We start from the raw sequence: 57671 nt of genomic DNA, 5'->3' as shown, positions 1-57671 counted from the left end.
AGACGTCGAATTAAAGATATTCTAGATAATATTATTGATTATACGCAATCACATTTTACTTTCGAAGAAAGTTTACAAGAGGAAGCTAATTATAAATATCGTGTACCACATAAACGTGTACATGACTTGTTTATTAAAAAAATAGAATTATATCGTGAGCGTTTTGATATGGGACATACTGTTGAAAAAGAGCTACAAGAAATTTTGGCAAAATGGTTAATCAATCATATTCAACATGACGATGCCGATTATGTGGGGGCAGTAAAAGAAAATATGATGGGTATTATTAGAGAAAAAGAAAAGAAGAAAGGGAAAAACTGGTTTGCTCGGTTTTTCGCATAACTTAAATAACAAAACTTATAATTTTGGTTAGCGCAGCAAACTATCGTTTCGGTAGTTTGCTTTTTTTATTGAGCAAACTTTGATTTTCAGGCATGAGACGGGCAAAATATCTATAGTCTTTTTCAAGGAATGCATAATGCAGGACATACCTATGTCACGATGGTTATCGCCCCTGATGGCGTTTTGCTTATCTTTCATCATTATGGCGACATTGGCACCCGCTATGGGGATCCAGATTGATCGTCAAATCGATTTCTGGTTATTGTGGTTAGGCACAATGCTGTTATTGGCTCTGCCAGTTTGTTATTTAGAAATTGCCTTAGCAAAACGGTCGAAGACTACTGCTTTAAATGCTTTATCAAGTTTAACTCGTGAAGCAGATAGTTCACCAAAATGGCGTTTAGTTGGCTGGTTGGCCGTTATTTTTATTCCATTTTTAGCAGGGAATGTACTGAGTACTGCTGGCAATTTACTGACAGCACAGCTCAATAATAGCGTTTCTGGACAAATTGTTTTTGCTGGCCTTGCGGTTGCGGCTTTAATTTTATCTTTTATTCCGCGTCAGATTTTAATTGTACTGATGACAGTCGGTGTAATCGCTTCTCTTGTTTTAGCTAATACAATGGGTTCGAATTTACAACCTTGGCATTGGACGAATGTTGAATTTAAAGAATGGGGTAATGCGACCGTACTTGCACTTGTTGCGAGTGGTTTAGGCTTAGGTCTTTACTGGCAAAATAGCTTGTCTGTAATTCACTCTCAAGAAGGCGCTACAAAAACTGTACTTCCAATCTGGTTAGCTCAATTAATTGCTGTCGTTGCGTTTGGTTTCTTTTCTCTTCAAGCACAGCTTCCTGTTTTTACCTGGATTTTTACTGCGGTCATGACAACAGCTCTGTTTATTCAACTTGCTAAAGAACAGCTTGCTCAACGTCAACTGATGTACGTTTTACAATGGGTTGTCATTATTGTGGCAATTGCGGTTTGGGCTGTGCCTGAACTTCATGGCATTTTTACGCTGATTTTAATGCTTTGGGGATTACTCATTTGTCTGATCTATGCCATTTTTGCTGGCTGGATTATGAAAATTAGCCATTTGCGTAAATCAATGAATTTTAGCAATGAGTTGTTCTATAACTTGTGGCGTATTGCAGTGCGTATTGTTTTACCGCTTTCAATTGTTATTGCCATGATTGCGGTGATTGGACAAATGATCTGATGGAAAAAGCTCAGCAAGTGTGGGTTGCTTTTGCAGCCCCAGAGCAACAGTTTTTAGTTGCTATTCCATTTGAAGCTGGGATGACAGCATTACAAGCAGTTGAGGCGAGCGGATTGCGGACACAGGTAAGTTTGCCTGAGCCCTTACAACTTGGCATATTTGGTGCAAAAGTTGAAGCAGATGCGATTTTGCAAGCAGGTGATCGGGTAGAGGTTTATCGACCTTTAACTATTAATCCTAAAGATATACGTCGTAAGCGTGCCGAGAAAAATCCTGTGGGGCGATATATTAAAAGTAATCGCATAAAGCAATAAGCCCCATAAATAAAACCCCTCGAAGTATTTCACTTGAGGGGTTTATTTTTATTAGAAAAAACGATTATAGTGGTGGGGCAGTTAAAATCGCTTCTTTAGAAGCAGGTAAACCTGGTTGCGATTCTGGAATAGTTTCTAAACCTTCAATTTTAGTTACTGTACCAGTGCCATCAAAGTAAATTTTTAAATGCTGACCATGTGCTGCGGGGATTTTTGCTTTTTTAGCATAAGTTCCCGGGATATAGTTGTAAATGTAGTCCCAGCGTTGAGGATTGAGGGGATCAGTCACAGTTGGACTACCAAGCAAAAAACGCACTTGCTGGAAATTCATGCCGACTTGTACTTGAGAGGCCTGAGCTTTGGTCAAAGGAGTCCCTTGAGGAATATCAACCTTATATACACCAAAGATTGAACAACCAGCAAGGAGTGAAGTGACTAATAACGTCAGCACGAGTTTTTGCATTTTGCTACACTATCCCAATAAATTATGATGCATTTGATCAAAGGATAGATCATACTTCATCTAAATTCTATTGCCTATTCCAACTTGAGATTTGTTGAGAGACCTTTTTTCATGCCTATTTCCAATCAAGATTTGCGCAAAGCTGGACTTAAAGTTACCCTTCCACGAATTAAGATTTTGGAATTATTAGAAAATTCAAAACAACATCATCTTAGCGCTGAAGATATTTACAAGACTTTGTTAGAACAAGGGGAAGATGTCGGTCTTGCGACAGTTTACCGTGTGTTAACACAATTTGAAGCTGCGGGTATCATTCAGCGTCATCATTTCGAAAATAATCATTCTGTTTTCGAAATTATGCAAGAAGATCATCACGATCATTTGGTTTGCCATAATTGCAACAAAGTTATTGAATTTACTAATGATGTTATCGAGAAGGAACAGCATGCTGTAGCAGATCAACATGGGTTTACCTTAACGGGTCACTCATTAAATCTCTATGGTTACTGTAACGAACCTGAGTGTCAGGAAGTGTTGCGCAAGAAATAATCGTTTTCACACAAAGAAAACAAATAAAAAAGGAAGGTTACGTTTAACCTTCCTTTTTTTATGAAGAAATTACTGTCGGTCGAAGGTTAAATGCTGATTTGTGCCTGCAATTTGATCAGGTCCTTCTTCGGCAAGCTTAATCGTCAAACGTAAATCATTTGGTGAGTCGGCATGTTTTAATGCATCTTTGTAGGTAATTTGGCCTGCTTTATAGAGATCAAATAGGGCTTGGTCAAAGGTTTGCATACCGAGTTCACGCGAGCGTTTCATTAAATCTTTAATTTCATGAATTTCGCCTTTACGAATGTAGTCTGAAATTAAGGGTGAGTTAATTAAAATTTCAATTGCGGCGCGGCGCGAATTGCCATCAGGCGTTGGAATAAGTTGCTGAGCAATCATGGCCTTTAAGTTAAGAGATAAGTCCATGTAGAGCTGACTGTGGCGGTCACTTTCAAAGAAATGAATAATACGGTCGAGCGCTTGGTTAGCGTTGTTGGCGTGCATTGTGGCTAACACAAGATGACCTGTTTCAGCGAAGCCAATCGCGTAGTCCATTACTTCACGAGATCGAATCTCACCAATCAAGATGACATCTGGTGCTTGTCGCAAAGTATTTTTTAAGGCAATTTCAAATGAGTCTGTGTCGATGCCTACTTCACGTTGGGTAATGATGCACCCCGCATGTTCGTGAATAAACTCGATTGGGTCTTCAATGGTAATGATATGACCTTTAGTGTTGTGGTTACGATAGCTGATCATTGAAGCTAAAGACGTCGATTTACCTGTACCCGTCGCACCAACAAAAATAATGATGCCGCGTTTGGTCATGGATAAATCTTTAAGAACAGGCGGTAACTGCAAGTCATCAATTGAAGGAATTTTTGTTTCAATTCGACGTAGCACCATGCCTGGCATGTCACGCTGCTGAAAAGCACTCACACGAAAGCGGGCAGTTTTATCACGGTTCATAATGGCAAAGTTACACTCGCGAGTGTCTGCAAATTCTTTGCGCTGTTTTTCGCTCATGATGGAATGTAACAGTTGTCCAATAACCTCACCTGAAAGACTATTTTTTGAAATTGGAACAATTTGCCCGTTAATTTTCATAGATGGTGCAACGCCATCGGTAATAAAAAGATCGGATGATTTTTTTTCAACCATGAGGTTGAGTAAGTCATTAAAATCCATATTTATTCTCTAATTATTTTTATAGGAATGATTCAGGCTGTTTAGCAGCAGTACGTGCAGTTTGTGGACTAATCACACCACGAGCAACTAAACCTTTTAAGCTTTGGTCGAGTGTGGTCATGCCATGATTTGCACCAGTCTGAATGGATGAATACATTTGTGCGACTTTGTTCTCACGAATTAAGTTACGAATAGCAGGAATACCAATCATAATTTCATGTGCTGCTACACGTCCACCCCCATTCTTTTTAAGCAGGGTTTGCGAAATAACAGCCTGTAAAGATTCTGACAACATGGCACGAACCATGTCTTTTTCTTCGGCTGGGAATACGTCAATCACACGGTCAATAGTTTTTGCAGCAGAAGTTGTGTGGAGCGTCCCAAACACCAAGTGACCCGTTTCGGCAGCGGTGAGTGCTAAACGAATGGTTTCAAGGTCACGCATTTCACCAACCAAAATAATATCGGGGTCTTCACGCAGGGCTGAGCGTAGTGCCTCATTAAAGCCATGGGTATCACGATGTACTTCACGCTGGTTAATCAAACATTTCTTCGACTGGTGTACAAATTCGATTGGGTCTTCAACCGTTAAAATATGGTCATAACGGTTTTCATTGATGTAGTCCATCATCGCTGCAAGGGTAGTGGATTTACCCGAACCCGTTGGACCTGTGACCAGTACAATCCCACGTGGATAGTCACAGATATCTTTAAAGATTTGACCTAAGCCTAAATCTTCCATGGTAAGTACTTTAGAGGGAATGGTACGAAATACGGCACCGGCACCCCGGTTTTGGTTAAATGCATTGACACGAAAACGAGCAACATTTGGTACTTCAAAAGAAAAGTCGGTTTCGAGCTTTTCTTCGTAGTCACGGCGCTGTTTATCATTCATGATGTCATAGACCAGACGATGAACATCTTTATGATCTAGAGCTGGTAGATTAATGCGGCGGACTTCACCATCCACGCGAATCATTGGTGGCATGCCAGCAGAAAGATGTAAATCGGACGCGCCATTTTTCACAGAGAAAGCGAGTAGCTCTGTAATATCCATAATTTCCCCAAGTAAATCAAAATATGTCATTATTTTGTAGAATAATATACGGCTTTCACCGAAGCTTACCAACACCTCGCTTTAGGTGAAGAGCAAAAAAGTTTTTTGAAAATGAGAACCTTGTCAATGAATTACCTGCAAGATGCGCGACAGCACGTATTACAGCAAATCCAACGTGCTTGTGAACATGCTCAGCGTGCGCCTGAAACCGTGCAACTTTTAGCCGTATCAAAAACACATCCAAGTGAAAGTTTGCGTGAAATGTATGCAGCAGGGCAAAGAGCATTTGGCGAAAACTATTTGCAAGAAGCGTTAGACAAAATTGAAGCTTTGCACGATTTAGAAATTGAATGGCACTTTATTGGTCATGTTCAGCGAAACAAGACTAAACATTTGGCTGAAAAGTTCGATTGGGTACATGGTGTAGATCGATTAATTATTGCTGAGCGACTATCTAATCAAAGACTTCAAGATCAATCTGATTTGAATATTTGTTTGCAAGTGAATATTGATGGACAAGACAGTAAAGATGGTTGTGCACCAGATGAGGTGGCCGAGTTAGTTGCCCAAATGAGTCAATTACCAAATATCAAATTACGCGGTTTGATGGTGATTCCAGCACCAGACAATACAGCTGCTTTTGCAGATGCTAAGACCTTGTTTGATGCGGTTAAAGAAAACCATGCCCGCCCACAAGACTGGGATACATTAAGTATGGGAATGTCGAGTGATTTAGAAGCTGCAATTGCTGCAGGTTCAACGATGGTGCGCGTAGGTACAGCATTGTTTGGAGCCAGAGATTATTCACAAAAAGGTTGATGTAAGCTTTTTCGTACAGAAATTGCGGCCTTTTACGGCTATGGCAGGCGAGTGTTTTTACTTATTATGAACTCATCAGGAAACAGGACGTTTCTAAGAATAACAATAAATAGTGATGAATGGATGCATACAGGTACGACAGGAGTTATACCAACGCAGATTCTAAAAAAGCCCCGACAGGATGTCGGGGCTTTTTAGTTTTAACCAACGACTTCAATCGTACTTGCACCAGCACCAAGTGGTTTCACCTGAATTTGCACAGGAATACGTTCATGCATTTCTTGAATGTGTGAAATGAGAATGACTTGGCGACCCTGATTTTGCAATTGATCTAAGGCATTCATGACCATGTGCAAAGACGATGCATCTAAGGTTCCAAAGCCTTCATCAATAAACAGCGATTCAATTTTCATTGAACCCGAGGCCATATTGGCAATGGCTAAAGACAAGGCAAGGGCAGTTAAGAACGACTCACCGCCAGATAAAGATGCAACGGAGCGAGTTTCTCCATCCATGTCGTGGTCAATAATCGCAAGGCTTAAAGACTGATCTAGACGTTTTAACGTATAACGTTGAGAAAGCATGGCCAGTTGCTGGTTGGCATGTTCCACTAAAATATCTAGGTGATATTGCTGGGCGTAGTCGCGGAACTCTTTACCTTTAGCATCGCCAATGAGCCCTGAAATTTTGCTCCAGCGATGTTCTTCTTGCTGAATATTTTGAATTTGCTCGGCGTATTGTTGCTGTTTAGCCAGATTTTGTTGATGTACTTCAAGCTTAAGTTTAAGCCGATCACGTACTTCAAGCTGGGCTTTGAGCTCTGCAATATTCTCCTGAATTAGGTTGACGAGCTTTTCATATTCAATATCTGGCTGAGTTTGTAAGTGCTCGCTCAATTGCTCTTGCATGGTTTTAAGGGCAGAAGAGGCTTCACTTAGTAAACGTTCGGCATGATTAAGACGATTACGGATGTCTTGCTCTTGTGCTGAATTAATCTGTATGAGCGCCGTAAGATCAGATGCTTGAAAATCAGCATGGGCTTTTAACCAGTTTTGAATTTGCCCATCAATTTGCTGTTGATGTTGCTCGGTGTGCTGATGTTGATGCTTGAGCTGATCGAGTGCTTGTTTTTGTTGCTCGAAGTGCTGTCTAGTTTGTTCAAAACGTTGTTTAGCCTCATGATAAGCGGTTTGTTGGTGCTGACGTTTAGTGTCGTGTTCAGTTAACCAATCGTGCGGTTTAATGTCAGAGTGACCTGTCATTTGCTCGATGAGCGACACCGCTTTTTCATTATTTTGTTGACCCTTAAGCGTAATTTCTTTGAGGTTTTGGTCGATCTCCTCAATTTGCTTGGTCATTTGTTCAAGGTTGGCAGCCAGCATTTTAAGTTGCTGCTGCTGCTGTTCAAAACGCTGAGAAAGCTGTTCTTGTTGTTCAAGTTGCTTAGCGCGTGCATCAAGAACAGACCAAATCTGCTTAGCCGTTTGGCTACTCGACTGCTGCCATGCGTGCTGTTCGGTTTCAGATAGACACTCAACAATATGCTGAACTTGTTGTTGCCATTGCTGTGCTGTATTGAGCAATGTCTCATTACGCTGAATAGATTGAACGAGCTGATTGTATTGTTTAATGGCTTGGGTTAAACGCAAGCTTTCTGAATCAAATGAACTCAGCGCATTTTGCGCGGCTTGTCTAAGCTCGCTAAACGTTTGCAAAATTTGTTCAGGAGGCTGCTCAAGCTCAATGTGTAATTGGTTGAGGTTTAATTGTTGAACAAGATCTTGCTGCAAGTTTGCTTGTTTTGTTTTAAGTTGAGTTAGATATTTCTGAACCTGCTCAAGCTCGGCACTACATTGGGTAAGCGCATGTTGTTGGATTTGCCATGCATTAAATTTAGTTTGCTCTAGCGCTACTGCTTGTTGCTCTTGCTGTTGCTGCAAGTCGAATAAGGCCTTGGAGACTGCACTGTCATCAACACGATAGGGATGATGCGTACTTCCACACACTAAACAAGCTTCACCTTCTTTAAGATTGGCTCGTAACTGCTCAATATTTTCGGTGTGTAATAGACGCTGCTGTTGCAGGATATGCTGTAGCTTTTCACGTTCAGTTTTTGCTGTCTGATACTCTTGCTCAGTCGACTGGCAAAGAGTTTTAAGCTGCTGCTCTTGGGCTGAGGTTTGCGTATGTTTTTCGGTGAATTGCTGAAGCTCAGCATATAACTCATGATAAATTTTTATTTTCTGTTGAATCAGGTCTAGCTGAGTGATTTGGGCAAGTTTTTGTTCTTTGTCTTTGCGTTGCTGTTCAACTTTTAACTCAATCTGTTCAACTGTGCCTAGAGAAGCTGTCAGCTGTTCAAGCTCACTTTTAGCTTCCGATAGCTTTTGGCGAGCAAGGATAGGGTTTCCCAGTTGTTGTTCAATCGCTTGGTAATTTTGAATAAATTGCCCAAGCTGGTGTAAATGCGCTGAAAGGCCCTTATCTAGTACAGCATATTGCTGAGTCTGGGTAAGCTGTTGTTGCAGATGGATTCGGTTTTGTTGAAGCTGTTCAATCTGTTGTTGCACTGCGTTTTGCTGTTGTTGCAACGGGCTGAGCTTTTGTTCAAATGTATTTCGTTTTTCTTTGCACTTTTTATATTCATCGGCAATAAAGGCGCGCTCTTGAATAGACTGACGGACCTGATTTAAAGCATGTTGATGCTGTTGCTCAAAATCGAGGGTTTGTTTCAGTTCTTGCTCTGCAAGTTGATATTGTTTTTGACCCGTTTCAAAAACTTGAATCAAGTCATTAAACGTGGTTTGCGCTTGCTGAATTTGTGGCTCAAGCTGCTGTAAAACCTGTAAATTTTGAGCTTGCTGAAAAACTTGTGGACGTATTTCAGAGAAAACTTCTAAGCGTTTTAATTGCTCACGTTCACCCGCAAGTTGCTGATGATGGCGTTGCTGGTTTTGAAATTGTTGTTGTTTCGCTTGAACTTCTTGCTCAAGTTTTGCTTTACGCTCAAACCATTGTTGTTGTTTGTCTAAGATATTTTTTTGTTGTTCTAACTGTTGATGATTTTGTTCAGCTTGCTGATATTGCTCGGTAAATGCAGCAATCTCTTCATCAGACAAAATTTCAATATGACCTAAGAACTCTTCAAGCTGTTTACGTTGTTTTGCAATATCAGCTGTTTTACGAAAAGCCAGCTCACCGATTTTGGCAAAAATGCTGGAGTTAGTCAGGTACTCAAGCAACTCACCGCGTTCACTGTCGCGTGCTTTTAAAAAGGCAGTGACTTCTGATTGGGCAAGTAGTACCGCACGGGTAAATTGTTCAAATGAAAGCTGGGTAATTTGTTTAACTTTTTCATCGACTGCTTTGGCTTTGTCTGCAAGCACGACACCATCGGTCAGGCATTTTATATGGCGTTGCACGCTTTGTAATTTACCATTTGGGTTTTCACGTGCCCGCTTAATTTCCCAACGTGCTAAATAGCGTTTTTGATCTTGTGCAATAAAGCAAAGTTCAGCAAAACCGTGCCCTGTACCACGGCGTAAGACTGTTAAAGGTGAGTTAGTGAGTAACTCGGAACCATCGACATCTTTTAATTTGCCATCGCTGTCTTTAAGGCGAGGAACCCGATTAAACAAGGCCAGACACATCGCATCTAAAATGGTCGACTTACCTGCACCTGTTTTCCCTACAATTGCAATGAGACCTGCATGGGCGAGGGGCGCGCTTTCAAAATCAATAAAGTGTTCATCAGAAAGAGATGCCAGATTTTTTATTCGAATGGATAAAATTTTCATGACATATCCTTAAGGGGTTGCATCATTTTCAAGATGTTTTTGTGCTTCTTGTACTAGGCTCAGGAAATCTTTTAAGACCGCATCATCGGTACTGTAACCTTGTTTTTCCCAGATATTTTGAAATAGCTTTTCTGGCGTTGGTGGTTCAAGTGCGATTTGCTGAGTGGCATTGGTGTCGGTACTGTCTTTGTTCACATATTGACGTGAAATACGCACTAAACGATAGCGATCAGGTGGCAGGGCTGCTTCAAACTGCTGACGTAAATTAGGCTGCGGCGGCGTTAAACTATAATATTCAATATCGACATATTCACGGTGGTCAATATTTTCAATCACGCCGTGTGGCAAGGCTTTGAGTTGTTGCAGTACCTCATTTAACTCACCACGGATACGGTGTAATTGTATACAACGTGGAATTTCGACAGCTTCAAATTGCAAACGGCTGTCTGCCTCTTGAGTCGGGTCAATTTTGACCTCAACCACTTGGTGCTTATAGTTAATTTCACTAAAAGAAAGCGGAATAGGTGAGCCACTATAACGGATATGCGGCTGGCCTACTTTTTGTGGTTTATGTAAGTGCCCTAAAGCGACATAGTCGACAGCATCTTCAAATAAAGTCGTTGAAAGTGCCTCTTCGTTACCAATAATGATTGGGCGTTCAGAGTCGGATGTTTCCCCACCTTGCATATGCGCATGCGACATCAAAATCAATGCTTGGTCTGGCGTTTTACGACGTTTGGCTTCGGCAATCAGTTGCTGGTGCAAATAGGCAATCGCGTTTTTGCTATTGGTGGTATGTTCATTAAAGCCCGTAATTTCGGCTGAGCGTAAAAAAGGCAGAGCAAGGCACCACGCTACAATATCTTGATTTTGATTATAAATCGGTAAAAGTAGTCGATCGAGATCTAGGGTTTTATCTTCATTCCAGCGAACTACACCTACGGTTTTTGCATTATATTTTTCTAAGAGTGGTTCGACTTGTTCAATCCGATAGCCTGAGTCGTGATTGCCCGCAATCATGAGCGTTTGCATGTGAGGCGCAATACGGTGTGCATCTGCTAAAAATTGGTAGAGTTGTTTTTGTGCTTGAGAGCCCGGATTAATCACATCAAAAATATCGCCTGCAATGAGCAAGGCATGTGGTTGTTTTTCTTGAATTTGAGTGAGCAACCAACTTAAAAATTGTTGGTGTTCGTAGTGACGTGAATGATTATAAAAAAACTGCCCCAAATGCCAGTCAGAAGTATGTAGAAAATGTACGGACATAGAAACAGACATCAAGCCAAAATAAACACAGATACGTTAGCATAAATTGGCAGGAGATTTTATCAAGACATTTTAAAGTGCTCGATATTTATAAGCCAGCAGTAAAACTTAAATTAAATTTTTCACTTTAAACTTTGCTTTGTTACTATCAGGTCAAACAACGAACTTTGAGAACAAAAATGACCATTCATAAATACGAAGTAAAAATACAGTGGGAAGGCAATACAGGTACGGGGACTTCGTCTTATCGGTCATATAAACGAGATTTTAGTATTCAACATCCGCAAAAGACTACTATTCAAGGTTCATCTGACCCTGCTTATTTAGGTGATGTGTCCAGATGGAACCCCGAAGATTTATTGGTTGCATCTGCTTCAGCTTGCCATAAGCTGTGGTATTTACACCTATGTGCAGTCAATCATATTCATGTACTGAGTTATGTCGACCATGCACTTGGCTTTATGGAAGATACAGATCCAGTGAGAAGGGGCTATTTTACTCAAATCGTTTTAAGACCAGAGATTGTTTTAGAAAAAGGTGCCGATCAAGAACTTGCAGCAAAATTGCATGAAGAAGCACATCATGAATGTATGATTGCCAATTCAGTGAATTTCCCAGTTACCTGTGAAGCCAGTTTTAGTTTTGTTGAATAAACCATATGAAATAGCCACCGATAAAAAGGCGGTGGCTATAAATTAAAAATAAATAGAGTCCTTAAATAAGATCTTTAAGCAGCATTTTCATCGACTTGAAAAATACCAAAAACGTTATGGTCTAAATCGACAAAGTAGCCATGCCAAGCGCGGCCCGGAATAGCGAATTTATCCATTGCCACAATACCGCCTTGCGCTAAAATTTTCGCAGCCACTTCATCGAAGTTTTCCACCTGAACCGAACAGGTAAATGCATTGGTGCCATATTCCATTGGAGGCGTTTGAGCAGGGCGTTTTAATAGTCCACCCATAATTGAAGGCGTTTCGATACGATAATATTCAATCGGTAAGTTTTCATCGAGTTTAAATTGCCAGCCGAACACAGCTTGATAGAACTGCGCATCGCGAGCAGGGTTTGAAGACTGGATTTCAAAATAGGCAATGTTGTTCATATTATTTAAATCATATTTTTATGGTGTAAAAAGTATACGCATAGCCTTTATAGCCACGAAAGACCTATTGTGTAGGTTGAGCGTAAAATAAATGAAAGTACCAGAAAATAAAAACCGACGATTCGAGTGATGAGAGAATCGTCGGTCAAAAACTTCATCAAGGGTTTCGGCTGCTAACAAAACCTAATCCGAAGGAAGGAAAGAGTCGTAATGAAAGGTCACCGAAACAATTTTGCGGATGCCATGCAAAGGAAGTATTCGGTTGCTGCGACCTTATTACCCTATATAACGTCAAGAGATCAGGATTGGTTGACAGAAAAATGAAAAAAAATCGAAAAAAATTTATAATTATTTTTTGAACCCATAAATTAGGCAAAAATATGACCAAATTACGTTCTTACTTTCTCTGGTTTTTTGCTTTATGCATAGCACTCACCTTAATAGTAGGTGTGGTTGCAGCATTATTACCAGCGAGTGTAGGCGGTATTTTAACAGCCGTTCCATATTTAGGCGCAATGATTTTTGTCTTATTTAAATTTTTAAAGAAAGAACGCCGTGCTCCGACTGTACAAGAAAAAAAGAAATTTACTTTAGGTTTTACCCTGATTTTTTGGGGCTATAACCTATGTGGCGTTTTATTTGGTCTATTTTTATTTGCCAGAAAAGACCCTGAGATTTTGCAGAACTTTATGCTTTACCTCAAACAGCCTCAGTTCTTAAGCATTATGGTGATTATGTTTTTAATGTTAGCGATCCCACTTTATTTAATTACCTATTGGTTTTATGGGAAGCAAGCACAGCGAATGGCAGAGAAGATAGTGAGTTAATTGCAAAAACAATATTTGTTTAAATTGTTGGCAGGTTGCGAATGACTATTAGCATGAGCACTTTAGGTAATTGATTCTATATTATGTTTTTACATACTTTATTCAAATTATGCTGTTGATGTTACTTTCAACCGCTCTGGTGAATATGCTTTTGCATCAACGAGAGTCGGTTGACCCAGCATAAGCTGACGAAGCAATTGCGCAGAGCCTGCGCCCATACATAAACCATTTCTAAAATGACCAAAGTTTGCCCATAGGTTGTCCATTTCAGGCATTTTGCCAATGTAGGGAACGCCATTTGGTGAACTTGGTCTGAGGCCTGCCCAGCGCTGTACAATCGGGAAATCGGCCAGTTCAGGCACCATTTCTAAACACGCTTCTAAAATATTGTGCTGGGTGGTTTCGTCGGGAGAGGTATCAAACCCGCGATGTGCCATGCTTGAACCACACACAATATGACCATCCATACGTGGAATCAAATACATCACTCGATTCATACACATGGTCGGTAGCCAGTGAGCAGGGGTTTTAAATAACAGCATTTGACCTTGAACAGGTTCGACTGGAATTTCGAGTTGTAATTGGGAGTTCCAATAATGGCTCCAAGCGCCCGAAGTTATTACAAAATGATCTGCGGTATGTTTGCGACCATCTTCGGTTTGGAGCGCCTGTATGACATCACCTTGTTGAATCAGTTTCTTAACAGGAGTGTGTTCAAAAAACTCAACATTTGGATGTTGTTTTAAATAGCTAATCAGGGACTGTAATACGCGTGGGTTGCGAATATTAGACAGTTCGGGGAAATAAATCGCTTCTTGAAACTGATCGGAAATATGCGGATTGACTTGCTCTAGGGCATCTCGCTGTAAATATTCACAGCGTTGCATCGGTTCTTGATGTTGCTGGGCGTAAGAAAGTCCAACGTCAAAATCTTCTTCATCAAAAATCAGCATGCCTGTGTCATGGATTTCAAAATCAATCCCTGTAACAGGGTAGAGCTTTTGATTCCACGCTTGATAAGACGATTTGCCAAATTGAGCGATTTGATTCACTGCATGCACATAGCGCCACGGGTACATTGGAGAAAGAATACCTCCGCCAGCCCAAGAGGCTGCTTGTCCCGCTTGTTGTTGATCAAAAATGCTGATGGTACAGCCTTGTTCAACAAACTCCAGCGCAGACATTAATCCACTTATGCCTGCGCCAATGATTGCAATATGCATGCAGTGTTATCCTTTCTCTGCGAACTTAGTTCATTTCCTTGAGTTTTTCGGCAGCGGTTTCTGCAAAGTAAGTCCAGATTCCGTCTGCACCAGCGCGGCGGCAGCACATCAGTGATTCTAAAATGACTGAATCTGACAACCAGCCATTTTGAATTGCGCCAGCTAACATTGCGTATTCGCCACTCACTTGATAAATGAATGTTGGAATACCAAAGGTATCTTTCACTTCACGTACCACGTCCAGATAAGGCATGCCCGGTTTTACAATCACCATGTCGGCGCCTTCTTGAATATCAAGCGCGATTTCATGTAACGCTTCGGCACGGTTGGCAAAGTCCATCTGGTAGTTATATTTATTACCACCTTTTAGGTTGGATGCAGAGCCGACAGCATCACGGAACGGACCATAGAAGCTAGACGCATATTTAGCAGAGTAGGCCATGATGTTGGTGTAGATGTGACCATTAGCCTCTAAAGCTTGACGAATCGCGCCAATACGGCCATCCATCATGTCACTTGGTGCAATCACTTCGGCACCCGCTTCGGCGTGACTTAAGGCTTGTTTAATCAAGCATTCTACAGTCTCGTCATTGAGCACATAGCCAGTTTCATCAATAATGCCGTCTTGACCGTGTGTGGTGTATGGGTCGAGGGCACCATCAGTAATTAACACCATTTCTGGTAATTCTTTTTTAAGCAGACGGCAAGTGGTTTGTACTAAACCATCTTCACGCCATGCAGCTTCTGCGGTGAGGCTTTTATCTTCTTGCGGGGTTACTGGAAAAAGAGCCAGTTTTGATACGCCCAATTCCAGAAGACTTTCAGCTTTTTTCAGTAACAAATCTGCCGACAAACGCTGAATGTTTGGCATACTTGGAATATCTTGGGTCTGATTTTGTCCCGGTAATACAAATACTGGATAAATCAAGTGATTGGTAGTGAGCTGTGTTTCGCTGACCATCGCACGCAACTGGTCATTTTTACGGATACGGCGCATGCGAGTAGCTGGAAATGCAGGACGATTGAACGTATAAGTCATAACAATCTCGATGTTCGGTATTACACTAGGAGAGGTTGGCGGATATTCCATTACTGTCAACCGACTGCTGTATTGTAGCCCCATAATGCTGGTTTTGTACAAAATTATGGGTGTTTATCATGCTTTTGAATTTAGGCAACGTATGAGTGAAGAGAAGAAGAATTGGACTGGCAACATACAATTAGGGACAAAAACAGACCTAAATGTGGTTCTCAACCAATTATGTAAGGCATTTAATAACTGTCCTTTTTTTAAGCATAGTGGAATGATTATGCGTGTGGTGGATGGGCAGATTGAAGGCTACGTTGAAATGCAACCTGACCTGATTGGCAATTTGGCTTTTCAGGTTTTGCACGGCGGGGTCGCGGCAACTTTGCTCGATAGTATTGGCGGTATTGTGGCAATGGAACATTTATATCGTCGTTCAACCCCAGAAAACCTGCCTGAAACGATTAAACAAGTTACGCGTTTAGCAACGGTTGATATGCGTGTTGACTACCTTGCCCCAGGGCGTGGTAAATACTTTATTGCCCGTGCCGAAGTACTGCGTTTAGGTCGTAAGGGCTGTACCATGCGCATGACCATGGTCAATGATGAAGGCAAAGCCATTGCTGCCGGTATTGCTTCATATGCCTATTAAGCAACAAATTGAACTATTTAAAAGCGCCATGTGCGCTTTTTTTAGTGTGTAAAAAGCAGAAATTTTCATAAAATCTTTGAGATAAACATTAATTTAATTAGAACGAACGCATGAGTTATAAATTTTTATTCTCATATTATGAGGTTTTAGCGTTAAAATTAGCTCCTTTGACAATGCGATATGTCTTGTTTATAGAAAAATAAAAACTCTATAACAAGGTGTAGTGCGAGATTGATGGCAAAGCCAACTCATCTTTAGGAACATACCATGACTGATGCACAAAGCAATGTAGAAGAAACAGTGCCAACAACATCTGCCTCGGATGACAACAATCAAAACAAGCGCAAAAAATTTCTTGGTTTTTTTGCGCTGATTTTATTGATCGCCGCTATTTTATATGCAATCTGGGCATTATTTTTAAATCATTCCGTGAGTACGGATAATGCCTATGTCGGTGCAGAAACCGCGCAAATTACCTCAATGGTGAGCGGACAGGTCGCTCAGGTTGTCGTAAAAGATACTCAAACGGTACATCGTGGTGACGTGCTAGTTCGTATTGATGACCGTGATGCCAAAATTGCACTGGCTCAAGCTGAGGCAGAACTCGCCAAAGCAAAACGCCAATACAAACAAACTGCGGCAAACAGTAGTTCTTTAAACTCTCAAGTTGTGGTGCGTACTGACGAAATTAACAGTGCTAAAGCACAAGTGGCTCAAGCTCAGGCCGACTATGACAAAGCTGCGTTAGAACTGAACCGCCGTGCGCAACTTGCAGCGTCTGGTGCGGTATCTAAAGAAGAACTCACGAAAGCACAAAGTGCAGTTGAAACAGCTAAAGCGGGTCTAGAGCTTGCAAAAGCAGGTTTAGCACAAGCGTCTTCAAGCCGTAAAGCTGCTGAAAGTACCTTAGCTGCAAATGAAGCCTTAATTCAGGGTGTAAATGAAGTTTCGACACCTGATGTACAAGTTGCACAGGCACATGTTGAACAAGCTCAGCTTGATTTAGAACGTACCGTAATTCGTGCGCCAGTCGATGGCGTGGTAGCACGTCGTAATATTCAAGTGGGGCAACGCGTTGCACCGGGTACTAGCATGATGATGATTGTGCCGATTAACGATTTATATGTAGATGCGAACTTTAAAGAAAGTCAGTTGAAAAAAGTCCGTCCGGGTCAAATCGTCACACTTACTTCAGATTTATATGGTGACGATGTTGAATATCACGGCAAAGTGATGGGCTTCTCTGGTGGTACAGGCTCTGCCTTTGCCTTAATTCCGGCTCAAAATGCAACAGGTAACTGGATTAAAGTGGTTCAACGCTTACCGGTTCGTATTGCACTTGACCCGAAAGAACTTGCTGAACACCCATTGCGTGTTGGCTTGTCGATGGAAGCAAAAGTCGACTTATCTGCGAAGTAAACGCTTATGAAAACGCAAACACCTTTTGCCGAGTTAAGCGGTGGCCGTTTATTACTGGCAGCGTTTGTTATTGCCTTGTCGAACTTTATGGTCGTGCTTGATACGACCATTGCCAACGTATCTGTACCACACATTACCGGTAACCTTGCTGTTTCAAGCACACAAGGAACGTGGGTCGTCACGTCGTATGCAGTTGCAGAAGCGATTTGTGTACCTTTAACAGGTTGGCTTGCGGGTCGCTTTGGAACCGTTCGGGTTTTTATTTTTGGTCTGATTGGTTTTACCATTTTCTCTTTCTTGTGCGGCCTAGCAAACTCGTTAGGCATGCTGGTGTTTTTCCGTATTGGACAAGGTCTATGCGGTGGCCCACTCATGCCACTCAGCCAAACCTTGCTGATGCGTATTTTCCCTCAAGAAAAGCATGCACAGGCGATGGGTCTATGGGCAATGACCACCGTTGTTGGACCAATTTTAGGGCCAATTTTGGGTGGTCTGATTAGTGACAACCTGTCTTGGCACTGGATTTTCTTTATTAATATTCCAGTCGGCATTATTTGTGTTTTAGCGGCAATACGACTGCTGAAACCTGCCGAAACCGAAACCATTTCTTTAAGAATCGACACCGTCGGTTTAGGTCTGTTAATTTTGTGGATTGGTGCGCTACAGCTCATGCTCGATTTGGGGCACGAACGCGACTGGTTTAACAGCACCAGCATTGTGGTACTTGCTTTAACCGCCGCCATTGGTTTTGTGGTATTCCTCATATGGGAACTCACCGATAAGCACCCCGTCGTGGATGTCAAAGTCTTTAGACATAGGGGCTTTGCAATTTCGGTACTGGCCTTGTCGCTCGGCTTTGGAGCATTCTTTGGCAGTATTGTACTGATTCCGCAGTGGCTGCAAATGAACCTTTCCTACACCGCCACGTGGGCCGGCTATTTAACTGCAACCATGGGCTTTGGTAGTTTGACCATGTCACCGATTGTGGCAAAGCTTTCGACCAAACATGACCCACGCGCACTTGCGAGTTTCGGTTTGGTTTTGTTGGGTGCAGTAACTTTAATGCGGGCATTCTGGACTACAGATGCTGACTTTATGGCACTGGCTTGGCCGCAAATCCTGCAAGGTTTTGCTGTGCCGTTCTTCTTTATTCCACTGTCAAATATTGCACTGGGTTCAGTACTCCAGCAAGAAATTGCATCTGCTGCGGGCCTCATGAACTTTTTAAGAACCATGGCAGGGGCGATTGGCGCTTCAATTGCAGTCACAGTATGGGATGACCATGCCAAAGTTGCACGCAGTGAAATGGTGTCAAACCTAAATACGGCCGAAGTTCAAAATAACCTTATGCAAAATGGTTTTTCGGCTGATTCGACCTTAGGCATTATTTCCAACCTCGTTGATAAAGAAGCCATTACCATGTCGGCAAACCATGTGTTTTTGCTGTTTGCGATGGTATTTGTCTTTGCAGGACTGGTCATTTGGCTGTGTCCAAAACCTAAACAGGTCAGCGGTATGCCTTCTCACTAAACGCAAAAAAGCATCTCTTCGGAGGTGCTTTTTTTTAGATCTATTAAAAAATAGGTGGGATTCATTAATAGTAGATTTTTCCCTTATTTAGCGAAATAAAGCATGCCAGAATCGGACAAATCAGTTATAAAAGAGTGTGATATCAAGCATGGAGGCACAAGATAGGGCACAGGATAAAACGCCCTCAAACATTCAAAATTATAAAACCTTATTTTTATCAAAGATTAAAAAAACTTAATACCTGAAAACAAAGAAGCTTGCATGGCAATTGCATGGATAGGCAAGCGTATATATTGGAGTTATCACGTGAATAAAAGATATTCATTTTTGTTCAGTAGTTTATTAGCAGTCGGTTTATTACAAGGATGTGGAGATGACTCCTCGTCAGATCAGCCCAAGGATGATTCAAACACAACCCCGCCCAATTTAATTGTTGATAATGACCCGACCAGTTGTAGCAAACTGGCCCAAGACGGTTCAAGCGTGGTGGTTGGTTCAAACCAAAATGGTGACCCAGCAGCGCCTGAGGGTGCATCGGGTTATAGACTCGGTAACACGGTTAAATACGCAGATAAATATATGGTGGTGGCAAACACGCCACTTGCGGTAAAAGCGGGTTGTGATGTTTTAAGAGCAGGTGGTAGTGCAGTCGATGCGGCCGTTGCGGTACAAGCGGTGTTGGGTCTAGTCGAACCACAATCGAGCACCATTGCTGGTAGTGGTTTTATGATGTATTACGATGCCAAAACCAAAAAAGTTACTGCTTATGATGGTCGTGAAACTGCACCAGCCGCAGCCAACGAATTTTATTTAATTCGCCAAGACATATATGACCCAAATTCACCAGCACCTGTACCAAGCGCGCGCCGTAGTGGTCGCTCGATTGGTGTGCCGGGTGTGATGCGTTTGCTTGAACAAGCCCAACAAGAACATGGCAAGCTTGAATGGAAACAGCTTTTTGGTGAAGCGATTGGTTTGGCTGACAACGGTTTTCGCATTCCGGGACGTTTGGCAGATGCAATTGCAAGCAATGCAAACAATTTAGCGCTCGATGCAGATGCAATGAGAATCTATTTTCATTCAGATGGTTCACCACGCAAAGTCGGCGAGACCATGACCAATAAAGAATATGCAGATACCCTCAAAGCAATAGTCTCCGAGGGTGCAAATGCATTGCATACTGGTCGGATTGCTCAAGCGATTGTTAGTGAAGCTGGCCGAACTGAAGGAGAAGACCCAGCAAAAACTCCAATTACCCCAAGTTTGATGACCTTGCAGGATTTATCGAACTATCAGGTTAAAAAACGTGACCCGATTTGCACGACGTACCGTGACCGTTACTATGTATGTACCATGCCGCCTCCATCTTCGGGAGGGATTGCGGTTGCGCAAACACTAGGTATTTTAGAAAACTTTGATATGTCACTTTACCCACCTAAAAACCCTGAAAATGAAGGTGGTGTGCCAGATGTGATGGGCGTGCATTTAGTCTCTGAGGCAGAACGTTTGGCCTACGCTGACCGCGATAAATATGTAGCAGACACTGACTTTGTTGCTTTACCAGCACAAGGGATTGCAAGCTTTATTGATAAAAATTACTTAAAGCAACGTGCAGCATTAATTAACCCGAACCAAAGTATGGGCGTTGCGCCAGCGGGTAATTTCAACCCAGCTTCGGGTGTTGACACCACTGTTGAACATGGTACAACTCAGTTCACGATTGTAGATGCCTATGGCAATGTGGTTTCAATGACATCGACTGTTGAATCGAGCATGGGTTCATTCCACATGGTTGATGGTTTCTTGCTGTCGAACCAGTTAACTGACTTTAGCGCAAATCCTTATGATAGCACTGGAGCACATGTTGCCAACCGTGTAGAAGGAGGCAAACGCCCACGCAGTACCATGGCGCCAACTTTAGTGTTTAAAGGCACCACGCCAGATGAGTTTTATATGGCAACAGGTTCACCAGGCGGCGGCACGATCATTCAATATGTAGTTAAAACTTTGGTAGGTGCGTTGGACTGGAACTTAAATGCACAGCAGGCTACTTCGCTTGTTAACTTTGGTGCGACCAATAGCAAAAACACCAATGTAGATAGCTCGAATGTGCAGCTTTCTTTGCTTGATTTGATTGAAGGCTTAAAAGCAAAAGGGCATGGCGTTGCCAACACTGCGCAAACCAGCGGTATTTCAACGATTATGAAAGTAAATATTAATAATCAAAGCAAATACGCAGGTGGGGTAGACCCACGCCGTGAAGGTATTGTGTTAGGCAATGGTGCTTTATAGACCAAACATTAAAAAAAGCTGTCATTTTTGGCAGCTTTTTTATGAGGGGCCTTGAAAAAAACAAAAGGCTCTCCATTATGTAAATATGTTCATCAGTAGCAGACTGTTGATAAATTGCACAGCATTTTATTTTAGTTATGCTATGATGTTCAGACATTCATGGGGATGTTATTGGCTTCGACGCTGGTGATGAAACTCATAGATGCATGCCGAGAGCGCATTTTCTCTCGTAAATCAAATTTGCATATTTTAGTCGCAAACGACGAAACTTACGCTCTAGCTGCCTAAGGGCAGTTTGTCCGCTTCCTAGAATACTTGTGGTTTAGGAACCCGACCGTAGCGCACGCACACAAGTCCGTATAGAGTCAAGCCTCGGGGCTTTATACCAAACTTAGAGGATCGCAACTTGTACCCTGTTCGTCGGGTCACAAGGTGTTAAAACAATAGACGATATCTAAGCATGTAGTATTCTCGAGCGTAATGCTGGCGGACGCGGGTTCAACTCCCGCCATCTCCACCAAAATTCGTGAAAAACCCTGAAACGTAAGTTTCGGGGTTTTTTCTTTTTAAGATTTAAATTATTAAATCATCTATGCAATGACGAACTTTATTGAGCAGGGGAGTCTATACACTTCACATTTCTAAATCGTCTATGCGATGAGCAACTTTATATAAAGAAGGGATCAAATATAAAAAATGTTTTCTAAATCATCTGGGCGATGAGCGACGAAGAAAGTGATGGTCATATCTTCAGTGAGATTTTCTAAATCATCTATGCGATGAGCAACTTGAAATCGTAGAGCAATACGAAAAGCAATCATTTCTAAATCATCTATGCGATGAGCAACGCCTGTTAATTGAGGTTTTAATTCAACAAACATTTCTAAATCATCTGAGCAATGAGCAACTTAGGATAGAAAAACTCATGGTTTTGACGTATTTTCTAAATCATCTGGGCGATGAGTAACTCCCTCTTTATCTTTTTCTTCTGCGATATCGATTTCTAAATCATCTGTGCGATGACGAACTAAATGATCAAGAAGTAACAACTTTGCTTCCTTTTCTAAATCATCTGTGCGATGACGAACGATTGATTCTTAAACGTGTACTGTTAACGGTCTTTCTAAATCATCTGTGCGATGACGAACGCTACCGCTATGCCAACTAATGAATTGTTCCGTTTCTAAATCATCTACACGATGAGCAACAACTTTATAAGGTTGATCAAGCTATTTCAGTGTTTCTAAATCATCTACACGATGAGCAACAACTTCTAAATCCGCTGCCCATGCCCAAGGAATTTCTAAATCATCTACACGATGAGCAACAGGGTATAACTTTTCTCCCGGAAGTAATTTAATTTCTAAATCATCTACACTATGAGCAACAACATGTCTCAAAAAATGGCTAAAAACGGTAGTTTCTAAATCATCTACACGATGAGCAACGGCTTCGATTATGTCTTTTCACCTAACTATGTTTTCTAAATCATCTACACGATGAGCAACAAATATCGCCTGCTTCAATTCGAGTACTGTTTTTTCTAAATCATCTACACGATGAGCAACATAAAATTGAGGTAGGTCGGCAAGCTACGGGCTTTCTAAATCATCTACACGATGAGCAACTACAGCGTTATATACATTCGAATCGACTACGTTTTCTAAATCATCTACACGATGAGCAACATACAGTTAAGCAAATCGCCGAAGAATTCAAATTTCTAAATCATCTACACGATGAGCAACCAATAATAGAGATAGTGTAGGCGGCTCAATGTTTTCTAAATCATCTACACGATGAGCAACAGGTTATTGCATTAGAGCCATTATTTCCTAATTTTCTAAATCATCTACACGATGAGCAACTTATTATCTTTGTCCAAGATATTAAAGATGTCTTTCTAAATCATCTACACGATGAGCAACGGTAAAACCATGTATATGTTCTTGCCGGTGATTTTCTAAATCATCTACACGATGAGCAACAACAAGATCGATTGAACGCTCAGATTGCTCTTTTTCTAAATCATCTACACGATGAGCAACACATTTACCGCCTTACGTGAATTTCATTGTTTTTTCTAAATCATCTACACGATGAGCAACCCTACACTATTGAAGATGCATTGAATGAAGTATTTCTAAATCATCTACACGATGAGCAACTTTATTAAGATATTTCCAAGGTTTGGTGGAGTTTTCTAAATCATCTACACGATGAGCAACGATAGCGCTCAAAATCTACACAATAGTCTAGATTTCTAAATCATCTACACGATGAGCAACTGGAAGAGTTTACAGGTGTTGTTCGTCGTTATTTTCTAAATCATCTACACGATGAGCAACGATAAACACGTCCAAAGCGGTTAAAGTCATTATTTCTAAATCATCTACACGATGAGCAACGCCGTTGTATGTAACGGTCCAATTCTTATCCGTTTCTAAATCATCTACACGATGAGCAACAATATTTTATGGTTTTTAGCTTTTTTAATTATTTTCTAAATCATCTACACGATGAGCAACAAAAAAGGGCTTTAGGACAAGAATCAATTGTTTTTCTAAATCATCTACACGATGAGCAACCAGAAGATGATGAGCCTGAAGATGATGATAAATTTCTAAATCATCTACACGATGAGCAACTAAACCCAAACACCCAACCGCACGACGTAAATTTTCTAAATCATCTACACGATGAGCAACGACGCTATACGGACAACTACCTGACGCAATGTTTTCTAAATCATCTACACGATGAGCAACTTAGATACGATTGCAAAATCTCAATCAAAATGTTTCTAAATCATCTACACGATGAGCAACACAAGGGTTAAGTCTTCAACAATAACTGTCACTTTCTAAATCATCTACACGATGAGCAACACTTTTCTCCAGACATAAAAAAGCCACCCTTATTTCTAAATCATCTACACGATGAGCAACACTCTGGATCATTCAGAATCATGTTTTTCATTTTTCTAAATCATCTACACGATGAGCAACAATGTGACCACATCATCAACACGGCTCAAGGTTTTCTAAATCATCTACACGATGAGCAACTCATTTCACGCAAAGTTGATTGAGCGCTGATTTTTCTAAATCATCTACACGATGAGCAACATGATGCTTGGCAACCAGTAGCAAACGTTGACTTTCTAAATCATCTACACGATGAGCAACATAAGTGGCTCATCGATCTGTTCATGAGCTTTTTTCTAAATCATCTACACGATGAGCAACCATCAAATGCGCCTCAAACCCCAAACCATCAATTTCTAAATCATCTACACGATGAGCAACTTAAATAAGATTATGCAATTTCCAGTGCTCCATTTCTAAATCATCTACACGATGAGCAACCGTCCGGTACGCGTTTCTTGAAGTGCGGAGTTTTTCTAAATCATCTACACGATGAGCAACTATGAGTCTTTGCGCGTACCAGCAGCGTTAAATTTCTAAATCATCTACACGATGAGCAACGCCGTAAACATAGTAAGAAATTGCAGGGGATGTTTCTAAATCATCTACACGATGAGCAACTAACTGAAGGCGGATTTATAATGCGTGAAATTTTTCTAAATCATCTACACGATGAGCAACGTGTCAGATCAAATGAAAAACACAACTGATATTTTCTAAATCATCTACACGATGAGCAACGATGTCTCACCAAAAAAGTCGTTAATGATTGATTTCTAAATCATCTACACGATGAGCAACTTGCTGTGGGTAGTTGTAGGTTGCCTAATAGATTTCTAAATCATCTACACGATGAGCAACATACAATGCAAGGTGCCAATGCATTAGCAGCATTTCTAAATCATCTACACGATGAGCAACGGGCTAGTGATTTTGTATGTTAAATCCGTGGCTTTCTAAATCATCTACACGATGAGCAACGTGGAGATTTAACTCCAGTGATGACAAAGAATTTTCTAAATCATCTACACGATGAGCAACAAAAAGGTATTTCCACTTCGTCATTATCTACTTTTCTAAATCATCTACACGATGAGCAACAGACTGGCGGCTAAATGGAATGTTTCCGTTGATTTCTAAATCATCTACACGATGAGCAACAACTGTTGTGATGTAGCCATAACTTTTCCTCATTTCTAAATCATCTACACGATGAGCAACAATAATCGATCTCTTTTCATCTTCTGGTTTATTTTCTAAATCATCTACACGATGAGCAACTAGAGTTAAGTTAAAACAAAACTCTTAAAATCAATTATATAAGTTTTTAATGAGTGAAAATACTTCGTTATGAGGTACTTGGATTAAATGTATGATTTTATTTAATTTTACTACATATATCAGTAATGAAGCTAAACATGTAATCTAAAATATCTTGGTCTTGGCATGTTTCAATAAGCTGCATTCGGAATTCTTTTTGATTTAAACCTCTTGCTGCACATGTAAAAGCGAGTGGCATCACAAAAGCATCTTTCACTAGATCAGCTAAGTCAAAGACTAGACCTCCGCGACGTGTTTTACCGTGCAAAATAGGTAGGGCAAAGCTAATTCCCATTCCATTTAAAGCAACCGCCGCATAGCCATAGGCAATATAGTTTCCATGATCGAGGTAGCTGTTGGCTATATCAGCAATAGTGTCGTGAGAATTTTTTCCTTCATTGCGAATAAACTCAACTCCAAAGCCTTTAGCAAGTTGTTTGTATAACGTTTTAGCCCAACGTCCTTCGGCTGCAAGTAATTCTTGTTGATTTTCGGAACGGTCAATATCTTGTTTAAACGTGTTTAAAGCATTTTCATCAATATAAATACCCGATTGAATCAAATCAAAATTCTTCTTCCATGATTGTGATACGAGGGCAATACGTTCAAGTAATAATATTTTTGCCATCAGTAAACGTGCATCATCTTCTAACCATGCTCTCATCCAAATTTGCATATATTCAGTAGGGCGATATTCACTTTGGGGCGCTAAAAATGTTAAGTCTAATGATGAAAATAAAGGGGAACCGCCAGAACCGCAAAACCCAACCATGACATTAGATTCCGCTAAACGTCTGGCAGCCCCATCTGTTAATGAACTGCCTTTGCCAAGTAATAAAAAGGCTGTGTTTTTCTCTGGAATATTATAAAAATATTCCACAGGCTGTGAGTTCTCCGTCAAGTAAACAATTCGATCATCTTTTAAAACGACACGAACTCTTTCGAGATAAAATACGCAGGCACGCTTTGAAAGCATAAGTGGGCGGCTGCGTTCTTGACGGAGTTGACTCATATTATATTTCCTTAAAAGACAGGTAGGGCAAAAGGACTTTCCTTACGGGCAAGTCCATAGCTATCGGGCAGCCCGTATCCCGCGTTTTCACTCTCCTGAACATCAATAATGACTGTAAAACCATGACCTGTACTGCTGACCACCTGAAAGAAGGGCATTCCTTTCGCAGTTTTTAAGCGTCTATCTCTTAAAGGTTCATTTTGGTGGGAAAGCTTAGTACGTTCAGCTTTGAGGGTTGGAATACGAAACTTTCGATAACTTTTCCAACCAGAAGTTTTGGCAGTAGGAACAGCAATTGCGGCACCTAAAACGGTATAGTCGCGAATTTTCCAGTGTCCTTTAATTGCCTCGATTAACTCATCTAACTCATCCTGTTTTTCTGCAAAAATTCGCAAAATATCAAAGTTAGGTTTAGCTGAACGACCATGTTTTTTCTCAAACTGTTCTTGCTTCGCTTTCAATTTATCGGATATCTCCAACGCAAGAGCGTAATGCGCAGGTAGTTTTCGAAATGCACCATGAATGACGGTGTAAATTTGATTACGAATATGACCAAGTTTTAAATCCGTATCATCTGATGATTCAATAACACGGATATCCAGATAGTAATTGGCATCCATGATTATTCACCCTCGGAGTACACGCCACCACGAATTAAACATGCAATCAGGAACATACCTTTTTCGCTGTTTACATCTAGTTCATCAATTTCTTTTAAAATATCGAATGCAGAAACTTTGTCTTTACCTACGCGATAGAAAATCTGACCTTCTAGGTTTGCACCGTTAGGCTCTACTGCAATTGGCTTTTCATCGTTTTCTTTAAATAGTGGATACCAAGTATCAATTGTTCTTAGAGCATTTCCGATTTTTTGGTCACGTAATGCAGCTTGACCCAGATATTGGTTGTCATTTGCTTTGTGGTCTGGTTTTTTCGGTGTTAATTGATATAGAGATCGAGAGAAACCTTTTGGTTTATCTTCTAAGTAATTTTGAGAAGGGAAAACTTCTACACCACCCATTCCAAAGTCAACAATCGCTTCAATATGCAATGCGGCACTTGTTGATTCACCTGTAATTCCTTTTAACAAAATATCTGCTAGTTTTTGTTCTTGTTCAGATGGTTGATCAAAACTCTTAAGGTTATAAGAAAGCGCATCAAAGCTAAATGTTTCAGGGTAGTCTTGAGCAGTCACTTGAATGGTAATACTTTCAGCGACAATACGGTTACGCCATAACCAGCGGCCATTAACAATATTACGTACATAACGACGTACAACTTCTTTTAGCCCATCACTTTCTTTGGCGCGATTTACAAAATTTAAGAAAGCTTGGCGGAAATTATATTCTTCGGTTTTATCAGCACCAGCTTTAGACGCACTTGCAAACAGTACATAGCTCAAGTCAATAAAACGAAAGTCCCATTTCACCAAAAGTTTTGCTTTAGGTTGTAATTTTGCAGATTCAGTAAGCTGAATGTTTGTAACTTCGCGTGCCAGTGAATTACCTGTTGCCGCACCTTTTTCTTTGTTACCTGCTACGTTTTGAGTCCCTCGAATACCGTGATACATCACATGTAAAGGTTCTTGTTTGCCATCTTCAAATAAATTAAAAAAAGCCCCATCACTCACCACTGTACCGCGTTGTAAAGAAAGGCTACCTGGTAATTTCTTAAAAATTGTCATGTGAAAAAGTCCTTATGTTTAAAAGTGAGTTATGCATTAATGCAATTTTGTTTTAAAAGAAAAATGTCGTCTTGCGGCCAGTGGTAGGTCCACAATAATTTTTGCAAGTTATGCCAAGAGTCATCCTCAGTCTCGGTATTTTTCCTTAGAATCTCGCCTAAAGAAAAATACTGAACAATGCCAGTAAGCGGTTCTGCATAGGCATGGGCTGTGGTTTCCTGATCTTGTGCTTGGCGAATACCAGCTCGTTGGTCTGTGAGTGGCTCAAGTAGGGCGTACCCCAAATTAGTTGCCGATATCCAACTTAAATTTTGATCATTAAAGAACGTTCTAAGCGCATCTGCTTTTAATGCCAACAGTTGGGTAAATGCCTGAACTCGATTAATTTGTTTACGTTGCTGATATTCAATAAGCAAATCTTGTCGATCTAAAATGGCAAACCCAGTTTTGATTTTCTTTAAGGCAGTTTCTAATTCATTTTCAGCATGTGTCGTAATTTCTAAAAACTCGATAATTTGTCCACCAGCAAAACGGCTACGTTTCAGTATATTTGTTAGTTTTTCTGGACTAATGCGAGAGCTAGAAAATTTGATAACAAGGCTAAACTCCAAATGACAAGATGCGGTTGGTTGTAAAGACAACGCATATTTATTTTTAGAAGAATAGTCCTTTTTACCAATAAACACGGCACCACGACGTTGAGCAGGCGTAAAGCGACCATAGGCCTGTCCACCCAAACGTTGTTGATCATGATGAATATAAATAATGCCTTCTTCTTGAGTACCTAATTGCCTTGCTAAATGATGTGCAAACATATTGGCTGCAAACAAAGGTACACCACCTAATAAGAAGCCATTGGTTTGCATATTTGCATTTTGTACTCGCATACGAGGAATAACGACATAACGACTCATCGAACAATCTCCCGTAAGCGGCGGGCGATATAACCTTCTGAATTGCTATCTAGGCTAATCGTTACAGTTTCATTATTTATTTCTATATCAAAGGTTTCATTGGTGATTTTTCTAGCCAGATAATCTGAGAACTTTATTCTCCAGTTATCATCTCTTAGCTCTGGGTCAATCAAACCTTGCACAACAAACGAAAGGCTCGGATGAACCCAAAAAGAAGGACGCTCAATTTCTTTCATACTTGGTAAAATTGATTCAGCCTCTTCTAAAATATTTTTTTGGAAAGTCGCTTGTCTTAATACATCTTTAGCAAGGATATTCAGGAAAATAACTTCCTGATCTCGTACATCCCGATTAGTAGAAGGAGCGAAAATCTCGAGGTCATGCCAATTTTGAATAGTATTCGTTGCAGTAATAACAAGTTGGCGATTTAAAATTTCTGACCACTCTTTAATTGCTTCTTTTGCCCGTTTAGTTCCATTAAGTAGTTTTATTTTGCGGGATAGACGTATCGTAAATCCATTATAGAAAATCGCTAATGCTTGGCGTAATTTTTCACTTGCTTGAGGAGCGTCAACTGTAATAGGGCGTTGCATTGAACGAACGAGGCTTCCCACATTTTGTGGATTGGCTCCGCCTATGCCAAAAACAGCAGTTTGAATGCGGTTAAACTCACTCTCTTTTTCTTTACGTAACTCATTTACAGCTTCAACTTCTTTGTTTACAAGATAATTTACACCAGCAGCAGTAAGTGGGCTAACTGAAACGTATTCACCATTTTTTGGAATTAGAAGCTGGCGCATACGTATATCAATGTTTTCTGTACCTGATTGATAGGGCTCATTAAAAACAGATGAAATGGATGGCTTGAGCTGTTCCACTTGTTGTTGAAACTCAGCATCTTCTGAACTGATATCATTATTAATCATGGCTGCTTTTACGACTTTAAAAATAGAAGCCGTTTTACCTGCATTTGCCTGATAATCAGTTGGAATAAGGAAGTCTTCATTTAATAAAGTTCGAGCACTAAGATAGGGTAAATCAAGTGCTTGTTGTTTACTTAAACGAATTCCACCTTTTTCAATATTGGAGTTAATCGTCTTTAAACTAAAGTGTACCGATTCTTCTAAAGCATTTATAAAAATATCAGTTTGTGGTTCAGGCATTATCTTCCCCGTTTGTTATCTAGCCAATTTTTAACACATTATTTGAAAAATGAAAGTATTGAAGTTGAGATCTGCGACAAATTAAGTCGTAAAGACAATTGGATGAAAATATTATATGCTTCATAAATTTAGCCTAAGACGATTAGGTTATATTTTTAAAATAGAAAAATTAATATAATTCAATGGATTATGTTTTTTATGTTTTGAAGGTTTTTGATTCATTAAAACTTTATATTATTGTTTTTAAGAGTTTTGTTTTTACTTAGCTCTAGTTTTTCATCGTATAGATGATTTAGAAAGTTGGCGTACGGATAACGGAAGAACGCAAAAGGTTGTTCATCGCCAAGATGATTTAGAAAATTAGCCACCACCTAACTTTGTTTTAGTTGCAGTTGTTCATCGCACAGATGATTTAGAAATTTTCATCCATACCATTAGCTATAGAAAAAGTGTTATTCATCGCCTAGATGATTTAGAAACTATTCCAGATCAAAGATATTGTTCAGCAAAAGTTATTCATCGCATAGATGATTTAGAAATTGAAGTGTGAATGATGCAAGCGATGTACAAAGTTATTCATCGCATAGATGATTTAGAAAGTCAAACGACAGGGCTACAAACACTTAATCTTGTTATTCATCGCATAGATGGTTTAGAAAATGTGATAGGGGTTCGCCATCATTAAGTCATAGTTCATCATCGCTGAGATGATTTAGAAACCTGTAATTAATCTGTATGGTGCTACAGCTACGTTCGTCATCACTCAGATGATTTAGAAACATCGTTCCATGCGGGCCTTGGCAAGCGCTGAGTTCGTCATTGCATAGATGATTTAGAAAACACCCGTTGTACCAATAACGCATGTATTACGTTCGTCATCGCATAGATGGTTTAGAAATATCGTGTATTTGATTCTAAAAAGAAAGTGAAGTTATTCATCGCCCAGATGATTTAGAAAAAACTCACGAATAAACTGTTCTGGTTTCATTGGTTATTCATCGCATAGATGATTTAGAAATTACAGCCTTCCTCATCGATCAGGACGGACGAGTTATTCATCGCATAGATGATTTAGAAAATTACGCTCGTGATATCGGCATTCAATTCTGCGTTATTCATCGCATAGACGATTTAGAAAATCATCCACTCACCGGCTTCTTGAATGTTATAGTTCGTCATCGCCCAGATGATTTAAAAGAGTTCCTTCCAAAATTTAAGACGACATATTTTGTCGTTAAAAGGCTGTATTAAGCTGATAAAAACTTTCTCTTCTTAAAACAAAAGATTATATTTTTATTACATTCGAACTTTAATAATAAACTATGCACGTCATTCTCATCTCTGCTTGCGAAAAAAGAGCTTTAAAGAAAACTCGAGCGATTTTGGATAGCTATGCTATTCGTACAGGACATTCGTCTTGGCAAGCCCCAATGACAATGGAAGGCTTAAAAGAAATTCGTAGTGCATTAAAAAAAGTAGCCACTCGACAGACTGCGGTAGCTGCTTATATTAATTTTGGTGTACGAAGAATGAAGCTTGCATGGGTTGTAGGAGCAAAACATAAATTTGCCCATGACGGGGCATATCCAGTTGCATCGACCAAAAAACAACAAAAACTACTGATGCTAGATGAATGGGTCAAAGTAAGTAGCTTGTTGGCAGGTGCAGCAGGTGACATGCATGATATTGGTAAAGCTTCACAACATTTTCAGAACAAATTAAGTCCAGAAATGGCAGGGCAAAAAATTAGAGATGACATTCGACATGAATGGCTGTCTTTAAAACTATTACAACAACTCAGAAAAAATGGATGGGACTGGCAGCTTGCTTGGAAAAATTTAGATAAAGGTTTAGAGAAATTTACTTTAGGTGATCGACAAGAAATTGAACAGGGAATTCAAAATGAATTAGAAGCAGTCGATTATTTAGTTGTTACACATCATGGTTTATTAGGAGTTGAAGAAACTTTAAAAAATGATCCACTCGCATTACCCCATTATGAAAATCATGTTCGTACATTAGTTCCAAGCCGTGAACAAATGAGCTGTGCAGGTGAATTGCCAGACTCTATTTTTAAAAGTCATCAAAAACGTATGCAGCGTTTAACTGCATTAATACCAAAACAAAAAATAAACCAGCTTTTGTACTGGAAAGCCTTAGCACTACATTCACGAGCAGCACTCATTCATGCCGATCATATTGTCTCGGCACAACAATATTCTTTGCAAAAGCCTGAAAATGTATCATTATTTGCAAATACAAAGCTTAAAAATATAGGTTCAGACAAGAAAGCAAAATTACAGGACCAGCCACTGGAATGGCACTTACACCAAGTCGGAGATCGGGCTTCACGCATTGCAGTTCAAATGATGACTGATTTGAGTTTATCTGGTCTATCTGAGCAAACAGTTGAATACATTTGCCAGCCAACAACTCACCCGCGTTTCCAATGGCAAAATATCGCAGCAAATGCATTGCAAAAAAATATACAGAAGCACCCTGAAATACCAGCATTGGTATTCAATATTGCAGGGACGGGAAGTGGTAAAACCCGTATGAATTTGCGAGCTGCGTGTACTTTACGACCAGATGACCCAAGACTAGCGATTGCTCTTAATTTGCGTTCTCTAACTTTGCAGACTGGGCATGCACTTAAAACATCGATGAATCTATCGGAAGATGAAATCGCCGTAATTATTGGAAATACGGTTACCCAGACTTTATTCGATCAAAGTAAAGAGAAAATTGAGTTTGTTGATGAAGATGAAAATCATCCAGAACCTATTTTTGATGCTTGGGGTGAGGACTGTGATTTACCTGAGTGGTTACATCCATTATTTACGGTTGAAAAAAATGGACATAAAGTTTTAGATCAAAAGGAAACTACAATCCTTGCTTCGCCATTATTAGTTTCAACCATTGATTATCTGATTGCAGCGGGTGAGCCTCATAGACAAGGACATCACGTTAAAGCATTACTCAGAGTGAAGAGTAGTGATTTGATTTTAGATGAAGTTGATGGCTATGAACCTAAGGCATTGATTGCTGTTTTACGTTTAGTTCAGTTAGCTGCAATGTATGGGCGAAACGTTATTTGTTCGTCGGCAACCTTATCACTTACAGTTGCCAAAACAATTCATCGGGCTTTTGAGTCAGGTATGCAAATGCGGGCAGCCCTTTATGGTACCGAGAAAAAATCAATCATTGCGATTATTGATAATGAGCTTAAACCACAGGTCTGGTTAGAAAGATCAAATCAAAAATCAGAATTTAATATAAACTACCAAAAGCATTTAGATAATTTACAAGTTCACTTGCTCTCTAAGCCTACCTATCGACTGGCTCAGTTGCTTTCGTTACCTGAAACTACAGTTTTATTGTGGAAACAGTCAGTATTGGAAGGAGTAAAGCAACTTCATCAAGAGCATGCATGGAATTTTAAAAAGACCGAAAAGAAAATTTCTTTGGGGCTTATACGGGTTGCTAATATTAAACATGCAATTCGACTTGCTCAATTTATATCAGATTATTTACCTGAGGCAAAAGTAGCTTGTTATCATGCAAACGACTGGCTTATTTCAAGATTTTATAAAGAACAACGTTTAGATCAGCTTTTAACACGTCATAAAGACGGTAAAAAAAGAAAAACTGGTAATGAGCAGATCGAGCAAGATGATGAAATGATTGACCTCATTCAAAAATCTAATTCTCTAAATATTCCATTTATTGTAATTGCAACACCAGTGGAAGAAGTTGGACGAGATCATGATTTTGATTGGGCTATCATTGATGCATCAAGTGTGCAGTCAATTGTACAAACAGCGGGTCGTGTTAATCGTCATCGGTTAGAAAAAGTACAGCAACCCAATATTATGATTCCGCAGTGGAATTATCGTTATTGTGAGCGACGCGATATTGAAAAACTTAAGCAGCAAAGTAAGCAGCGTCGCCCTGTATTTGTATACCCTGGTTATGAAGGGTATGGTTCATCGGTAACTTCAACTTATTCATCTCAAGATTTAAAAGAGCTTTTGCCGTGGGACCATCAATCTCAATTAGTCATTAATGCCAGACTTCGCTTTGATCAGATAAATTGTTTATTTGCAAAACATGATGACCAGCAGATAGGAAATTTTTGCCAAAATTATTTTAATGATCAAGGGGAGCAGTTATTTTCTCGCTCTGATGTAGATGCAAGTATCATGACAGAGAATATTTATAATTTAACGCCTTTACGAGAACGTAACTATCAAGAAACCTATATGTTTGAGTGGGCTGAGAGCTTGATTGTTAAAAAACAAGTTTATGGTTTTGATGAGAAAGCGACTAAAACTTTAAAATATCCAAAATATGGTTTGGTATGGGATCAAGTGAAGTTCGAAGAAATTCCTGCTAAACCACAAGCATGGTTAGCTCTCGATCCACAACAAATGAAAGATTACTGTTATGAGTACCAAATTGCTAATGAGCAAGGCTGCCGTATATCTTTAACACCTTACAATAGAGACGAAATACCTATTTGGTCTTATGATTATGGCTTTGGTGTTATGCAAAAATAAATTACTAAAAATAAGGTTCTCGTACACAACAGAAGCTTAATTTTTTATATCGACTTAGAGCAGCCTTCCATCGCAGCTAATTTTATTTTATTTTTATAGTATTGCTATTTCTTCATTAGAATTTTGTCTCTTGATTCGTTAGAAATACCTCAAAATAATATTTAGGTTAAGTGAAATGACTTTTTTATCCTGTAAAGAAATTGATGAGCTCATGACAGGGCTAGGGTATACACAAACTAATACTCGTAAATATGCTCATGAATTTAAATTAAAAAATGGTCAATATGTTTATGTTAAGCAATTGAAAGATAGTCAAAAAAGAAAAAAAGAACCTTCGAGGCTTATGATACATCCATCTTTTCAGAAATTTAAAGAAGATTTAACAAAGCTAGAGAAAGTTGAGTTTAGCTTTGAGCAAAAAGGAAATATGAATTCTGCCTTTGCTGAATTTCCAAAATGTGATCTATCGAAATGTGATGGAAATCCTACAGAATATGGAATAGGAGTTAACTTTAAAGATAAATTAGCATTAATTAATTTTCTAAAATTTATTGAAAGTAGTAAGTACTAAGAGCTCTAATGAGCTCTTTTCATTTAATTAATGGGAGACGGATTTTTCATGCTTGCTAGTCATCCCATAATTATCTATTCCTTAACTTTTATTCTTTCATGTTCAAAATTCTTTAAAAAATTATAAGCATCAGATATTTTATTAGCTCTATGAAGACCAACTAAGGCTATAAAAATAAACAGAATTGGCCAAGTAATTAAATTAAATGTTATTAAAAAGCTACTAGTATCAATAGATTGATGCAAGATTGCTAAATAATGCTTTAGAAACATCAATGGGACCATGGCTAAAATGGCAAAGAAAGAATACATGCATAAAAATAAGATACCCTTTGCCATAGTATATTTATTCTTTAAGTCAACAATCTTATTATCCTCATCAATAATTGGTTTTATGTATTTCCGAACATCAACATATCTTTCAACCCAAAGTTCCATATCTACATAACTATAGAAATACTGTGCTTCTAGAAAATTGATATTTTTTTTCATTATCAATTTTTGAGCAACACGATCTTTTACTAACTGTGATTCAGCAGTAGAAATTACAATTGCATCAAACTCTTTAGCAGCTTCAATACTTTCGCTAAACTCCAATCTTGGATGTTTTTTAAAGTTATGCCGTGATGAAATATAGGCAACCATTAAAGGAACTAGGACCCCACATACAGTAGTAATAGCAGTAAGACTAATCATTTGTTTTATCTAATATTTAATTTGGATTGTTATATAACATATTGTTTATTTTATGAAAATATTTCACTGTAATTTTTTAATCTTAATTTATTTAGGACGATCACATTCCCCTCAAGGCCCCCGTGCCACAACAGAACTTTAATTGTTTGCGCTGATTTAAAGTTATCTACCATTGCGACACAGAGATAAGGGAGCTAAGCCAAACGCTTAGCCCATGTCTTCTTTATCGCACCGCCGTATTACACTAAGAAAAGTAGGGGCAAAGTCCTGTGGGAGAGCAGGACTTTGCAAACTGACATGTTCTAGACGTTGCATAAGCTTATGCGAATACACTTGTTCAAGCCGTTGGTAAATACAGTCGCAACTGGCTTGGGTGTGCCCACCAGACAGGCAAATTTCTTCAAAATCCTGCTGAGTGTGTAGGTCACAACCCGAAACGCTGTAATCGCCGACAACGAGGCCTAAAACCAAAATAGTTTTATAAAATTTCATATTATTCTCTTAATGATTGGGGATATATCAATGAGAAAAAATAAACCGCTATATTTTAAGTTTTAAAATCATTTTTAAAGGCAATAGTTAACCCGCCTGTAAAAGCAATAAAATAAAATGACTTAAATTTTAAAATAAAAATAATATATAAATTTGAAAATTTAGATAATAGAAAACCCAAATTTTAAATAAATAAAAAGTTTATAAGGGAGAGGGGGTAAATATATATAGTGGCATGGTCAACTCCTTAAATTGTATGGAGCTCTACCACCAACAATCACCGCGAATTAATTTATGGTGGTAGAACGAAAGGGGGTTGACAGACCGGACATACAGAACCAGCACACCCGAAGGTGTCCCCCTTCCGCCCTACCGCAACATGAGGGGGACGGTGGTTTTCACACAAATTTCTCCCTCAGAAGGATAAATCTGATGTGCTGTATGTAAAACGGTCTGTCAAAACCGACTGACAATGTGTGCCAGCGAGACCATAATAATCATAAGTTTTTAACAGGTCAATTCAATTTAAATAAAATATTATAAAAATTTTAAATATAAATTTATATTTTAATTAAACTCAAAAGTTTATCGATTTAAATTGGTGAATTAATAAATATAATAAAGCTAAACTAAACGTTTAGCGTGTGCTTAAAATGTATAACGGTAATTAATAAATACACGGTGCTGGTCCCAATCTTTACGGGTCATACCATTTATTTTTTCACCTAGGTTTGCATTTTCAAACTTTGACTTATAATGCAAAAATGAATAACGCACATCTAAGTTTTTCACCCACGGCAAGGCATAACTCACCGTAAAGTCAAAGTAACGCTCTTTACCTTCAATATCACTGCTAATGTTACTTTGGTGAGCGCCAAAACCATAAATATACTTCGCTTCGGTTTTTAAACCTTTTACGTAGTCTTTCCAGTTATATTTTAGGCGAAGGGCAACCGCAGTTTCATCGTTATTGGTAAAGTCAGGGCCAATGGTCGCAGAGGTCGGAAACGGGTTGGTGCCGTGGTCTTGCGTTAAAACCGAGTTGCGGTCAGAGTGCACGGCAAAGTTATCCTCAATCCAAAAACCATCAAACTTTGAAACCGCAATGCCACCTTCAATATTATTCTTGGCCACATTTACATCGATAAAATAACCATTCCCGCGGTTGTTAATGTCTTGGCCTTTGACACAATCCAGCTCGGTTTCGGCACCGCATTTAAACAGCTTGCCATCATCACGCGAGAAAAAAGCACCCGTGTTGAATGTCCACATAAAGCCACGCAAGGGCAGTTTATATTGAGCAATCGCCCCATACTTTTTTAAATAATCTTTGCTATTTAAATATTCGGCATTCAAGCTCCAGTTTTTATACTGATACTTGGCTCCAAGCAAACCGACATAATCAATGTGCTCGTCATTTTCAGTCACCAGTTTTTCAAAAGAGTCCATGCTGCGCGGTTTCCAGCGGTCATAGTAAGCAATGTAAGTCTGTAGCTGATCATTCAGTTGAAATTGACCACTCGCACCCGAAAAAGTATCGGGCACTGCGCGGTTATTGGTGCTTTTAAGCAACAGCGAATCTTGTAACTGACGGCCTAACTTAATTTCACCTTTATCGCCCAGTTTTGCTTTGATGTAGAGCTGTCCTAAAGTCGCAAAGTTTTGGTCAAGCTTGCCGTTATTTTCGACTTCTAAAAGCTGAGCGCTCGGTTTGCCAGAGTCAAATAACTTGGTGACTGCATAGAGTGAACCATCTACCCCAAGCCAGTCCCACAAGTAAGGCGACTGATAATTTAACTCAAGCCCTAACGCACTTTGTTCATATTCACTCGACGAAGGTGAAGGGTTAGCAAGCGTGGGGTGGGCAGTGCCTTCATCGTTCCAGTAACGGGTGTTGAGTTTTAATTCTAACTTGCCAAATTCTTGAGGACGCTCTGCATACGCGTTGCTCACACTGCCTAAACCAATACAGCCCCATAGCAAATATTTATTCATTTTAAATTCCTTTTTTAAGCATGAATAAGCCCTTTGCCTAACGCTGGGTTAGGCAAGCTTTTTATGAAATGGATGAATTAAGGAGAGAGTTTTTCGAGCACTTGGCCTTTGGTTTCAATGGCAAACAAGAAGGTCACTAGGCCACCAACGAGCGCCACAACAGCTAGCACACTAAACACATATTGAATGCCATAGCCACCAACAACCAGACCCACCATAACAGGCCCAATTGCAGAGCCAGCACGTAACCAAGCGGTACTAAAACCAATGCCCATCGCACGTAGGCGAGTAGGGTAAAGTTCGGCAGCGTAAAGATATAAAGAGAATGAAATGGTCTGCAAAATGGCATAGCTAATCGTTGCGAAAATTACAACTTCCATCGCCGATTTTGCGCCTAAAACCGAGAGGCTCATGAGTGGAATAATCGCCAAGAAAAACGCTGCACTGTACCAAGGACGGCGGCCGACTTTATCAATCATTAACGCACAGATAATAGAGGCAATCACACCCACACCCGAGGTAATCCAGCCATAACCTAAACTGGTTTGAAGCGACAGGCCAAAGTGTTGTTTGTAGAGAGATGGCAGCCAAGTCACCATGGCATTGTTCACCATATACACGCAAAACCACATGCCCCACAGGGTAAAGGTCCGTTTACGGTAAATGCCACGGAACAGCTCGCGCCAGTTGGTTTTTGCCATGCCTTGCGGGTTAATTTCTTTAACCACGGGTTCAGCCAAAGTTTTACCACTTTTGATGGCACCATCTTCAAAGCTTTTAACGACTTGATCTGCTTCTTTAAAACGGCCTTTTGAGGCAAGCCAACGTGGCGACTCAGGTAAGAAAAACCGTAAAGGAATGACCAGTAAAGATGGAACTAGGCCCACAATAAACATGACTTTCCAGCCGTAAATGGGCATCAGGAAAAATGCTGCCATGCCTGCAAACATAAGACCAAGTGGGAATAAAACTTCATAGAGCAAGAAAAACTTACCGCGTTTTTCTGCACCAATAAACTCGTTAATATAGGCACTTGCAACAGGCACTTCGCCACCTGTTCCAACACCTTGTAAGAAACGGAAAATTAACAGCGACATTCCGCTCCATGCAAACAGACAGGAAATGTCCATTGCCACAAACAGTAAAATGGTAAAAGACAGCACTTTTAAACGACCGACTTTTTCGGCAAGTGAGCCAAAAAAGATCGCACCGACCAGTTGTCCGACATAGCCCGCAGCAATGATCGCACCGACATAGGCAGGCGTCAGGTGCCATTCAGTAATCAGTTGGGGTAAAGCAAAGGCAATCGCAAGAACAGTATAAGCGTCAAAAAAGGTCGCGATACCGATGGTAATTCGCATAAATTGCAACCGACCAGTGACGGGTAGTCGTTCGAGTCTTGCAATAATTTCCGCATTTTTTTGATGATGACTAATTTGTTCTACATCCGCTAGATTTGTCATCTTATATCTCCTTATCACTACATTCCTCGTAGTTTTGTTGTTCTATTTCGCACTACCTGTTCACCACAGTTTGCATGCTTTTTATTATTGTTTTTAAGAGACATGCCCGATGTTTGGCCTCAGGCAGCGTACAGGAAAAAAAGGCTAGCGTACATGCTAGCCCGAATAGAATTTAAGCAACGGCTTGGGTTAAATCGACCTTGCCAATTCCGGCTTGACGCATTGCATCATGAATTTCTTGCTCAGCACCATCTGCCAGTGGAAGTAGTGGAGAACGCACAGTAGCATGGTCCAAAATTCCGCGAGCAACTAAAGCATGTTTAAGCGCGACCGTGCCTTCCATGTGTGAACCACGGTGATAGACATTGCGAGTCACTGGTAATAATTGGTCGTGAATAGCACGAGCTTTAGCGTAATCTTTAGCTTTACCTGCTTTAATCATTTCAATTAATAGTTCAGGGGCAATGTTGCCGTAGCCAACCAAAGCGCCGTCTACATCAAACATGGTGTGAAGCAAATATTCATCGTGGCACGTCAACACTTGTAAGTCTGGGCGTTCACGGCGAATAATCGGAATTTCGACATCCCAGCGGCGCATGTTACGCACACCATTTTTCATGGCAAATACGCCTGGCTGTGCAGAAATATCGAGTAGGGTTTCTAGGTCGTAAGTGGCTTTAGTCGCATCTGGATATTGGAATAAAATAGATGGCAAACCACTTTCTTCATAAATTGCTTTATAGCGGTCTTGTGGCGCGCCTTTTTGATAGCCAAAACGCAACCAGCCATGTGAAGGGTAAATCAAACCTGCCGAAGCACCTGCGCTCACTGCACGTTTTGCTTCTTCTGCTGCAACCGAAGTACCTTCGAGTGTAATCCCTGCGATTACCGGAATTTTGTCATCTACCGATTTAACAAAGCTTTCGATGACCTGCATTTGTTCTTTTTGCGACAAGAATGTTCCTTCACCTGCATGCCCAAGAACAACCAAGCCTTTCACACCATCAATACTGCCTAACCATGAACCTAAACGTTGAATTGCATCATGGTCTACTTGTCCGTCACGGGTAAAAGGAGTCACAGGTGCTGGGGTTAATCCACGTAAATCTAAACTCATAATCGTACTTCCTATACAGTGTAATTAAATATTCTCTGGTTCTTAATCTGACTTAAATCGTGTTGTAGAGAACATGATTGGAGTATAGAAATTGGTGAGCTATGTAGGAATTACCAATTCTTGAATTTCAGTTATACTGAAAATGTATGGCTCAAAAATGCAAGTTTACGATTTAGGAAGAATCGATGAATTATGAATTATGGAAAATATTTTTAGACGCGGTGGAACTCGGTAGCTTAAGCAAAGTCGCGATGCTACATAACACCAATCAACCGCAAATTAGTCGGCAAATGAACGAGCTTGAGGCACAATGCGGTGGCCGTTTGTTTAACCGAACTGGACGCGGCGTTGAGCTAACCGATTTAGGCCAGCATTTACTTCCTAAAATTCGTTCATGGCTGAACGTGACCGACCAACTCAATAATGAAATTTTGCACTCGACCGATACCCCAATTGGTACGGTTCGTATCGCCAGTTTGCCATCTACTGCACATCCGTTGTTATCGACTCTCTATAAAGTGCTTCAAGAGAAATATCCCTTAATTAAACTATCGGTGCGTGAAGGGCAAGGAGTGCATTTAGAAAAATGGCTTGAAGATGGCAGCGTCGATTTAGCCATTCTCTATCGGTTTAACCCAACGCCTAAACAAGGCGATGTTTACCTTACCGAAGCCGATACCTATTTGGTGGGAGCTGAAGGAGATGTGCTCACTCAGGCAAATGAAGTCGAATTTAAAGAAATAGACCAATTACCCCTTGTGACCTTTTGCCGACCAAGTAACTGGCGCAATTTTTTAGATCACATGGCTTATGAAAATGGGGTAGAGCTGAATATTGTGTTTGAAGCCGACTCGATTAGTTTGCAAACCCATTTAGTTTCCGAGTCTCGCATGTATACCATGCTGGGGCCGCAAGCTTTAAAAAAGGCCAGCCAATACACCTCAATTCAAGCGGCAAAAATTATTACCCCTGCACTCAAGCGTTATATTTCTTTGTCTATTTCTAAGCACGGATATTTAACGCCTGCGTGTAAGGCGGTGATGGAAGAAATTAGAAATCTTGCTCATTTGCTTTAATGAGTAACTTTATGACTGGCATTCTCGCATGGTGCGCATCATGGTTTTCACAAAATCACGTGGTACTTCGGGGCTTTGTAAACTTAAATTTCCAAGTTTATGCATCAGTTTAGGGGAATATTGACGTTCTAAACGGTGATAAATGCATGTACAGCTTGCACGGCTATGTCCCGCCGCCATACATTTTAAGTAAAAATCACGGTGAGCATTATTTTTTTGACCTGCAAAGGCTATAGATGCAAATAATAATCCGCCTAGAAAAACTGAATAATTATAAAGTGACATATCCCTACTCGTGATTGTTGTTTTTCATTATCCATATCTTGGCATAACTTTTTCATGTTCAAAATCAGTTGATAACAACTCGCGGCTTCATCATAGTTAGAACAGTTTTCGAGGTCAAATTGATTTGTAGATGAGAACTGATTAATGTTTTAAAAATAGACAATTTTGATTGTTGCCAATTTAAAGACAGTGTTGCGACATAACGCAGTCTATGTTTTTACAAACTTTTTTGCTTTCATAAACCTTTTAACTTTATTCATTTTTTTATTTTAAATCATTTTAATACAACTTAATTGCTTTAAAACTTAACTCTAATAGGATACTTCATATGTCAGACATCCCCGTTAAAAAAGAGACAGAAAGTACATGGGCCATATGTCGAGATCCTGTTTTGCTGACCATGGTGGGTGGGGCAATTGATACCATTGGGTTTATTGCATTGTTTGGCTTTTTTACTGCGCATGTGACGGGAAACTTAGTGTTGGCAGGGGCTGCATGGGTCAAAGGCGGCGCTGGTATTTGGATCAAGCTTGCTGCTATTCCGCTATTTATTTTGACAGTGGTGATTACCAAACTGTTAATTGACCATAGTCAGGTCAAGCATAAAACACTGTCTTATTTATTTTTATTTGAAGCCATTTTTCTATGCGCTTTTATGTTTGCGGGTCTTTATTTCGAACCGTTTAAAAATCCAGATTCAATGACCGTGGCATTGACAGGTGGGCTTGGTTTAATTGCCTTAGCTATTCGTAATACTTCAAGCAAAACACTCATTAAAAATATTAGCCCAAGTACCATGATGACAGGCAACACTACACAGCTCGGTATTGATATTGCCAACTTGCTGAAAAATAATAATGCAGCGAATTGGGCAAGTTTGCTCAAAAGCGCGAGTATTGTAATTGGCTTTGTGATTGGTGCTTTCTTGGGAGCGATTCTCTATGTCTATTTTGACTTTTGGAGTGTAGCGCCGTTTATCTTACCCATTTTGTATTTCTCTTATTTAGCTTCACAGCAAAAGTTCAACCAAGCTTGATGAGAAAAAATAACAAATGAGCCTGAATTAAAATGAGTTCAGGCTTTTTTTCGTAATAAAGGAAAATGGAAGCGGAGCCGAAATTGTTCGTTCACTGCTTTACAGGCATAATGACCAGATGGGGAATACATTCGATAAAGGAATGCAGAATGACAAAGTCTTACCATTATTCAATCATAACAATAATGGCTTTGCTCAGTGGTTGTCAGGTCATTAATTTAAAAGAAAGTAATTTAAGCAATGCTTTAAAAAGTAAGAATGAAAGTATTCTGACCGACGGCACCTTAAGCCACCAAACCCAAAACTTACTGTATTTGGTCAAAAAAGACGAAAAATCTTGTCTGCAAAATTTTGATGATTGTTTAAATAAAATTCAAAGTCTGTCTGAAAATAGCAGCCGTGAAGAACGCTATGCTGCGCTCAGTGAAATTTACTTAGCCAAAGCTTTAGACGTTGGGCGTAGCAGCCAGTGTAATGTCATTAATAAAAATAACAGTTGCGTTGATCAAGAGCTGGCGTTGTTTGATAAAAGCTTACGTTATAGCTATGTCTATTTATTTGACTCTGAAGAGTCACCGTTCGATCGCGTGTTCGACCATCGCCAAAATCAGGTGCGTATTTTTTATAACGTCGCCTTGTCAAAGCTTATGACCACGTATTTTAATCATTTAAATACGCTTCATTTCCCACCGCTGCTTAAAGCGGATGGGCATGAGTACCACGTCAATTTTGACCATGCTGTAGATGTACAAAAAATTGAAGTCGATACTTTTCGCTCAAGCTATAACATGAACTTTTCTGGCTTTAATACTGTTAACCGTAAGGATGGTTTAGGAGCAGAGTTTATTGTTGGGCGTAAAGAAAATGATGTAAATCACGGCTTCATTTTAGACCCCGATGCTTTTTACGCTCACCAAGCCAACCCTAATATACATTTGCCTCGGTTCTTTCCGGTTACTGCCATTGCGTACCCTAAACAAAAGGCCACAGCCGATCAGGTTATTGCTGGGGCAGACTTAGAAATTGCGATGTTCGATCCATACAGGCAAGAACGCGTAAAAGTTGAAGGTGTGGACTATCCGCTCACTGCCAACTATTCGGCGCCTTATGGGCTTTGGCTGTCGAAATATAATTTAGGTGCAGCGGGTTATTGGTCTTTAATTAATAAAGAAAACAATTTAATCATGCCGCATTTATATATGCTGGAACCCTTTAACCCCAATAAGAAAATCATTGTATTTATTCATGGTTTAGCAAGTAGCCCAGAGGCTTGGGTGAGTCTAACTAACGACATTATGGGTGATGCCGAATTAAGACAAAACTATCAAGTCTGGCAGGTGTTTTATTCAACCAACATGCCAATTTTTGAAAGCCGTTTTCAGATTTATTCATTGTTGAATCAGGCTTTTCAAAACATTGCCAAAGACAGTTATGCTGCACACGATGCAGTGTTGGTCGGGCATAGTATGGGCGGCGTGATTAGCCGTTTATTGGTGAGTGATGCTGATGTTTCAGAGCAAGCTATGCAAAAAATGAATGAAGCGCAGCTAAACCGTTTAAAAGAAAATCCGGTCATTCGAGAGCGTTTTCAGTTCAAAGCTTTACCTTATTTTAAACGCGTTGTTTTTGTTTCGGCCCCTCATCATGGTACAGACTACGCTGACCGATGGTTTACCCAAATTGCCCGCCGTATTATTCGTTTACCAGCCGATTTTTTTATTGCAGTCGAAATGCGAGATGAGAAAAATACAAAACTCAGAAAAGGTTTAATTGAAAATGGGGCGAGTAATTTAAGCCGTGCTTCTAGCTTTATGCAGCTTACCCAAGCCATTCAGCCATCGTCTAACGTGGTCTATCACTCGATTATGGGTAATATTCATGGCACGCCAGATAAGTTAAAAAGCAGCGATGGGATTGTGCCGTATCAAAGTTCACATTTGGGTGGGGAACAGTCGGAACTGATTATTAAAGGTGGGCATTCGATTCAAACCACACCGGAAGCCATTTTAGAATTACGCCGTATTTTACGATTGCACTTAAAGCAGTCGCAGCCTTCAAAATAGAATTTTTTGTTTTGAGAAAACCACTGCTGAAATGACTCAACAGTGGTTGAAGTACTTAATTAAGCTGATTTTGTTTGAGCGATTTTTTATGCTCAAAGTAGCTGATTGAAAAAATAACCAAGCCGACCAAATACAACACTACAGACAGAAGTAATAAATCTAAACCTGCCGCGTAGAGCAACCAAAGTGCGTAAATTGAAGCGACGCTGGCAATGGCAATATGCGGTGTGCGTTTGTGACGAATAGATTCTTTAAGATAAAAAGCTGACACCAGAAAATAAGGCAGCAAAATCATGACCGAGGAAATTAATAAAAGCTGGGTGTAGTTTTTATTGAAAAAATACACGGCAATCAAGGCACCTTGCACGACAATAGTGGTTAGCCAAAGTGATGAAATGGGTACATTATTTTGATTATTCTTTAAAAATAATTTCGGGAATGCACTGTTTTTTGCAGCCAAATATGGAATTTCAGTGGCGAACAAAGTCCAGCTTAAATAAGACGAAGAAACTGAAATAATCAGCCCGATGGTAATAACAATCGTGCCCGGTAAACCGATCAGTTGCTGCAAAATGGTGGCCATTGATGGGTTGTGCATGCCAGCAAGCGCTTCACGACTTACTACGCCATAGGCCAATACCGTCACCATCACGTAAAAACTTAACGCCAGCAAAACACCTAAAATAGTTGCTTTACCAATATCATGACGTTTTTTCGCACGCGATGATAAAACCACAGCACCTTCAATACCAGTAAATACCCAAAGGGTAATCAGCATCAGGTCTTTCACTTGCTGCCAAAGTGGAACTTTTAAAGAGAAGTCATTTAAGTTGAGTTTGAACAAATCAAACTTAAAGGCAATAAATGTGAAAAAGATAAAGACTACCATTGGAATAATTTTGGCAATGGTTGCCAGTAAATTCACAATCGCAGCTTCTTTAATGCCTCGGCTCACTAACCAGTGTACCAGCCATACAAAAATGCTTGAGCCAATGAGAGAGTAGAGCGTATTACCTTCACCAAAAATAATATGGTCTTTGCTATCGGTAAACATGCCGACGCCGGAAAAGGCAATCACCACATAACCGACAATACCAATGGTGGTACACAACCAATAACCCCACGCCGAGCAAAAACCAATCAGGTCTCCAAAGCCTTCACGTGCATAGTTATAAATACCACCGTCTAAATCTGGTCGCTGACGCGTTAAATGCAATAGCGTGAGGGCCAAGAAAATAATGCCGACCCCAGTAATGAGCCATGCAATAAGAAGGGCAGAGCCGTTAGCGACTTGAGCCATATTTTGGGGGAGGCTAAATACACCTGACCCCACCATAGAACTAAAGACCAGCGCTGTAAGAGACAATAGTCCAATTTTGGCAGCAGACATGGTATTTATTCTTTAAAAAATTGAGAAAGTTCAGCAATGTGTTCTGGACCAATACCACAGCAACCGCCGACTAGACTTGCACCTGCTTGCTGCCATTGCTTAGCAAACCCAAGATAAGCAGGAGCGTCTAGGTCTTTACGAATTTCATCCAGACCATCGTTGGCAGTAGCGCTTTCATCTTGCGGTGGGAACGCATTGGCATAGGCACCAATCTGAACAGACTCTGGAATCAGTCCTTTAATTTCATTAATGGCTTGTAAGATTACTTCAGGCTGACAGCAGTTAAACAACACTGCTTTGGCGTTTGATTGTTTGATGAAATCAGCCACTTGTTGCATATTTTCGCCTGAACGAAGTAATGCTTGTTCTTGTTTAACTTCATCTTGCAGCGTAAATGACACCCAATAGTCTTTACCATCTTGTGGTAATAACGCATGGACTGTTTCAACTTCTTTTAAGCATGATTGGGTTTCTGCTAACCAAAAATCTACTTCTGGTGCCAATGTGTTAATGATGGGCTCGGCAAGGCTTTTAGCTTGTTCAGGTTGAAACAAGTCGGCACGGTAAGAACCAAATAAAGGTGGTAAGCAGCCTGCGATTTTGACATTTTTGCCGCTTTCTTTAACTGCATTTTTTGCTTGTTCGATGGCAACTTTAATTAAACGTACACCGTCAGTTTCAAAGCGTTCTTGCCCAATATGAAATGGCACAACAGCATAGTTATTGGTGGTAATGACTTCTGAACCAGCGTTAATAAAATCGAGATGTACTTCTTTTACTGTTTCAGGAGCTTCAATGAGTGCGAGAGCAGACCACTCTGGTTGACGAAACGGAGCGCCACGACGGGCCAATTCACGGCCTAAACCGCCATCTAAAATTTTCATAAATTACAACATAAAGGGAGAAAAAATATTTGATTAATCTAGCGTGTAGATGTATCGAGTTCAATCGCGAATATGCTCGATATATTTCTAAATAAATTAGATTGTTATGAATATTTTTTCTTAAAAGGATTTCTGTAGATGATGTTCAGTTTTACTGATGAACTTCATGTGAAAATGATTACGTATTTATTTGAAAATCTAGACTAAAAAATAATCTTATAATGCGCCATATTGTTGCCAACTTTCGCCAGTGTGCTGCGTTTTATAATACGCATTAAGCTGTTCAAGCTGCATAAAGTGTATGCCTGACCAAATTAATAAACTGATGAATATTAAAACTTTAGATAAGCGACGAACTTTTTCTAGGCGAGCAAAAGCTAACAGTACAAAAAATAGGGCAGGTAAAAATATAAAGAACTGAACTGGGGAGAAAAATAAATGAGCAGTGCTGAAATATAACGCCACTGCACTCATCAGCACATTTAAAACAGAACATAGTTTTTGATATTTGCCGAGCTTGAAAGAGTAGGCAGTAATGACAAATAGCAGGGCTGAGCTAACATAAATGGCTGTACCACCAATCATCCACATATAAAATCCGCTTAACAAAAGATAAGCCAGTAGCAAAATAAGTACGAGCTTAAAGCATAATGACAAGAGGCGAGATGATGAGTTTAAAGGCGTCATAGCGAATCTAAATATCTCAACTAAGGTCTTAAAAAAACAAAAGGACGAATCGAAATTCATCCTTTTGGAGTTTTAGTTATACATCGTCAAACTTAGTTTGCTTTTGCAACTGGGGCAGCAGCAGTATCATCGTTTGCAGCTTTGAACGGAGATGTATAGTTCAAGCCAAGTGTAGAACTTGTGTACTGACGAACTTTGTCAAGTAACACAGGATCTTTGCTTAAGTCTTGTTTATAAGAAACCACAATTTCATGAAGCTTCTGGTTCCACTTACCTTCAGTTTGCTGAGGGAAAGCTTTTTCAAGCAAGTTAAGCATGATGTATGGAGAAGTCGAAGCACCCGGAGATGCACCTAACAATGCAGTTACAGCACCATCTTTAGACGCAAAGATTTCTGTACCGAATTGAAGCGTTGCTGGTTTACCTGGTTCTTTCTTGATGATCTGAACACGTTGACCACCTTGGCTTAAACGCCAGTCTTCAGCTTTCGCATCTGGGTAGTATTTACGAAGTTCATTTAGACGATCTTGGTCTGACATCATTACTTGGCTCACCAAGTATTTAACAAGATCAAGGTTTTCTAAACCAACAGTCGTCATTGGTAAAACGTTGCTTTTGTTTGTTGATGCAAGTAAGTCAAGCTGAGAACCATTTTTCAGGAACTTGTTTGAATAGGTTGCAAATGGTCCAAACAATACATATTTTTTACCGTCAATATAACGCGTATCAATATGTGGTACAGACATTGGAGGCGCACCTAATTCAGCACGGCCATATACTTTCGCTGTGTGTTCAGCAGTAATTTTTGGGTTGTCTGTAATTAAGAACTCACCACCAACAGGGAAACCAGCATATTGTTTCGCCTCTGGTAAACCAGTAAGTTGCAATAATTTAACCGCTGCACCACCTGCACCAATAAATACAAAACGTGTTTTAACGTGATCTACTTTACCAGTTTTCAAATTTTTGAAAGACACAGTCCAAGTCTTGTCATCATTTTGGCTGATGCCAGTCACTTCGGTTGAAGTCTGTAATTTGAAGTTCGGGTTTTGGTCTAAACGATTTACTAACTGTTTAGTGATAGAACCATAGTTTACGTCAGAGCCAACATCCATACGGGTTGCTGCAACTTTTTGACTAGGGTCACGGTCATTCATTACTAAAGGTGCCCATTGTTTAATTACAGCTGGGTCTTCAGTAAATTTCATGCCTTTAAACAACGGGCTTTGAATCATGGCAGCATAACGTTTTTCTAAAAATTTAACGTTATCGCCCCAAACGAAAGCAATGTGCGGAACTGGGTTAATGAATGATTTCGGTTCAGCTAAAACACCTTGTTTTACCTGATATGACCAAAACTGTTTAGCAACTTCAAATTGAGAAGCAACTTTTTCAGCTTTGACAATTTCCATCTTACCGTTTTTCTCTTCGGTATAGTTCATTTCCATAAAGCCTGAGTGGCCTGTTCCGGCATTGTTAAAGCCGTTTGAACTTTCTTGAGCAACTTGGTCAAGACGTTCATACATACGAATTTGCCAGTTTGGTTCAAGCTCAGTGAAATAAGTACCGAGAGTGGCACTCATGATGCCGCCGCCAACAAGAACAGCATCAACAACTGGCTCATCTTTTGCAGTTTCTACTTGTTTTGACGCAGTTGGTCTAAACAAGAAAACAATTCCTGCAATTAAAATAAGAATGATTAATACCAGAAGGTATTTCAAAAACTTTTTCATGTAAGGGGGACCTTAAAATAAGTTATTTGAGTCACTTAAGGTGTGAGGAAACCTAGACAGCGTATCCAGACAAAATGGATATAAATGCGAAAGTAAATTCTCAAAAACAGAGAACTTCTAAAAAAATAAAAATTACTTGGGATTATCGCAAACACTCTATATTTTAGACTAATTTTGCATTGACAAGACAATTTTTATAATAAATGGGGTTCATCAAAATCATAAATATGATTTATATTTAATCAAATTAAGCTTTAATAAGATTATTTTAAATATTTGTTTGATTTTAAGTTGTTGAAAAATAATTAATAATTTATAAATGGTTAAAGTTAACTCATTTGAAGAATATTTGCCTATAAAAATAGATTAATTTTTATTTCATGGCCTATTTATGTAAATAAACTCCTCGCAAAAGCTTATTTTCTGTCATACATCGTTCTTATTAATATTGGTTCTATAAGTATTAAATTAAGGGTATATCTCTGCATAAGAAATATACCCTTTGATGTTTTATGACGCTACATAGAATGGTGCAGTTGAACGTGGTAATGCTTCACGTCCACGAATTTGATCTGCAATTTTTTCGGCAATCATAATAGTGGTTGCATTTAAATTACCGGTAATAATGAGCGGCATGATTGAGGCATCGACTACACGCAAACCATTCATACCATGGACGCGGCCTTGACCATCTACGACAGCCATTTCGTCTTCGCCCATTTTACAACTACAAGACGGGTGGTAAGCTGTTTCTGCATGGTTACGAACAAAGTCATCAAGCTCTGCATCGGTTTGCAAATGTTTGCCTGGACTAATTTCTTCACCGCGATATGGGTCAAGCGCAGGTTGCTGCATGATTTCACGCGTAATACGAATTGCATCACGGAATTCACGCCAGTCTTGTTCAGTCGACATATAGTTAAACAAGATACTTGGATGCTCAAACGGATCTTTAGATTTGAGTCTAATACGACCACGTGAAGGCGAACGCATTGAACCTACATGAGCTTGGAAACCATGTTCTTTCACGGCATTACTACCATTGTAGTTAATAGCAACTGGCAAGAAATGGTACTGAATGTTTGGCCATTTGAACTCATCCGAACTACGGATAAATCCGCCTGCTTCAAACTGGTTGCTTGCGCCAATACCCGTACCGTTAAATAGCCACTCGGCACCAATCGCAGGTTGGTTATACCATTTTAAGGCTGGGTATAAAGAAACGGGTTGCTTACATTTATATTGTAAGTACATTTCTAAATGGTCTTGCAGGTTTTCACCAACACCCGGTAAATCATGAACCACATCAATGTCCATTGATTTTAAGAAGGTACTTTCACCTACACCTGAGCGTTGTAAAATTTGTGGTGAAGCAATTGCGCCAGCACACAGTAACACTTCGCGTTTTACCAAGGCACGTTGCAAGTTGTTTTGATCAGCACCAATAATATATTCAACACCGACCGCTTGTTTTTGGTTAAACAAGATTTTGTTAGTCGTCGCATGAGTCAGAATGGTTAGGTTTGGACGACCTTTTGCCATATCTAAATAGCCACGTGCAGTGCTTGAGCGGCGACCTTTAGGCGTAACTGTGCGGTCCATTGGACCAAAGCCTTCTTGCTGGTAACCATTTAAGTCATCGGTACGCGGGTAACCTGCTTGTACGCCAGCTTCAACCATGGCATGGAACAACACATTGTTGCCATTTTTAGGGGTGGCAACAGATACAGGACCATTGCCGCCATGGTAGTCATTTTCACCAATGTCACGGGTTTCGGCTTTTTTGTAGTATGGCAAACAGTCGGCATAAGACCAGTTTTCAAGGCCTTTATGAGTTGCCCATTGCTCTAAATCCATTGCGTTACCGCGGATATAGCACATGCCATTAATTAAAGATGAACCGCCTAAACCTTTACCACGACCACATTCCATACGGCGGTTATTCATGTGTGGTTCAGGGTCGGTTAAATAAGCCCAGTTATAGCGACGACCTTGCAGAGGGTAGGCCAAAGCTGCCGGCATTTGTGTACGGAAATCCAAGCGATAATCTGGTCCACCCGCTTCTAATAATAAAACGGTGGTATCTTTGTCTTCAGTCAAACGCGCAGCGAGTACATTTCCGGCAGATCCTGCGCCAATAATAATGTAATCATATTCTTTAATATTCATAACTATCCTTTTTTTACTAACAGTTTGCCTGAGCAATCTATAAAGACTGCTCGGCATATGTGATTTAGGTTGAAGTGTTTAAAGCGATTGAGGCATTAAAAAATGCTTTGATAATCGCCAAGTTCAACTTGAATAGATTTGATACGGGTATAGTGCCCAAGTGTGGTTAGACCATTTTCGCGGCCCACGCCAGATTGTTTGTAGCCACCAACTGGCATTTCGGCAGGCGATTCGCCCCACGTGTTAATCCAGCAAATACCAGCTTCAATTTGGTGAATAATGCGATGAGCGCGGCTAATGTCTTGAGTAACAACGCCAGCAGCTAAACCAAAGGTAGTGTCGTTAGCACGACGGATGACTTCTTCTTCGGTTTCATAGCTTAAAATGCTCATGACAGGTCCAAAAATTTCTTCTTGAACAATCGCCATTTGGTCAGTGCAGTCGCTAAATACTGTCGGTAATACATAAGCACCTTTCGCAAGATCACCCTCTGTTGCGCGGCCACCGCCAATTAACACTTTAGCGCCTTGTTGTTTGCCCGACTCAATGAAAGACAACACTTTTTCCATATGAGGGAAGCTCGTGAGTGGACCAAAGTTTGTCTCTTCAGCCATTGGGTCGCCAATGCGAATACGTTTTACACGCTCTACAACGGCTTTTTCAAAGTCGGCTAAACGTGATTTTGGAACAAATACACGTGTACCGTTGGTACATACTTGACCTGAGCTAAAGAAGTTCGCCATGACTGCAATGTCTGCGGCACGGTTAAGGTCAGCATCTTCACAAATAATCAGTGGAGATTTACCACCAAGTTCCATGGTCACTTCTTTAAGCGTAGAGCCAGCAGCGCTTGCCATGACTTTTTTGCCAGTTTCCACACCACCAGTGAATGAGATTTTTTCAATCACAGGATGTTCAGTGAGCCATTGACCGATTTCACGACCAGCACCTTGTACCACGTTAAATACGCCGTCTGGTAAGCCAGCTTCTGTATAGATTTCTGCAAGTTTAAATGCAGTGAGTGGAGTGGTTTCGCTTGGCTTGAAAATCATGGCATTACCCGCAGCAAGGGCAGGGGCAGATTTCCATAAAGCGATTTGAATTGGATAGTTCCAGGCACCAATACCTGCAACCACGCCTAAAGGTTCACGGCGTGTATAAAAGAAACTTGATTCGCGAAGTGGAACTTGGTCACCCTGAATGGCTGTTGCAAGTCCTGCATAGTATTCGAGTACATCTGCACCAGTCACAATGTCGACTGTAGATGTTTCGCTAAGAGCTTTACCTGTGTCGAGTGTTTCAAGACGGGCAAGCTCATCATTTCGTTCACGAAGAATGTCGACAGCACGACGCAAAATACGTGAACGCTCCATGGCAGTCATGGCAGCCCAGATTTTTTGTCCTTGTTGGGCACTTTGTACAGCAGCTTCAATATCTTGTTCAGATGCTTGCTGAAGAGTCGCGATTGTCTCGCCGTTGGCAGGGTTAATACTATTAAATGTTTTACCACTGGTTGCTTTAACATAGCGTCCATGGATATACAGTTGATGAACTTGTACATCACTCATTTTGTCTCTCCTGCAAAGGCTTGTTCGCAAATTGCAATTGCGTTTGTACATAATCGTAAGCAATGGAACGGGCAAGATTGCTGTCAAATTCGTTATGACGGCTCAAACTGCCTCGTAGCCATAATCCATCAATCAATGCTGCCAGACCTCGAGCGGCAACACTGGCCTGTGGTTCATCCATTAACTTGAGAAAGTAAAACTTCAAGTTGGAGTACAGGCGTTGATCATTAATCTTTTGCAAGCGGCTTAAGTCTGGTACGTGCATACTCGCTGACCAAAAGTCTAACCAGACCCGCATTGCTTTTTCATTGACCTGACTAATGTCAAAGTTAGAGTCGATAATGGCCTTAATCTGGCTCTCTGGATGCGTATCTGCTTCTGCTCTGTACTGTTCGGTTTTATGACGCAGAACATTCAGCATTTCTTGCATACAGGTATTTATCAACCCTTGTTTGTCGCCAAAATAATGGCTGACAATGCCGGTCGACAACTCGGCTTTTTTTGCAATTTGTGCAATGGTGGTATTGGATAACCCCACTTCATAAATTACGTCGAGTGCGGCATTCATAATCTCTTCACGTCGCACGTGCTCTGGTTTTACTCTGCGTTTTGTCATGTTTTTCCACATCAGCACTTTTAGCGGTGCTTTAAATTCAGCATGTTAACTTGCAGAGCATCATAGCACTTTTTTTATCATACTTGTTATTGATTGAACGTTCAATCAATAACAAGTATGATATGTAAAAATCAATGAATTTTTGAATATTGCCTCTAGGAATAAAGAGGTAAAATCAAAGGTTCTTACGGATAGGATGATGCGCATAAGTACAGTACTTATCACGTTATTTTGAGAAAATACACCGATTGCAAGGAGCAATAAGATGGTGTTGAAAAGTGATAGATATTCTTCAGACCATATTCGGTTAAATCGTTTTGTATTTTGGAGTTCAGCCATCAGTATTGGCATTTTTGGCCTACTTTTTGTGCTGTTTCCAGAAAAAAGTCAGTTTTGGTTGACCTACATACAAGAGCAAGTAAATCACTTTTTCGGGTGGTATTACATGCTGGTTATTGTGCTTTGTCTCGGCTTTGTGGCATGGCTCGCTTTTTCAAAAGTAGGGCAGATTCCATTAGGAAAAGACGACGACAAACCTGAGTTTAGTTATTTGGCTTGGACTTCCATGCTTTTCTCGGCAGGTATTGGTATTGCCTTACTTTACTATGGCGTTGCTGAACCCGTTGACCATTTTTTAAGACCACCGGAAGGTGAGGCGGGAACCATTCAGGCTGCCCGTAATGCCATGACCTATAGCTTTTTGCATTGGGGCATTCATGGCTGGGTACTCTATGCATTGCTCGGGGTCACTTTAGGTTACTTCGCTTTCAGACAAAACTTGCCATTAGCACTGCGTTCGGCGCTTTACCCAATTTTTGGAGAGCGTGTTCATGGCTTGGTGGGTGATTTTGTTGATGGCTTTGGAATTTTAGCTACAGTTATTTCCTTGGTCACCAACTTGGGAATTGGGGCTTTGGTGCTTGTGTCAGGCATTTGCTATTTGCTTCCGCAAATTCCTAATAACTCTGTGACCTTAATTACTGTTGTTCTTATTATGATGTTTGTTGCCACGATCACGACCGTGGTGGGCATTGAAAAAGGCTTGGCATGGTTGTCGCGTATTAATTTACGTCTGCTGTATGCATTACTTTTATTTGTATTTTTAACGGGCCCTACAAATCATTTATTAAATGGCCTTGTGCAAAATATGGGTGATTATCTAAGCAATTTTATTGGTAAAAGCTTTGATATGTATTTATATAACCCAAAAGCAAGTGGCTGGTTGGGTTCGTGGACTGTGTTTTATTGGGCATGGTGGATTGCTTGGGCGCCTTTTGTCGGCATGTTTATTGCCCGTATTTCAAAAGGACGTACGATTCGCGAAGTTGTATTGGGTGTATGCCTGATTCCACTGGGCTTTACCCTAGCTTGGATTTCGGTTTTTGGAAATACGGCCATTTACTTTATCTTGAACCAAAAACAGAAAGTTTTGGGCGATATGGTTTTAACTGATCCGGCATTATCTTTATTTAAGTTACTCGAATATCTGCCGTTTAATCCTTATGTTGCAGGTATTGTTGTTGTAATTTGTTTCGTTTTATTTTTGACACCAGTTGGCTCTGGTACACTTATGATCGCTAATTTGTCCTCAAAAGGGGGCACCAATGATAGTGATTCACCGATCTGGTTACGCGTTTTTTGGTCTGTGGTAATTACCATTGTAAGTATTGGCTTGCTATTAGCCGGTAGTTTCAACTCCATGCAAAGTGCTGTGGTGTTATGTGGTTTACCATTTTCAGTCATTATTTTGCTTTATATGTTTGGTTTAGCCAAAGCCTTAAAACAAGATGATTTTGACCCTCAATTAGTGAAAAAACAGTTAGCTGTTTCAAAAGACATTTCGGTTCCGTCGAATTGTGACCAGAATAAAGTGACTGAGGTTTTATAACCTCAACCGATCACATCTATATATTATTTTTTGCGTTTAAAGTCGTCTTTTCATTATTTTAAATAATAGTGAAAAGACGAAATTAAATATTTTGTTTTTATTTTTATTCCTTGAGGATTGTATGGCAACAGATAATCCAAGAGCAGTTGATGATTTAACATTATCTAAATCTAAAAAAGACCCGCTCAATCGTGTGGTTTTTTATTTTTCAGCTGTACTTATTTTAATTTTTTCTCTCGTCACGTTTTTGTTTAATGATTTTGCAAACCGAGTCATGAACACCGTACTTCAGTGGGTAACCTCAACCTTTGGTTGGTATTATCTGCTTGCCGCAACGCTATATATGGTTTTCGTGATTTTTATTGCCTGTTCAAGATACGGCAATATTAAGCTAGGACCTAAGCATTCAAAGCCTGAGTTTAGTGTACTCAGCTGGTCTGCGATGCTGTTTTCGGCGGGTATTGGTATCGATCTGATGTTCTTCTCGGTCGCTGAGCCTTTATCTCATTATATGCAACCTCCAGTCGGAGCAGGTCAGACCTATGAAGCAGCACGCCAAAGTATGGTCTGGACATTGTTCCACTATGGCTTAACCGGCTGGTGTATGTATGCCTTAATTGGTATGTCATTGGGATACTTTAGTTATCGTTATAACTTACCGCTTACCATTCGTTCTGCACTTTACCCAATTTTCGGAAACAGAATTAATGGGGCAATTGGGCATAGCGTTGATACAGCTGCCGTTATCGGAACAATTTTTGGTATTGCGACGACCTGCGGGATTGGAGTAGTACAGCTAAATTATGGCCTGCATGTATTATTGGGATTACCAGAAAACATCTGGATGCAATTTATCCTGATTGCTGTCGCGGTCGGTATTAGTGTTATTTCGGTGACATCAGGGGTCAATAAAGGCCTGCGGATTTTATCTGAAATCAATATTTATGTTTCGGTCGGGTTATTGCTGTTTATTTTATTCTTGGGAAATACCGAGTTTTTACTCAATGCCCTAGTCCAAAATATTGGTGATTATTTAACCCGTTTCCCGACTTTAGCATTACAAAGTTTTGCTTTTGAACAGCCTAAAGAGTGGATGAGTAGTTGGACTTTCTTCTTCTGGGCATGGTGGATTGCTTGGTCTCCATTTGTTGGACTTTTCCTAGCACGCATCTCAAGAGGACGTACCATTCGTGAGTTTGTGTGCGGTACTTTAATTATTCCGCTTCTATTTACACTTACATGGTTATCCATTTTTGGTAATAGTGCATTGCACAG

Annotated in this window: 44 protein-coding genes, 1 other RNA gene and 1 CRISPR repeat array (2 of these 46 only partly in view); of the genes, 19 read left to right on the top strand and 26 right to left on the bottom strand. The window is 40.0% G+C overall.

Annotation, left to right across the window (positions count from 1 at the left end; genetic code table 11):
* The 3 genes from OD757_RS08160 to OD757_RS08150 form a co-directional block, all read left to right on the top strand.
* Positions 1–342, top strand: partial view of a bacteriohemerythrin gene (locus OD757_RS08160; RefSeq protein ID WP_009390546.1) — the 3' portion only. It extends 114 nt beyond the left edge of the window; only the last 342 of its 456 coding nucleotides appear in the window; the start codon falls outside the window, past its left edge; it ends in the stop codon at positions 340–342.
* Positions 343–493: 151 nt separating this feature from the next.
* Complete coding sequence (locus OD757_RS08155) at positions 494–1561, top strand: hypothetical protein (RefSeq protein ID WP_263031514.1); 1068 nt, start codon at positions 494–496, stop codon at positions 1559–1561.
* Positions 1561–1875 carry an RnfH family protein gene (locus OD757_RS08150; RefSeq protein ID WP_263031513.1) on the top strand — a complete coding sequence of 105 codons (315 nt, stop codon included), beginning with the start codon at positions 1561–1563 and terminating at the stop codon, positions 1873–1875. Before OD757_RS08155 ends, OD757_RS08150 begins: the two co-directional genes overlap by 1 nt.
* Positions 1876–1939: 64 nt before the next feature.
* On the opposite strand, the gene OD757_RS08145 is transcribed toward OD757_RS08150, so the two are convergent.
* Complete coding sequence (locus OD757_RS08145; RefSeq protein WP_003653245.1) at positions 1940–2338, bottom strand: outer membrane protein assembly factor BamE; 399 nt, start codon at positions 2336–2338, stop codon at positions 1940–1942.
* Between the two features lie 111 nt (positions 2339–2449).
* On the opposite strand from OD757_RS08145, the gene fur reads away from it, so the two are divergent.
* Entirely contained in the window at positions 2450–2887 is a 438-nt protein-coding gene (gene fur, locus OD757_RS08140; RefSeq protein WP_004794120.1) for a ferric iron uptake transcriptional regulator, read from the top strand.
* 69 nt (positions 2888–2956) lie between these two features.
* On the opposite strand, the gene OD757_RS08135 is transcribed toward fur, so the two are convergent.
* Together OD757_RS08135 and OD757_RS08130 are read right to left on the bottom strand one after the other, a co-directional pair.
* Positions 2957–4075: a PilT/PilU family type 4a pilus ATPase gene (locus OD757_RS08135; RefSeq protein ID WP_013198760.1), complete on the bottom strand. Its 1119-nt coding sequence runs from the start codon at positions 4073–4075 to the stop codon at positions 2957–2959.
* Positions 4076–4094: 19 nt separating this feature from the next.
* Positions 4095–5132, bottom strand: coding sequence for a type IV pilus twitching motility protein PilT (locus tag OD757_RS08130; RefSeq protein WP_009390483.1), 1038 nt, complete (start codon positions 5130–5132; stop codon positions 4095–4097).
* A gap of 126 nt (positions 5133–5258) precedes the next feature.
* On the opposite strand from OD757_RS08130, the gene OD757_RS08125 reads away from it, so the two are divergent.
* The gene (locus tag OD757_RS08125) at positions 5259–5951 is read left to right on the top strand and encodes a YggS family pyridoxal phosphate-dependent enzyme (protein WP_263031512.1); all 693 of its coding nucleotides are present in this window, start codon (positions 5259–5261) and stop codon (positions 5949–5951) included.
* A 200-nt stretch (positions 5952–6151) separates the two neighbouring features.
* On the opposite strand, the gene OD757_RS08120 is transcribed toward OD757_RS08125, so the two are convergent.
* Complete coding sequence (locus tag OD757_RS08120; protein WP_263031511.1) at positions 6152–9748, bottom strand: AAA family ATPase; 3597 nt, start codon at positions 9746–9748, stop codon at positions 6152–6154.
* A 9-nt stretch (positions 9749–9757) separates the two neighbouring features.
* Positions 9758–11026: an exonuclease SbcCD subunit D gene (locus OD757_RS08115; protein WP_263031510.1), complete on the bottom strand. Its 1269-nt coding sequence runs from the start codon at positions 11024–11026 to the stop codon at positions 9758–9760.
* Between the two features lie 167 nt (positions 11027–11193).
* Here OD757_RS08115 and OD757_RS08110 point away from each other — a divergent pair, with 167 nt between their 5' ends.
* Positions 11194–11667, top strand: coding sequence for an OsmC family protein (locus tag OD757_RS08110; protein ID WP_262145413.1), 474 nt, complete (start codon positions 11194–11196; stop codon positions 11665–11667).
* Positions 11668–11741: 74 nt separating this feature from the next.
* On the opposite strand, the gene OD757_RS08105 is transcribed toward OD757_RS08110, so the two are convergent.
* On the bottom strand, positions 11742–12119 hold the full coding sequence (locus OD757_RS08105) for a VOC family protein (RefSeq protein ID WP_005303175.1): 378 nt from the start codon (positions 12117–12119) through the stop codon (positions 11742–11744).
* A 380-nt stretch (positions 12120–12499) separates the two neighbouring features.
* Here OD757_RS08105 and OD757_RS08100 point away from each other — a divergent pair, with 380 nt between their 5' ends.
* Positions 12500–12946, top strand: a complete 447-nt coding sequence (locus tag OD757_RS08100; protein WP_263031509.1) for an ABZJ_00895 family protein — start codon at positions 12500–12502, stop codon at positions 12944–12946.
* A 107-nt stretch (positions 12947–13053) separates the two neighbouring features.
* On the opposite strand, the gene OD757_RS08095 is transcribed toward OD757_RS08100, so the two are convergent.
* Entirely contained in the window at positions 13054–14169 is a 1116-nt protein-coding gene (locus tag OD757_RS08095) for an NAD(P)/FAD-dependent oxidoreductase (RefSeq protein ID WP_263031508.1), read from the bottom strand.
* Positions 14170–14194: 25 nt separating this feature from the next.
* Positions 14195–15208, bottom strand: coding sequence for a porphobilinogen synthase (gene hemB / locus OD757_RS08090; protein WP_263031507.1), 1014 nt, complete (start codon positions 15206–15208; stop codon positions 14195–14197).
* A 142-nt stretch (positions 15209–15350) separates the two neighbouring features.
* Here hemB and OD757_RS08085 point away from each other — a divergent pair, with 142 nt between their 5' ends.
* From OD757_RS08085 to ssrA, 5 genes are all read left to right on the top strand, one after another.
* The gene (locus tag OD757_RS08085; protein WP_034678111.1) at positions 15351–15848 is read left to right on the top strand and encodes a thioesterase family protein; all 498 of its coding nucleotides are present in this window, start codon (positions 15351–15353) and stop codon (positions 15846–15848) included.
* 267 nt (positions 15849–16115) lie between these two features.
* A complete protein-coding gene (locus OD757_RS08080; RefSeq protein WP_263031506.1) occupies positions 16116–17267 on the top strand; it encodes an EmrA/EmrK family multidrug efflux transporter periplasmic adaptor subunit in 1152 nt (383 codons plus the stop codon).
* Between the two features lie 6 nt (positions 17268–17273).
* Entirely contained in the window at positions 17274–18797 is a 1524-nt protein-coding gene (locus tag OD757_RS08075; RefSeq protein ID WP_263031505.1) for a DHA2 family efflux MFS transporter permease subunit, read from the top strand.
* 306 nt (positions 18798–19103) lie between these two features.
* Complete coding sequence (gene ggt / locus OD757_RS08070) at positions 19104–21089, top strand: gamma-glutamyltransferase (protein ID WP_263031504.1); 1986 nt, start codon at positions 19104–19106, stop codon at positions 21087–21089.
* A gap of 161 nt (positions 21090–21250) precedes the next feature.
* Positions 21251–21609, top strand: a transfer-messenger RNA (tmRNA) gene (gene ssrA / locus OD757_RS08065).
* A gap of 118 nt (positions 21610–21727) precedes the next feature.
* A CRISPR array of direct repeats spans positions 21728–25297; the repeat unit is 28 nt; unit sequence TTTCTAAATCATCTACACGATGAGCAAC.
* A 97-nt stretch (positions 25298–25394) separates the two neighbouring features.
* Here the strand turns inward: ssrA and cas1f are convergent.
* From cas1f to OD757_RS08040, 5 genes are read right to left on the bottom strand one after another with little or no spacing between them, the layout of a single operon-like run.
* Positions 25395–26348 (bottom strand): type I-F CRISPR-associated endonuclease Cas1f, encoded by a 954-nt coding sequence (gene cas1f / locus OD757_RS08060; RefSeq protein WP_263031503.1) that lies wholly within the window; start codon positions 26346–26348, stop codon positions 25395–25397.
* Between the two features lie 11 nt (positions 26349–26359).
* A complete protein-coding gene (locus OD757_RS08055) occupies positions 26360–26968 on the bottom strand; it encodes a type I-F CRISPR-associated endoribonuclease Cas6/Csy4 (RefSeq protein ID WP_263031502.1) in 609 nt (202 codons plus the stop codon).
* Positions 26969–26970: 2 nt separating this feature from the next.
* The gene (gene csy3, locus OD757_RS08050) at positions 26971–28032 is read right to left on the bottom strand and encodes a type I-F CRISPR-associated protein Csy3 (protein ID WP_238516782.1); all 1062 of its coding nucleotides are present in this window, start codon (positions 28030–28032) and stop codon (positions 26971–26973) included.
* Positions 28033–28061: 29 nt separating this feature from the next.
* Positions 28062–28946 (bottom strand): type I-F CRISPR-associated protein Csy2, encoded by an 885-nt coding sequence (gene csy2, locus OD757_RS08045; protein ID WP_263031501.1) that lies wholly within the window; start codon positions 28944–28946, stop codon positions 28062–28064.
* The gene (locus OD757_RS08040) at positions 28943–30109 is read right to left on the bottom strand and encodes a hypothetical protein (protein ID WP_263031500.1); all 1167 of its coding nucleotides are present in this window, start codon (positions 30107–30109) and stop codon (positions 28943–28945) included. Before OD757_RS08040 ends, csy2 begins: the two co-directional genes overlap by 4 nt.
* A gap of 1322 nt (positions 30110–31431) precedes the next feature.
* Between OD757_RS08040 and cas3f the strand changes: the two genes are divergently transcribed.
* Together cas3f and OD757_RS08030 are read left to right on the top strand one after the other, a co-directional pair.
* Positions 31432–34668: a type I-F CRISPR-associated helicase Cas3f gene (gene cas3f / locus OD757_RS08035; RefSeq protein WP_263031499.1), complete on the top strand. Its 3237-nt coding sequence runs from the start codon at positions 31432–31434 to the stop codon at positions 34666–34668.
* Between the two features lie 175 nt (positions 34669–34843).
* On the top strand, positions 34844–35239 hold the full coding sequence (locus OD757_RS08030; RefSeq protein ID WP_263031498.1) for a hypothetical protein: 396 nt from the start codon (positions 34844–34846) through the stop codon (positions 35237–35239).
* 74 nt (positions 35240–35313) lie between these two features.
* Here the strand turns inward: OD757_RS08030 and OD757_RS08025 are convergent, their stop codons facing one another.
* From OD757_RS08025 to OD757_RS08005, 5 genes are all read right to left on the bottom strand, one after another.
* Positions 35314–35934, bottom strand: a complete 621-nt coding sequence (locus OD757_RS08025; protein WP_263031497.1) for a hypothetical protein — start codon at positions 35932–35934, stop codon at positions 35314–35316.
* Positions 35935–36141: 207 nt separating this feature from the next.
* Positions 36142–36426: a hypothetical protein gene (locus OD757_RS08020; RefSeq protein ID WP_263031496.1), complete on the bottom strand. Its 285-nt coding sequence runs from the start codon at positions 36424–36426 to the stop codon at positions 36142–36144.
* 648 nt (positions 36427–37074) lie between these two features.
* Positions 37075–38421 carry an OprD family porin gene (locus OD757_RS08015; RefSeq protein ID WP_263031495.1) on the bottom strand — a complete coding sequence of 449 codons (1347 nt, stop codon included), beginning with the start codon at positions 38419–38421 and terminating at the stop codon, positions 37075–37077.
* A gap of 77 nt (positions 38422–38498) precedes the next feature.
* Complete coding sequence (locus OD757_RS08010; RefSeq protein ID WP_263031494.1) at positions 38499–39884, bottom strand: MFS transporter; 1386 nt, start codon at positions 39882–39884, stop codon at positions 38499–38501.
* Between the two features lie 172 nt (positions 39885–40056).
* Complete coding sequence (locus OD757_RS08005) at positions 40057–41001, bottom strand: dihydrodipicolinate synthase family protein (RefSeq protein ID WP_000050874.1); 945 nt, start codon at positions 40999–41001, stop codon at positions 40057–40059.
* A gap of 185 nt (positions 41002–41186) precedes the next feature.
* Here OD757_RS08005 and OD757_RS08000 point away from each other — a divergent pair, with 185 nt between their 5' ends.
* A complete protein-coding gene (locus tag OD757_RS08000; RefSeq protein ID WP_263031493.1) occupies positions 41187–42077 on the top strand; it encodes a LysR family transcriptional regulator in 891 nt (296 codons plus the stop codon).
* A gap of 9 nt (positions 42078–42086) precedes the next feature.
* Here OD757_RS08000 and OD757_RS07995 read toward each other — a convergent pair whose 3' ends face one another.
* Positions 42087–42362, bottom strand: a complete 276-nt coding sequence (locus OD757_RS07995; RefSeq protein WP_009386860.1) for a hypothetical protein — start codon at positions 42360–42362, stop codon at positions 42087–42089.
* A 328-nt stretch (positions 42363–42690) separates the two neighbouring features.
* Between OD757_RS07995 and OD757_RS07990 the strand changes: the two genes are divergently transcribed.
* Positions 42691–43398: a YoaK family protein gene (locus tag OD757_RS07990; RefSeq protein ID WP_263031492.1), complete on the top strand. Its 708-nt coding sequence runs from the start codon at positions 42691–42693 to the stop codon at positions 43396–43398.
* Positions 43399–43547: 149 nt separating this feature from the next.
* Entirely contained in the window at positions 43548–45461 is a 1914-nt protein-coding gene (locus tag OD757_RS07985) for an esterase/lipase family protein (protein WP_263031491.1), read from the top strand.
* Between the two features lie 55 nt (positions 45462–45516).
* Here the strand turns inward: OD757_RS07985 and OD757_RS07980 are convergent, their stop codons facing one another.
* The 7 genes from OD757_RS07980 to betI form a co-directional block, all read right to left on the bottom strand.
* Positions 45517–46851, bottom strand: coding sequence for a basic amino acid/polyamine antiporter (locus OD757_RS07980; RefSeq protein ID WP_263031490.1), 1335 nt, complete (start codon positions 46849–46851; stop codon positions 45517–45519).
* A 5-nt stretch (positions 46852–46856) separates the two neighbouring features.
* Entirely contained in the window at positions 46857–47735 is an 879-nt protein-coding gene (locus tag OD757_RS07975; RefSeq protein WP_263031489.1) for a homocysteine S-methyltransferase family protein, read from the bottom strand.
* A gap of 216 nt (positions 47736–47951) precedes the next feature.
* Entirely contained in the window at positions 47952–48422 is a 471-nt protein-coding gene (locus tag OD757_RS07970; protein WP_263031488.1) for a hypothetical protein, read from the bottom strand.
* 92 nt (positions 48423–48514) lie between these two features.
* Positions 48515–50155: a malate dehydrogenase (quinone) gene (gene mqo / locus OD757_RS07965; RefSeq protein WP_263031487.1), complete on the bottom strand. Its 1641-nt coding sequence runs from the start codon at positions 50153–50155 to the stop codon at positions 48515–48517.
* Positions 50156–50665: 510 nt separating this feature from the next.
* Positions 50666–52324 carry a choline dehydrogenase gene (gene betA / locus OD757_RS07960; RefSeq protein ID WP_263031486.1) on the bottom strand — a complete coding sequence of 553 codons (1659 nt, stop codon included), beginning with the start codon at positions 52322–52324 and terminating at the stop codon, positions 50666–50668.
* Positions 52325–52419: 95 nt separating this feature from the next.
* Positions 52420–53892: a betaine-aldehyde dehydrogenase gene (gene betB / locus OD757_RS07955; protein WP_263031485.1), complete on the bottom strand. Its 1473-nt coding sequence runs from the start codon at positions 53890–53892 to the stop codon at positions 52420–52422.
* Positions 53885–54508, bottom strand: coding sequence for a transcriptional regulator BetI (betI, locus tag OD757_RS07950; RefSeq protein WP_009386478.1), 624 nt, complete (start codon positions 54506–54508; stop codon positions 53885–53887). The genes betB and betI overlap by 8 nt, the downstream gene beginning before the upstream one ends.
* Before the next feature lie 265 nt (positions 54509–54773).
* Between betI and OD757_RS07945 the strand changes: the two genes are divergently transcribed.
* The gene (locus tag OD757_RS07945) at positions 54774–56396 is read left to right on the top strand and encodes a BCCT family transporter (RefSeq protein ID WP_263031484.1); all 1623 of its coding nucleotides are present in this window, start codon (positions 54774–54776) and stop codon (positions 56394–56396) included.
* A gap of 121 nt (positions 56397–56517) precedes the next feature.
* Positions 56518–57671: the 5' portion of a choline transporter gene (locus OD757_RS07940; RefSeq protein WP_009386583.1), read on the top strand. 913 nt of this gene lie beyond the right edge of the window; the window shows 1154 of its 2067 coding nt (coding positions 1–1154); the start codon lies at positions 56518–56520; its stop codon lies beyond the right edge, outside the window.

Source organism: Acinetobacter sp. AYS6 (assembly GCF_025630795.1).
Taxonomy (GTDB): Bacteria; Pseudomonadota; Gammaproteobacteria; order Pseudomonadales; family Moraxellaceae; genus Acinetobacter.
The sequence above is the reverse complement of the archived record's forward strand: the minus strand, read 5'-3'. Positions and strand labels throughout refer to the sequence as shown.

Bases quoted from the DNA above. Each gene is read 5' to 3' on its own strand.
- OD757_RS08155 (WP_263031514.1), top strand. From the start codon at position 494: ATGTCACGATGGTTATCGCCCCTGATGGCGTTTTGCTTATCTTTCATC.
- OD757_RS08150 (WP_263031513.1), top strand. From the start codon at position 1,561: ATGGAAAAAGCTCAGCAAGTGTGGGTTGCTTTTGCAGCCCCAGAGCAA.
- OD757_RS08145 (WP_003653245.1), bottom strand. From the start codon at position 2,338: ATGCAAAAACTCGTGCTGACGTTATTAGTCACTTCACTCCTTGCTGGT.
- fur (WP_004794120.1), top strand. From the start codon at position 2,450: ATGCCTATTTCCAATCAAGATTTGCGCAAAGCTGGACTTAAAGTTACC.
- OD757_RS08135 (WP_013198760.1), bottom strand. From the start codon at position 4,075: ATGGATTTTAATGACTTACTCAACCTCATGGTTGAAAAAAAATCATCC.
- OD757_RS08130 (WP_009390483.1), bottom strand. From the start codon at position 5,132: ATGGATATTACAGAGCTACTCGCTTTCTCTGTGAAAAATGGCGCGTCC.
- OD757_RS08125 (WP_263031512.1), top strand. From the start codon at position 5,259: ATGAATTACCTGCAAGATGCGCGACAGCACGTATTACAGCAAATCCAA.
- OD757_RS08120 (WP_263031511.1), bottom strand. From the start codon at position 9,748: ATGAAAATTTTATCCATTCGAATAAAAAATCTGGCATCTCTTTCTGAT.
- OD757_RS08115 (WP_263031510.1), bottom strand. From the start codon at position 11,026: ATGTCTGTTTCTATGTCCGTACATTTTCTACATACTTCTGACTGGCAT.
- OD757_RS08110 (WP_262145413.1), top strand. From the start codon at position 11,194: ATGACCATTCATAAATACGAAGTAAAAATACAGTGGGAAGGCAATACA.
- OD757_RS08105 (WP_005303175.1), bottom strand. From the start codon at position 12,119: ATGAACAACATTGCCTATTTTGAAATCCAGTCTTCAAACCCTGCTCGC.
- OD757_RS08100 (WP_263031509.1), top strand. From the start codon at position 12,500: ATGACCAAATTACGTTCTTACTTTCTCTGGTTTTTTGCTTTATGCATA.
- OD757_RS08095 (WP_263031508.1), bottom strand. From the start codon at position 14,169: ATGCATATTGCAATCATTGGCGCAGGCATAAGTGGATTAATGTCTGCG.
- hemB (WP_263031507.1), bottom strand. From the start codon at position 15,208: ATGACTTATACGTTCAATCGTCCTGCATTTCCAGCTACTCGCATGCGC.
- OD757_RS08085 (WP_034678111.1), top strand. From the start codon at position 15,351: ATGAGTGAAGAGAAGAAGAATTGGACTGGCAACATACAATTAGGGACA.
- OD757_RS08080 (WP_263031506.1), top strand. From the start codon at position 16,116: ATGACTGATGCACAAAGCAATGTAGAAGAAACAGTGCCAACAACATCT.
- OD757_RS08075 (WP_263031505.1), top strand. From the start codon at position 17,274: ATGAAAACGCAAACACCTTTTGCCGAGTTAAGCGGTGGCCGTTTATTA.
- cas1f (WP_263031503.1), bottom strand. From the start codon at position 26,348: ATGAGTCAACTCCGTCAAGAACGCAGCCGCCCACTTATGCTTTCAAAG.
- OD757_RS08055 (WP_263031502.1), bottom strand. From the start codon at position 26,968: ATGGATGCCAATTACTATCTGGATATCCGTGTTATTGAATCATCAGAT.
- csy3 (WP_238516782.1), bottom strand. From the start codon at position 28,032: ATGACAATTTTTAAGAAATTACCAGGTAGCCTTTCTTTACAACGCGGT.
- csy2 (WP_263031501.1), bottom strand. From the start codon at position 28,946: ATGAGTCGTTATGTCGTTATTCCTCGTATGCGAGTACAAAATGCAAAT.
- OD757_RS08040 (WP_263031500.1), bottom strand. From the start codon at position 30,109: ATGCCTGAACCACAAACTGATATTTTTATAAATGCTTTAGAAGAATCG.
- cas3f (WP_263031499.1), top strand. From the start codon at position 31,432: ATGCACGTCATTCTCATCTCTGCTTGCGAAAAAAGAGCTTTAAAGAAA.
- OD757_RS08030 (WP_263031498.1), top strand. From the start codon at position 34,844: ATGACTTTTTTATCCTGTAAAGAAATTGATGAGCTCATGACAGGGCTA.
- OD757_RS08025 (WP_263031497.1), bottom strand. From the start codon at position 35,934: ATGATTAGTCTTACTGCTATTACTACTGTATGTGGGGTCCTAGTTCCT.
- OD757_RS08020 (WP_263031496.1), bottom strand. From the start codon at position 36,426: ATGAAATTTTATAAAACTATTTTGGTTTTAGGCCTCGTTGTCGGCGAT.
- OD757_RS08015 (WP_263031495.1), bottom strand. From the start codon at position 38,421: ATGAATAAATATTTGCTATGGGGCTGTATTGGTTTAGGCAGTGTGAGC.
- OD757_RS08010 (WP_263031494.1), bottom strand. From the start codon at position 39,884: ATGACAAATCTAGCGGATGTAGAACAAATTAGTCATCATCAAAAAAAT.
- OD757_RS08005 (WP_000050874.1), bottom strand. From the start codon at position 41,001: ATGAGTTTAGATTTACGTGGATTAACCCCAGCACCTGTGACTCCTTTT.
- OD757_RS08000 (WP_263031493.1), top strand. From the start codon at position 41,187: ATGAATTATGAATTATGGAAAATATTTTTAGACGCGGTGGAACTCGGT.
- OD757_RS07995 (WP_009386860.1), bottom strand. From the start codon at position 42,362: ATGTCACTTTATAATTATTCAGTTTTTCTAGGCGGATTATTATTTGCA.
- OD757_RS07990 (WP_263031492.1), top strand. From the start codon at position 42,691: ATGTCAGACATCCCCGTTAAAAAAGAGACAGAAAGTACATGGGCCATA.
- OD757_RS07985 (WP_263031491.1), top strand. From the start codon at position 43,548: ATGACAAAGTCTTACCATTATTCAATCATAACAATAATGGCTTTGCTC.
- OD757_RS07980 (WP_263031490.1), bottom strand. From the start codon at position 46,851: ATGTCTGCTGCCAAAATTGGACTATTGTCTCTTACAGCGCTGGTCTTT.
- OD757_RS07975 (WP_263031489.1), bottom strand. From the start codon at position 47,735: ATGAAAATTTTAGATGGCGGTTTAGGCCGTGAATTGGCCCGTCGTGGC.
- OD757_RS07970 (WP_263031488.1), bottom strand. From the start codon at position 48,422: ATGACGCCTTTAAACTCATCATCTCGCCTCTTGTCATTATGCTTTAAG.
- mqo (WP_263031487.1), bottom strand. From the start codon at position 50,155: ATGAAAAAGTTTTTGAAATACCTTCTGGTATTAATCATTCTTATTTTA.
- betA (WP_263031486.1), bottom strand. From the start codon at position 52,324: ATGAATATTAAAGAATATGATTACATTATTATTGGCGCAGGATCTGCC.
- betB (WP_263031485.1), bottom strand. From the start codon at position 53,892: ATGAGTGATGTACAAGTTCATCAACTGTATATCCATGGACGCTATGTT.
- betI (WP_009386478.1), bottom strand. From the start codon at position 54,508: ATGACAAAACGCAGAGTAAAACCAGAGCACGTGCGACGTGAAGAGATT.
- OD757_RS07945 (WP_263031484.1), top strand. From the start codon at position 54,774: ATGGTGTTGAAAAGTGATAGATATTCTTCAGACCATATTCGGTTAAAT.